General features: G+C 57.0%; 53 protein-coding genes and 4 tRNA genes (1 of these 57 running past the window's edge). 15 read left to right on the top strand and 42 right to left on the bottom strand.

Translation table 11 applies throughout. From position 1 onward, the window contains the following. Nucleotides 1-409 carry the end of a glycerol-3-phosphate dehydrogenase gene (glpD, locus tag Q669_RS07335; RefSeq protein WP_052000785.1) on the top strand. The gene continues 1133 nt to the left of window position 1, outside the view, so only the last 409 of its 1542 coding nucleotides appear in the window; its start codon lies off the left edge, out of view; its stop codon occupies nt 407-409. Here glpD and Q669_RS07330 read toward each other — a convergent pair. The 3 genes from Q669_RS07330 to edd are packed head-to-tail and all read right to left on the bottom strand — an operon-like array spanning nt 393 to nt 3768. Beyond that, complete coding sequence (locus tag Q669_RS07330; protein ID WP_022991786.1) at nt 393-989, bottom strand: uracil-DNA glycosylase family protein; 597 nt, start codon at nt 987-989, stop codon at nt 393-395. The two genes, glpD and Q669_RS07330, sit on opposite strands and share 17 nt — an antisense overlap. Further along, nucleotides 986-1951, bottom strand: a complete 966-nt coding sequence (gene glk / locus Q669_RS07325) for a glucokinase (RefSeq protein ID WP_022991785.1) — start codon at nt 1949-1951, stop codon at nt 986-988. Before glk ends, Q669_RS07330 begins: the two co-directional genes overlap by 4 nt. Further along, on the bottom strand, nt 1948-3768 hold the full coding sequence (edd, locus tag Q669_RS07320) for a phosphogluconate dehydratase (RefSeq protein ID WP_036149139.1): 1821 nt from the start codon (nt 3766-3768) through the stop codon (nt 1948-1950). Before edd ends, glk begins: the two co-directional genes overlap by 4 nt. A gap of 275 nt (nt 3769-4043) precedes the next feature. Here edd and pyk point away from each other — a divergent pair, with 275 nt between their 5' ends. Then, nucleotides 4044-5492: a pyruvate kinase gene (gene pyk, locus Q669_RS07315; RefSeq protein ID WP_022991783.1), complete on the top strand. Its 1449-nt coding sequence runs from the start codon at nt 4044-4046 to the stop codon at nt 5490-5492. 77 nt (nt 5493-5569) lie between these two features. Here the strand turns inward: pyk and Q669_RS07310 are convergent, their stop codons facing one another. Genes Q669_RS07310 through zwf form a run of 3 tightly spaced genes read right to left on the bottom strand, consistent with a single transcriptional unit; the run spans nt 5570 to nt 8449 of the window. Next, nucleotides 5570-6217, bottom strand: coding sequence for a bifunctional 4-hydroxy-2-oxoglutarate aldolase/2-dehydro-3-deoxy-phosphogluconate aldolase (locus Q669_RS07310; RefSeq protein ID WP_022991782.1), 648 nt, complete (start codon nt 6215-6217; stop codon nt 5570-5572). A 50-nt stretch (nt 6218-6267) separates the two neighbouring features. Then, nucleotides 6268-6981 carry a 6-phosphogluconolactonase gene (gene pgl / locus Q669_RS07305; RefSeq protein WP_022991781.1) on the bottom strand — a complete coding sequence of 238 codons (714 nt, stop codon included), beginning with the start codon at nt 6979-6981 and terminating at the stop codon, nt 6268-6270. Beyond that, nucleotides 6974-8449: a glucose-6-phosphate dehydrogenase gene (gene zwf / locus Q669_RS07300; RefSeq protein WP_022991780.1), complete on the bottom strand. Its 1476-nt coding sequence runs from the start codon at nt 8447-8449 to the stop codon at nt 6974-6976. The genes pgl and zwf overlap by 8 nt, the downstream gene beginning before the upstream one ends. Nucleotides 8450-8655: 206 nt before the next feature. On the opposite strand from zwf, the gene Q669_RS07295 reads away from it, so the two are divergent. Further along, a complete protein-coding gene (locus Q669_RS07295) occupies nt 8656-9528 on the top strand; it encodes a MurR/RpiR family transcriptional regulator (RefSeq protein WP_011785314.1) in 873 nt (290 codons plus the stop codon). A gap of 54 nt (nt 9529-9582) precedes the next feature. Here the strand turns inward: Q669_RS07295 and Q669_RS07290 are convergent, their stop codons facing one another. From Q669_RS07290 to Q669_RS07245, 10 genes are all read right to left on the bottom strand, one after another. After that, nucleotides 9583-11436: a SurA N-terminal domain-containing protein gene (locus Q669_RS07290; protein ID WP_022991779.1), complete on the bottom strand. Its 1854-nt coding sequence runs from the start codon at nt 11434-11436 to the stop codon at nt 9583-9585. A gap of 158 nt (nt 11437-11594) precedes the next feature. Next, nucleotides 11595-11867: an HU family DNA-binding protein gene (locus Q669_RS07285; RefSeq protein WP_008174603.1), complete on the bottom strand. Its 273-nt coding sequence runs from the start codon at nt 11865-11867 to the stop codon at nt 11595-11597. Between the two features lie 238 nt (nt 11868-12105). Then, a complete protein-coding gene (gene lon / locus Q669_RS07280; RefSeq protein ID WP_022991777.1) occupies nt 12106-14523 on the bottom strand; it encodes an endopeptidase La in 2418 nt (805 codons plus the stop codon). 175 nt (nt 14524-14698) lie between these two features. Beyond that, nucleotides 14699-15982 (bottom strand): ATP-dependent Clp protease ATP-binding subunit ClpX, encoded by a 1284-nt coding sequence (clpX, locus tag Q669_RS07275; RefSeq protein WP_011785317.1) that lies wholly within the window; start codon nt 15980-15982, stop codon nt 14699-14701. A 76-nt stretch (nt 15983-16058) separates the two neighbouring features. Beyond that, a complete protein-coding gene (gene clpP, locus Q669_RS07270) occupies nt 16059-16694 on the bottom strand; it encodes an ATP-dependent Clp endopeptidase proteolytic subunit ClpP (protein ID WP_011785318.1) in 636 nt (211 codons plus the stop codon). Nucleotides 16695-16857: 163 nt separating this feature from the next. Beyond that, nucleotides 16858-18162 (bottom strand): trigger factor, encoded by a 1305-nt coding sequence (tig, locus tag Q669_RS07265; RefSeq protein ID WP_011785319.1) that lies wholly within the window; start codon nt 18160-18162, stop codon nt 16858-16860. A gap of 218 nt (nt 18163-18380) precedes the next feature. Next, nucleotides 18381-18465, bottom strand: a tRNA-Leu gene (locus tag Q669_RS07260). A 65-nt stretch (nt 18466-18530) separates the two neighbouring features. Next, nucleotides 18531-18606: transfer RNA gene (locus Q669_RS07255), tRNA-His, on the bottom strand. Between the two features lie 88 nt (nt 18607-18694). After that, nucleotides 18695-18771, bottom strand: a tRNA-Arg gene (locus tag Q669_RS07250). 32 nt (nt 18772-18803) lie between these two features. Next, nucleotides 18804-18880 (bottom strand) — tRNA-Pro (locus tag Q669_RS07245). Between the two features lie 222 nt (nt 18881-19102). Here Q669_RS07245 and folD point away from each other — a divergent pair. Further along, a complete protein-coding gene (gene folD / locus Q669_RS07240; RefSeq protein ID WP_014421154.1) occupies nt 19103-19963 on the top strand; it encodes a bifunctional methylenetetrahydrofolate dehydrogenase/methenyltetrahydrofolate cyclohydrolase FolD in 861 nt (286 codons plus the stop codon). A gap of 84 nt (nt 19964-20047) precedes the next feature. Here the strand turns inward: folD and Q669_RS07235 are convergent, their stop codons facing one another. The 3 genes from Q669_RS07235 to Q669_RS07225 all read right to left on the bottom strand — a co-directional run bounded on the left by Q669_RS07235 (nt 20048) and on the right by Q669_RS07225 (nt 25445). Beyond that, a complete protein-coding gene (locus Q669_RS07235) occupies nt 20048-22228 on the bottom strand; it encodes a malate synthase G (protein WP_011785321.1) in 2181 nt (726 codons plus the stop codon). Nucleotides 22229-22374: 146 nt separating this feature from the next. Beyond that, a complete protein-coding gene (gene cysS / locus Q669_RS07230; protein ID WP_011785322.1) occupies nt 22375-23766 on the bottom strand; it encodes a cysteine--tRNA ligase in 1392 nt (463 codons plus the stop codon). Further along, entirely contained in the window at nt 23766-25445 is a 1680-nt protein-coding gene (locus tag Q669_RS07225) for a glutamine--tRNA ligase/YqeY domain fusion protein (RefSeq protein WP_022991775.1), read from the bottom strand. Before Q669_RS07225 ends, cysS begins: the two co-directional genes overlap by 1 nt. Nucleotides 25446-25606: 161 nt before the next feature. On the opposite strand from Q669_RS07225, the gene Q669_RS07220 reads away from it, so the two are divergent. Together Q669_RS07220 and lpxH are read left to right on the top strand one after the other, a co-directional pair. Further along, nucleotides 25607-26107, top strand: a complete 501-nt coding sequence (locus Q669_RS07220; protein WP_011785324.1) for a peptidylprolyl isomerase — start codon at nt 25607-25609, stop codon at nt 26105-26107. After that, nucleotides 26104-26838 carry a UDP-2,3-diacylglucosamine diphosphatase gene (gene lpxH / locus Q669_RS07215; protein WP_022991774.1) on the top strand — a complete coding sequence of 245 codons (735 nt, stop codon included), beginning with the start codon at nt 26104-26106 and terminating at the stop codon, nt 26836-26838. The genes Q669_RS07220 and lpxH overlap by 4 nt, the downstream gene beginning before the upstream one ends. Nucleotides 26839-26865: 27 nt before the next feature. On the opposite strand, the gene Q669_RS07210 is transcribed toward lpxH, so the two are convergent. The 4 genes from Q669_RS07210 to Q669_RS07195 all read right to left on the bottom strand — a co-directional run bounded on the left by Q669_RS07210 (nt 26866) and on the right by Q669_RS07195 (nt 29650). After that, nucleotides 26866-27096: a ChaB family protein gene (locus Q669_RS07210; protein ID WP_022991773.1), complete on the bottom strand. Its 231-nt coding sequence runs from the start codon at nt 27094-27096 to the stop codon at nt 26866-26868. Between the two features lie 45 nt (nt 27097-27141). Beyond that, nucleotides 27142-27999, bottom strand: coding sequence for an ectoine hydroxylase (gene thpD / locus Q669_RS07205; RefSeq protein WP_022991772.1), 858 nt, complete (start codon nt 27997-27999; stop codon nt 27142-27144). Between the two features lie 164 nt (nt 28000-28163). Continuing rightward, complete coding sequence (locus Q669_RS07200) at nt 28164-28997, bottom strand: hypothetical protein (protein WP_022991771.1); 834 nt, start codon at nt 28995-28997, stop codon at nt 28164-28166. Nucleotides 28998-29185: 188 nt separating this feature from the next. Next, complete coding sequence (locus Q669_RS07195) at nt 29186-29650, bottom strand: response regulator (protein WP_226374414.1); 465 nt, start codon at nt 29648-29650, stop codon at nt 29186-29188. A 416-nt stretch (nt 29651-30066) separates the two neighbouring features. Between Q669_RS07195 and Q669_RS07190 the strand changes: the two genes are divergently transcribed. Beyond that, on the top strand, nt 30067-30819 hold the full coding sequence (locus Q669_RS07190) for a Crp/Fnr family transcriptional regulator (RefSeq protein WP_022991769.1): 753 nt from the start codon (nt 30067-30069) through the stop codon (nt 30817-30819). 70 nt (nt 30820-30889) lie between these two features. Here Q669_RS07190 and Q669_RS07185 read toward each other — a convergent pair whose 3' ends face one another. Further along, nucleotides 30890-31291, bottom strand: coding sequence for an acyl-CoA thioesterase (locus Q669_RS07185; protein ID WP_022991768.1), 402 nt, complete (start codon nt 31289-31291; stop codon nt 30890-30892). Between the two features lie 107 nt (nt 31292-31398). Further along, a complete protein-coding gene (locus Q669_RS07180) occupies nt 31399-32169 on the bottom strand; it encodes a ferredoxin--NADP reductase (protein ID WP_011785332.1) in 771 nt (256 codons plus the stop codon). Nucleotides 32170-32305: 136 nt separating this feature from the next. On the opposite strand from Q669_RS07180, the gene Q669_RS07175 reads away from it, so the two are divergent. Beyond that, nucleotides 32306-33211, top strand: a complete 906-nt coding sequence (locus Q669_RS07175) for a LysR family transcriptional regulator (RefSeq protein WP_022991766.1) — start codon at nt 32306-32308, stop codon at nt 33209-33211. Here Q669_RS07175 and Q669_RS07170 read toward each other — a convergent pair. Continuing rightward, nucleotides 33184-33795, bottom strand: coding sequence for a tRNA-(ms[2]io[6]A)-hydroxylase (locus tag Q669_RS07170; RefSeq protein WP_036149151.1), 612 nt, complete (start codon nt 33793-33795; stop codon nt 33184-33186). The two genes, Q669_RS07175 and Q669_RS07170, sit on opposite strands and share 28 nt — an antisense overlap. Before the next feature lie 257 nt (nt 33796-34052). On the opposite strand from Q669_RS07170, the gene acnB reads away from it, so the two are divergent. Continuing rightward, entirely contained in the window at nt 34053-36647 is a 2595-nt protein-coding gene (gene acnB / locus Q669_RS07165) for a bifunctional aconitate hydratase 2/2-methylisocitrate dehydratase (protein ID WP_036149147.1), read from the top strand. Nucleotides 36648-36805: 158 nt separating this feature from the next. Here the strand turns inward: acnB and putP are convergent, their stop codons facing one another. The 12 genes from putP to Q669_RS07105 form a co-directional block, all read right to left on the bottom strand. Further along, nucleotides 36806-38296 carry a sodium/proline symporter PutP gene (putP, locus tag Q669_RS07160; RefSeq protein ID WP_011785336.1) on the bottom strand — a complete coding sequence of 497 codons (1491 nt, stop codon included), beginning with the start codon at nt 38294-38296 and terminating at the stop codon, nt 36806-36808. Nucleotides 38297-38608: 312 nt separating this feature from the next. Next, complete coding sequence (locus tag Q669_RS07155; RefSeq protein WP_011785337.1) at nt 38609-39388, bottom strand: AraC family transcriptional regulator; 780 nt, start codon at nt 39386-39388, stop codon at nt 38609-38611. 98 nt (nt 39389-39486) lie between these two features. Beyond that, on the bottom strand, nt 39487-40131 hold the full coding sequence (gene tmk / locus Q669_RS07150; RefSeq protein WP_011785338.1) for a dTMP kinase: 645 nt from the start codon (nt 40129-40131) through the stop codon (nt 39487-39489). After that, entirely contained in the window at nt 40128-41198 is a 1071-nt protein-coding gene (mltG, locus tag Q669_RS07145; RefSeq protein ID WP_011785339.1) for an endolytic transglycosylase MltG, read from the bottom strand. The genes tmk and mltG overlap by 4 nt, the downstream gene beginning before the upstream one ends. Then, a complete protein-coding gene (gene pabC, locus Q669_RS07140; protein WP_011785340.1) occupies nt 41198-42016 on the bottom strand; it encodes an aminodeoxychorismate lyase in 819 nt (272 codons plus the stop codon). Before pabC ends, mltG begins: the two co-directional genes overlap by 1 nt. Nucleotides 42017-42022: 6 nt before the next feature. Beyond that, nucleotides 42023-43270: a beta-ketoacyl-ACP synthase II gene (fabF, locus tag Q669_RS07135; protein ID WP_011785341.1), complete on the bottom strand. Its 1248-nt coding sequence runs from the start codon at nt 43268-43270 to the stop codon at nt 42023-42025. A gap of 125 nt (nt 43271-43395) precedes the next feature. Continuing rightward, nucleotides 43396-43629 (bottom strand): acyl carrier protein, encoded by a 234-nt coding sequence (gene acpP / locus Q669_RS07130; protein WP_008938713.1) that lies wholly within the window; start codon nt 43627-43629, stop codon nt 43396-43398. A gap of 132 nt (nt 43630-43761) precedes the next feature. Next, the gene (fabG, locus tag Q669_RS07125) at nt 43762-44505 is read right to left on the bottom strand and encodes a 3-oxoacyl-ACP reductase FabG (RefSeq protein WP_011785342.1); all 744 of its coding nucleotides are present in this window, start codon (nt 44503-44505) and stop codon (nt 43762-43764) included. A gap of 16 nt (nt 44506-44521) precedes the next feature. Further along, nucleotides 44522-45460: an ACP S-malonyltransferase gene (fabD, locus tag Q669_RS07120; RefSeq protein ID WP_031210474.1), complete on the bottom strand. Its 939-nt coding sequence runs from the start codon at nt 45458-45460 to the stop codon at nt 44522-44524. Nucleotides 45461-45587: 127 nt separating this feature from the next. Further along, nucleotides 45588-46592, bottom strand: coding sequence for a phosphate acyltransferase PlsX (gene plsX / locus Q669_RS07115; RefSeq protein ID WP_014421134.1), 1005 nt, complete (start codon nt 46590-46592; stop codon nt 45588-45590). Nucleotides 46593-46634: 42 nt separating this feature from the next. Further along, nucleotides 46635-46814, bottom strand: a complete 180-nt coding sequence (gene rpmF, locus Q669_RS07110) for a 50S ribosomal protein L32 (RefSeq protein ID WP_011785345.1) — start codon at nt 46812-46814, stop codon at nt 46635-46637. 30 nt (nt 46815-46844) lie between these two features. Continuing rightward, entirely contained in the window at nt 46845-47402 is a 558-nt protein-coding gene (locus Q669_RS07105; protein ID WP_011785346.1) for a YceD family protein, read from the bottom strand. Between the two features lie 141 nt (nt 47403-47543). Between Q669_RS07105 and Q669_RS07100 the strand changes: the two genes are divergently transcribed. Continuing rightward, complete coding sequence (locus Q669_RS07100; RefSeq protein WP_022991762.1) at nt 47544-48137, top strand: Maf family protein; 594 nt, start codon at nt 47544-47546, stop codon at nt 48135-48137. Nucleotides 48138-48150: 13 nt separating this feature from the next. Here the strand turns inward: Q669_RS07100 and Q669_RS07095 are convergent, their stop codons facing one another. The 3 genes from Q669_RS07095 to rluC are packed head-to-tail and all read right to left on the bottom strand — an operon-like array spanning nt 48151 to nt 50947. Beyond that, complete coding sequence (locus tag Q669_RS07095) at nt 48151-49200, bottom strand: S49 family peptidase (protein WP_022991761.1); 1050 nt, start codon at nt 49198-49200, stop codon at nt 48151-48153. Between the two features lie 29 nt (nt 49201-49229). After that, nucleotides 49230-49880, bottom strand: coding sequence for an HAD family hydrolase (locus tag Q669_RS07090; protein ID WP_022991760.1), 651 nt, complete (start codon nt 49878-49880; stop codon nt 49230-49232). Next, nucleotides 49880-50947 (bottom strand): 23S rRNA pseudouridine(955/2504/2580) synthase RluC, encoded by a 1068-nt coding sequence (rluC, locus tag Q669_RS07085; protein ID WP_036149142.1) that lies wholly within the window; start codon nt 50945-50947, stop codon nt 49880-49882. The genes Q669_RS07090 and rluC overlap by 1 nt, the downstream gene beginning before the upstream one ends. A gap of 630 nt (nt 50948-51577) precedes the next feature. Here rluC and rne point away from each other — a divergent pair. Further along, a complete protein-coding gene (gene rne, locus Q669_RS07080) occupies nt 51578-54748 on the top strand; it encodes a ribonuclease E (RefSeq protein WP_036149123.1) in 3171 nt (1056 codons plus the stop codon). Between the two features lie 2 nt (nt 54749-54750). Beyond that, entirely contained in the window at nt 54751-55293 is a 543-nt protein-coding gene (locus Q669_RS07075) for a YecA family protein (RefSeq protein WP_014421126.1), read from the top strand. Between the two features lie 4 nt (nt 55294-55297). Here the strand turns inward: Q669_RS07075 and Q669_RS07070 are convergent, their stop codons facing one another. After that, the gene (locus Q669_RS07070; protein ID WP_022991757.1) at nt 55298-56164 is read right to left on the bottom strand and encodes a PHP domain-containing protein; all 867 of its coding nucleotides are present in this window, start codon (nt 56162-56164) and stop codon (nt 55298-55300) included. An 87-nt stretch (nt 56165-56251) separates the two neighbouring features. On the opposite strand from Q669_RS07070, the gene Q669_RS07065 reads away from it, so the two are divergent. The 3 genes from Q669_RS07065 (at nt 56252) to Q669_RS07055 (ending at nt 57633) form a co-directional block, all read left to right on the top strand. Beyond that, nucleotides 56252-56551, top strand: a complete 300-nt coding sequence (locus Q669_RS07065) for a YciI family protein (RefSeq protein WP_022991756.1) — start codon at nt 56252-56254, stop codon at nt 56549-56551. A gap of 117 nt (nt 56552-56668) precedes the next feature. Then, on the top strand, nt 56669-57337 hold the full coding sequence (locus tag Q669_RS07060; RefSeq protein ID WP_014421123.1) for a TIGR04211 family SH3 domain-containing protein: 669 nt from the start codon (nt 56669-56671) through the stop codon (nt 57335-57337). Nucleotides 57338-57342: 5 nt separating this feature from the next. Beyond that, complete coding sequence (locus Q669_RS07055) at nt 57343-57633, top strand: PilZ domain-containing protein (RefSeq protein ID WP_014421122.1); 291 nt, start codon at nt 57343-57345, stop codon at nt 57631-57633. Nucleotides 57634-57671 lie beyond the last annotated feature (38 nt).

Raw genomic sequence — 57671 nt, 5'->3', positions numbered from 1 at the left:
AGCTGTGACCGATCAGGTCAGTCGCTATTTTCCCGGTTCCGGCCGATCCTGGACCCGAACGGCCGTGCTGCCCGGCGGGGACTTCAACACTCAGGAGCAGCTGGCTACCGAACTCGCGGCCGATTTCCCCTGGCTGGACGATGCTGTAATCCATCGGTTTGTGCGAAGCTATGGCACCAGCAGCTACCACATTCTGGAAGGCTGTCAGAACATGGCCGATCTCGGCCACTGGTTTACCGATACCCTGTCTCGTCGCGAGGTGGATTATCTGATGACCCACGAATGGGCGATCACACCAGAGGACCTGCTCTGGCGGCGAACCAAACAGGGCCTGTACATTAACCCGGAACAATACAGCGAGCTATCTGAGTATATGGCCCGGAGTGGCCAGGTCAGTTCAGAATGCTAGCAACTCTGGCCTGAATGGCCGGCACCACTTCCGCTTCAAACCAGGGATTCTTTCGCAACCAGAGGTTATTGCGGGGGCTGGGATGGGGCATCGGAATGACATCAGGCCAGAATTGTTGCCACTGCCGCACATTCTCGGTAACCGCGCGCCTTGCGCCGGGAATATGCCAGGCATGAGCATATTGACCGATCAGCAAGGTCAGGCGAATCTCCGGCAAGCGGTCGAGCAACGCCCGGCGCCAGGCCGGAGCGCACTCGGGGCGTGGAGGAAGATCTCCGGATTTACCGGTGCCCGGATAACAGAATCCCATGGGCAGGATGGCGAGTTTCTGTTCATCGTAAAAGGTGTCGCGGGTAATGCCCATCCATTGGCGCAGCCGGTCGCCACTGGGGTCGTTAAACGGCAGACCGGTTTCGTGTACCCGTCGACCCGGCGCCTGCCCGACCACGAGAATGCGGGAGGATTCACTAAGCTGAATGACCGGCCTCGGCTCGTGGGGCAGATCGCCTGCACAAATCTGACAGGCACGAACACGCCGAACCAGCTCATCAAAGGACAGGTTTATCAAAGAATCGGTCATACCTCGGAATTTCCTAACGCTTCGGCAGCTCCCAGTAAACCGGTATAGGGCTCTGTCACCACGTAAACCGGTGTAAATTCCATTAGCGGACGCATCCGCCCCTTGGCTACAAAGGCTTCACGGAACGGGCTCTCAAGAAAAAAGTCGAGAAACCCTGGCAGCATACCGCCACACAGGTACACGCCGCCCAGACTCCCCAGCGTCAGCGCCGAATTGCCTGCGGTTCGCCCAAGCATTTCGCAGAAATGCTGAAGGACTTCCCCGGCCAAGGCATCGGAAGCGTCCACAGCGGCGGCTGTGATCTTCTCCGGAGCATCGAGTGGGGCCGCCACGCCACGGATTTCGGCATGGGCCTGATACAGGTTCAGCAAACCCTGGCCGCACAGAATCCGCTCGACCGACACCCGCCCAAACCTGGCCCGGAGTAGGCGCAACACGTCCATTTCCGTGTCATCGGTGGGGGCAAAATCCACATGGCCCCCTTCAGTCACCAAAGGCACCCAGCCATTTCGAATCGGAACCAGACCGGAAACGCCCAGGCCCGTTCCCGGACCCATCACCAGTTTCGGCCGGCCAGGGTCTCCCGGGCCGCCACAAACGTGCACCAGATTGGCGTCCGATACATGGGGCACGCCCAGCGCCATGGCGGTAAAATCATTGATGACCTTGAAGGCCGACCAGCCAAAGACCTGTCGCACCGCCTCAATGTCAAAGCGCCAGTGGTTGTTGGTCATTGTCACCCGGGTACCGCGCAAGGGGGAGGCCACGGCCAGACAGGCCTGCCTGACCGACGCCACACCTACACGTTCCAGATAGGTGACCACCACCTGATCCAGGTTCTCGTAATCACGGCAGGGCAAAACTTCAATAGCTTCTGGTTCTATACTGCCCTGCTTCACCAGAGCAAAGCGTGCATTGGTTCCCCCAATGTCCCCCACCAGAGAATAGTGTTCTGCTGTCATGCCTCGTGGTTCCAGAAAAAACTGGCACCTTGTTCAGGGTTGCTTGCCGAACGACGGAACCAACCAAACAGCTCCCGCCCGTAGCCCGTATGATAGCCGGACAGATCCGTCGTTGCAGGCCTGCGGGCGGCCAGCACGTCATCCTCTACCCTGATGCTGAGGGTTCCGTTGCGGGCGTCCAGGACAACGGTATCCCCGTCTTCAACTCGGGCCAAAGGTCCGCCATCCAACGCTTCGGGGTATACGTGGATGGCGGCAGGCACTTTCCCGGAAGCGCCAGACATCCGGCCATCCGTCACCAGGCCCACTTTGTAGCCCCTGTCCTGCAACACCCCCAGATAAGGGGTGAGTTTGTGTAGCTCCGGCATACCATTGGCACGGGGACCTTGAAATCGCACAACCACAACGCAATCCCGATTCAGCTCTCCGGCCTCGAAGGCCGCCTTGAGCTCGTTCTGATCGTTGAATACCACGGCCGGGGCCTCGATGGTATGGTGCTCAGGCGCGACTGCCGAGACCTTGATCACGCCCCTGCCCAGATTGCCCTCCAGCACCCTGAGCCCACCATCCGGCGCAAAAGGCTGGGCCACACCACGGAGTACCTCCGGCATGGCACTTTGCTCAGCTGCAGGCTTCCAGGCGGGCTTACCATCGTCGAGTTCGGGCATGCGGGCGTACTGCTCCAGGCCTGGGCCCATCACTGTGTGCACGTCGTTATGCAGGTATCCGCCAGCAAGCAGTTCGCGGATCAGGAACGGCGTACCACCCGCCTCGTGGAAGGCATTCACATCCTCCTGGCCATTGGGATAGATACGGGTCAACGAGGGCACAACCGCAGAAAGCTCGGCATAGTCATTCCAGTCAATGATGATGCCGGCAGCGCGGGCGATGGCTATCCAGTGAATGGTGTGGTTGGTTGAGCCGCCCGTTACCAGCAGGGCGACCAGGGCATTGACGATGCTCTTTTCGTCTACCATATCGCCCAGCCCCAGATCTCCACCGTTAGGTTTCGATAACCGGATAACCTGTTCCGTCGCTGCCCTGGTCAGCGCATCACGCAGCGGTGTGCCTGGATTCACAAAGGCGGCACCCGGCAAGTGCAGCCCCATCACCTCAACCAACAGCTGGTTGCTGTTGGCGGTGCCATAAAAGGTACAGGTACCGGGACTGTGGTATGACTTGCTCTCGGCTTCCAGCAACTCCTCTTTGCCAATCCTGCCTTCAGCATAGAGCTGACGGATGCGCTGCTTCTCTTTGTTGGGCAATCCGGACGGCATGGGGCCGGCGGGTACCAGTATGGTCGGCAGATAGCCAAAACTCAGCGATCCGATGAGCAGCCCCGGAACAATCTTGTCGCAGATCCCCAACAACAGCGTGGCATCAAACATGTTGTGGCTGAGAGCAACCGCCGTGCTCATGGCGATCGTGTCCCGGGAGAACAGGCTGAGCTCCATGCCAGGCTGCCCCTGGGTCACGCCATCACACATGGCGGGTGTGCCCCCGGCAACCTGGGCCACCGACCCCATACCATGGGCCGCCTCGCGGATGATATCGGGGAACTGTTGGTAGGGTTGATGAGCCGAAAGCATATCGTTGTAGGCCGTTATGATTGCCACGTTGGCCTTGTTCATCAGCTTGAGCGTGTTCTTATCCGCCTGATTACAGGCGGCAAAGCCGTGGGCAAGGTTGCCACAGGACAGCGTGCCCCGTTGGGGGGAGTTCTTTTTCAGCGCCGCCATACGACAGAGGTACTCTTGCCGCGTGGCTTGACTTCGGGCCACAATTCTCTGAGTAACCTTCACTATGGTTGGATGCATCCTGCAGCCTCCTCTACGGATTCACTCGAACATAGAACAAAGAATAGTAAAAAACGCTTCAAAACATAGACACAGCAAAAAATTATCGCCATTATTTTGGTAACTTTACTACATATCACGAAAGCAGGCATCGGGAGCCCTCGAACATCTAGCGAGGTGAAACCGTGTCACAGAAGGGTCATCAGTAGTTCATATACTGGCACCCACTATCATTGACCGCTGGCACTGTCGACTCTTCGACCATACCGGCGAACCCGGAATAAGGACACCCACATATGCTCAGGCGCACGAAAATTGTCGCCACGCTCGGCCCCGCCACAGACACACCGGAGTCACTTGCCGCCATCATCAAGGCCGGCGTTGACGTGACTCGCCTGAATTTCTCCCATGGCAGCGCCGAAGAGCACATGGCCCGTGCCCGACAGGTTCGTGAAGCCGCTGCAGCACAGAGCCGCTTTGTTGCCCTTCTCGCCGACCTTCAGGGCCCCAAGCTGCGCATCGCGCGATTCACCGATAACAAGGTATTCCTGGAAGCCGGGCAAACCTTCGTTCTCGACGCCAGCATGGACAAGGACGCCGGCACAGCCGAGCGGGTGGGCATCGACTACGAGCAACTGATTGAAGACGTTGCCCCCGGCGACATTCTGGTGCTCGACGACGGCCGCATCGAAATGGAAGTGATGTCGGTAGACGAGCACAGCATTACCTCCAAGGTACTGATTGGCGGTCCATTATCCAACAACAAGGGCCTGAACAAGCGAGGCGGAGGACTGTCTGCCGAAGCTCTGACCGAGAAAGACAAGCAGGACATTGTTACCGCCGCAAAACTTGACGCGGATTATGTCGCCGTCTCATTCGTGCGCACCGCCGAAGATATGCACATCGCGCGCAGACTGCTGAGCGAGGCCGGCTCTGAGGCGGGCCTGGTCGCCAAAATTGAGCGGGCGGAGCTGGCACACGACGACCAGGCCCTGGATGAGGTCATCCTCGCCTCAGACGCCGTCATGGTCGCCCGGGGAGACCTGGCGGTTGAGATTGGCGATGCCGAACTGGTAGCAGTTCAGAAGCACATCATTGCCCGCGCCCGGGTTCTGAACCGGGCGGTCATCACCGCAACCCAGATGATGGAATCGATGATCACCAACCCGATGCCCACCCGGGCCGAGGTGTCCGACGTCGCGAATGCCGTAATGGACTACACCGACGCGGTCATGCTGTCGGCCGAAACCGCAGTAGGTGACTATCCGAAAGAAGCGGTAGAGGCCATGGTCCGCATCTGCCTGGGGGCCGAACGGCATCCCTCCATGCACCAGTCCAAACACCGGATTCACGAGAGCATGGAGCGGGTCGACGAAGCCATCGCTTTGTCTGCCATGTACGCCGCCAACCACCTGCAGGGTGTGCGTGCCATCATCTGCATGACTGAGACAGGCGCTACCCCCAGACTGATGTCACGCATCAAGTCCAGCCTGCCGATCTTTGCCCTGTCGCGCCATCACTCCACCCAGCACCGGGTGGTTCTTTTCCGCGGCGTGCAGACCATACCCTTCGATTCGGCCCGGATTGCCAATGAGCAGACCAATGCTGAGGCCGTGGAACAACTGCGCAGACGCGGCGTAGTCGGCGAAGGTGATCTGGTGGTGATTACCAAGGGGGATTACGTCAACGCTCAGGGCGGCACCAACACTATGAAAATCGTGCGCGTTGGCAGCGATATCCGCTAGCCGCCGAGCAGCGCCTGACACAGCCTTCGGCCAGACACACAAAACCCACCACGACGGTGGGTTTTGTGTTTACCGGTTTAAAGGTCGCCCAGACTTCCCCTGGCAATTTCCGACACTGCCGGCCAGTCTTTACCGGCAATGGCCTCTGCCGGCGTGAGCCAGGACCCACCCACAGCACGGACATTCGGCAACGCCAGATAGTCTCTGGCTGTCTGCCGGCTAATGCCACCCGTCGGACAAAAGACGACATCGGGAAATGGCCCGCTGAAGGCCTTAAGCGCAGGGATACCCCCTGCCACTTCCGCCGGGAAAAACTTGAACTCCCGATAGCCCAACGCATACCCCATCATCAGCTCGGACACCGTCGAAACCCCTGGTAACAGCGGTGCCTCGGAGGTAACACCGAACTCCAGAATGGCCTCAGTAACCCCGGGGGTAATCACAAACTGCGCACCAGCAGACTCCACCTGTCGATACTGGGCAATACTGGTAACCGTTCCTGCACCAACCCAGGCTTCGGGAATGGCTTTCCTGACCTTTTCAATGGCCCGCACTCCATGCTCGGTGCGCAAGGTGATTTCAAGTACCCGGATACCTCCATCTACCAGCGCACGGCACAGCGGAATGGCATCGTCCGGGTCTTTGATCGCAATCACAGGCACCAGAGGTGAGGCGGCCAGAACGGCCTTTACCCGCTCGCGATGATAGTCCGACAATTGATTCATGATGATCTCCTAAAGCAGTTAGCGGCGGTGACCAGACAAGCAGCGCGGCGTCACGGGCTCCAGAACACTTCCAGGCCGGATTTCAGGAAGGCCCGCACCGGCATGGCCAATACATCATCCAGAGCCGAACACGCCCTTCTGAGCGTCTCCAGCTTGTCCTCCCCTTTCAGGTGCAGCGCGGTAAAGCGCGCTTGCGCCAGTACTGCCCGGGTCAGAGTCACCCTGGACTGAGGCTGGGATTCGGGTGTCATCGCCGCTACCAGGCCAGTATTGAACTCATCCATGGCTTCAGGCAATTCAGGCGCATCCGGAAACAGCGAAGCGGTATGACCGTCATTGCCCATTCCCAGTATCACCACATCCAACGGCAGAACCAGCACCGAAAGCGCCTGCCGAACTGCCTCCAATCCTTGATCCGGGATTTCCCCCGGCTGCTTCAGTGCCAGGTAACGGGCTTTCCCAGCCCTGCCCACTAAAAGGTTGTTTTTGACCAGGGTTGTGTTACTGGCAGGATCGCCCTCCGGCACCCAGCGCTCGTCCGCCAGCACAATATCCACTCTGGACCAGTCCAGATCGGCCTCGGACAACGCCTTGAAGAAGGGCAAAGGCGTAGAGCCTCCGGACACCACCAGGCTGGCCCTGGGCGCCTGCTCAAGACGACTGGCGAGCACATCGGCGACCGTCGAGGCCAAGGCCCGGGCCACGCCCCCGGCATTATCGTCGGCGTGGAACCCGACCCCCTCTGGCAAGCGAATGTCAGGCATCCTCATACCAGCTCCTCCCATCCCGCGTGATCATGGCAATGGAGGCAACCGGGCCCCAGGTGCCGGCGGCATATCGCTTGGGCGGTTCGCCACTGTCTCGCCAGTTAGCGATGATCTCGTCGACCCAGCGCCAGGCGTATTCCACCTCATCCCTGCGAACAAAAAGGTATTGATTACCTTTCATCACCTCCCACAGCAGACGCTCATAGGCATCCGGAATGCGCTCCGCTTCAAAGGTTTCGGAGAAGGTCAGCTCCAACGGTCCCTGCCGCAATCGCATCCCCTTATCCAGACCCTGATCCTTGGTGAGGATTTTCAGTGCCATTCCCTCATCTGGCTGCAACCGGATAATCAGTTTGTTGTTGGCCAAATGCTTCTGGTCCGGGTCAAAAATGTAGTGAGGCGCGGGCTTGAAATGGATGATGATCTGGGAAAGCTTCTCCGGTAGTCGCTTGCCCGTGCGGATGTAAAATGGCACACCAGACCAGCGCCAGTTGTCGATCTCAGCCTTCAGGGCCACGAAGGTTTCGGTGGCACTGCCCTTGTTGGCATCTTCCTCCTCCAGATAACCCGGAACCGGCTTGCCATTGCTGGTGCCTGCAGTGTACTGACCACGCACGACGTACCGATCCATCATGTCCGGGGTAATCCGCTTCAGCGCCTTGAGTACCTTTACCTTCTCGTCCCGGATACTGTCCGCTGACAGGTCAGCAGGCGGATCCATCGCAATCAGGCACAGCAACTGCAGCAGGTGATTCTGAATCATGTCGCGAATCTGACCGGCCTGATCAAAATAGCCCCAGCGCCCTTCTATACCTACGCTCTCCGCGACGGTGATTTCAACGTGAGAGATATGATTCTGATCCCACTGGGAAGCAAACAGGTTGTTGGCGAATCTCAGGGCAATCAGGTTCTGCACGGTCTCCTTACCCAGATAGTGATCAATCCGGAACAACTGGTTTTCGTGGTAGACCTCTCCAAGCTCATCGTTGATGACCCGGGAAGACTCAAGGTCGTGGCCAATAGGCTTTTCCACCACCACCCGGGTTTTCTCATTACAACAACTGGTCGCCTTCATATTGCGGGCAATCACGCCATACATCGAAGGCGGCGTGGCCATATAGACGATGAGTTCGTTGTTGGGTTCATCCCGCCACTCCCGCAGGGCCCCATAGCCGTCAGGATCGGTGAAATCCAGCAACAGGTAATCCACCCGCTGCAGAAATGCATTCGCCACACCAGCATCAAACTCACTGTCTTTCACATGATAGCGAAGCTTTTCAAACAGTTGCTCCCGGACGTCCGCTGTTGTTGCCTTCGTGCGGGCAATCGCCAGAATGCGACTGCCCTGCGCGAGCAAGCCCGCGCGCTCCAGCTGATACAGCGCTGGGAAGAGTTTACGCTGAGCCAGGTCACCCAAGGCGCCAAAAAGCATCAGGTCACACGGGGCATTCGCGTTCTTTACCATGAGTCGCGCCCTCCATGATTTGCCGCTCCACTTCATTCACATTAACAGGAAGTAGTAGTTTTAGAAAAAAAACAGTCAAATTGCTGACTCCCACCCCTCAGAAAACCACGTTATGACACGTTGACTACCGCAAACACACCAATAAAACGGTATACTCCCGAGTTCTTAGATGATTCGGCCCCAAAAGATCAACGGAGCATCCATTCATGACAACCAGTCACGCGCACCGGGAAGAGAATCTGCTGGAAGATATTCAGGAACGCCTGGATAATCTGAACAAGTCCGAGCGCAAAGTGGCAGAAGCGATTCTTAAGGATCCCAGCGCTGCAACGCGGTACAGCATTGCAGCCCTGGCCCGGGCGGCCAATGTCAGCGAACCTACTGTAAACCGATTCTGTCGGAGTTTTTCAGCGACGGGCTTCCCGGACTTCAAGATCCGATTAGCACAGAGCATTGCGACAGGAACACCCTATGTCGGCCAGAATATAGAGCCCGACGACACCGTGGCTGAATTCGCTGACAAAATTATGCTCAGCACCATTGCCAACCTGGATAAGTCTCGCCAGTCACTCGATCACAAAGCGCTAGCTTCGGCCATCGACTATCTTATCCAGGCAAAACAGATCCACTTTTTTGGCATGGGCGGCTCCGCGTCGGTCGCACTCGATGCCCAGCATAAGTTTTTTCGATTCAACATTCCGGTAACCTCATACGACGACGCTCTCATGCAGAGAATGGTAGCGGCAGGGGCGCAGGTCGGAGATGTGATCGTGATGATCTCGTACACCGGCAGAACCAAGGAAAGCGTTGATATCGCCAGAGTGGCGCGAGAGAACGGCGCAACGGTTATTGGTATAACAAACCCGGAATCCCCTCTTGCGGAGTTCTGTACGGTGGTGGTTGGCGTCACAACCCCGGAAGACACAGAAGTGTATATGCCCATGTCTTCCAGAATTATTCATTTGACGGTCATCGACATCCTCGCAACCGGTGTAACGCTGAAACGTGGATCGGATTTTCTGGGCCATCTCAAGAAAATCAAGGAAAGTCTGAAAGCTACCCGATACCCGAAAGAATGAACCGCTCACAAAAAAGCCCCCGAAAGGGGGCTTTCTTTTGAGGTCTATAGCAAATCAGTTCCGCTCAACCTCAGCTGTATTGCGAAGGTACTGCTGGTAGGCGGTGTATTCACGCTGCCCCTCCAGCTGTGCCAGGAAACGCAACAGCTGCTGGTATTCCGCACCTTCCTGATCAACCTCACCCTCGTTGACGCTGGTCAGGACAATAACAGTAGCCTGGTCAGCCGTTACAGTGCGGCCAACGGTGGGCGTGTCGCCGTTCGGGCGAGCCATTGAAAACACTTTCTGAACCACGCGCGGGCTCAGGCCAGAGCCATTCCGGCCCTGATTCTCAAACTGCTGCCATTCACCGACGCCCAGTTCCTCGACACTGGCACCGGATTCAAGCTGAGCCACGAGCTCATCAACACGGGCTGCCAGCGCTTCCCGCGTTTCGGTTCTCTCCAGAATCCGACGAATTTCCGACTCCACATCAGCCAACTCCAACTGGCGCGGTTCATGATACTCGCGCACCCGGGCAACTACCGATACGTTATCACCCACGTCGATCAGCTCGGTGTTGTAGCCACCCTCAAGTACATCTTCAGAGAACAGTTGACGTACCAGACCCGCATGATCAAAGGGTGCTGCACCTCCGTCCCTGCTGACACCTTCGACCACCCGAATTTCCAGACCCAGCTCTTCGGCCGGGCCGGCAAGATCGTCGGCAGCGTAGGCCGCATCAGCCAATTGCGAGCGAACTTCCGCAAAACGCTCACTGGCCTTGGTTCTGGCCAACTCCAGTCGCAGCTCTTCACGCAACTCATCAAACGCAGGCACATCGGAACGACGTACGTCTTCCAGTTTGATCAGGTGAAGACCAAAGCTGGTCTCAACCGGGCCAGACACTTCGCCTTCTTCCAGGGCAAACAGGGCTTCTTCAAAGGCTTCGTCGTAGACACCGCGGCCAGCAAAACCAAGATCACCACCTTCCTGCGCAGATACGGTGTCAACCGAATATTCCTCGGCCAGGGCTGCAAACGACTCACCCTCTTCAAGACGCTGCTGGATGGTTGCGAGAGTCTCCTGCCCGTCATCACCGGCCTCTACAAGAATGTGAGCGGCACGGCGCTCTTCCCGTGCGTATTCTTCAGCACGCTCCTCGTAATAGGCCCGCAATTCATCTTCGGCGACCTCAATGGACTCCGCCAACGCCCCCTGGGACAAGGTAATGTAGGCAGCATCCACCTGCTCTGGCTGACGAAACTGGTCACGGTTCTCGTCGTAGTACGCCTGCACTTCTGCCTCGGTCACATCCACCTGGTCCTGGACGCTGCTGCCATCGAGGGTCAGCACGCGGAAGTCACGGGTCTGATTCTGAATGGCCAGCAAATGGGCTGCATTCTCAGGTGCCACGACACCAGTCTGGACGATCGCCGCACGAATCTGGTTGACCACGTAGTTCTTGCGCATGCTTTCGCGGAACTCGGCAACTCCCATACCCAGGTTGCGCACTGTGGCTACAAAACGGTCGCGATTGAACTGGCCGTCAATCTGAAACTGGGGCATCTGGGTTATCAGGGAATCGATGTCGGCATCGGTCAGCTCCAGCCCCTGGCTCTGGGCATCCTGGGTGAGCACGGCCTCCTGTATCAGCGCGTCCAGTACGTCACGACGAATCTGATCCTCGTCCAGCAGAGATTGGTCCGGATTCTCCATCTGCATCAGGCGCTGCTGGCTTTCCATCTGTACGGTGCGCAGGAACTCCCGCTCGGTGATGTCCTGACCGTTGACCGTTGCCACTTCTGGCTCCCCAGTGAAGCCGCCGATGATGGCGTCCATTCCCCAGATCGAGAGGGAAATAATCAATAGGCCAACGATAACCTTGGCGATCGTACTCTGGGCGTTATCCCGAATATCTTGAAGCATGTTGTTCTCGAATCCCTGTTCAAGGTTCTGCTGTTGGTAGTGGTGAGGCGAGAGCTGAATGAGCCACCGTTAACACGCAAAAAGGCGCACCCTTACCGGAATGCGCCTTGAATTCTGATGGCAGTTCCCGGAACCGGGAACTGCCAGAGAAAGAGCCGTTACTTAACGGCGTCTTTCAGGGCCTTGCCTGCCTTGAATCCAGGCACTTTAGAGGCCGGAATCTTGATTTCTGCGCCAGTCTGCGGGTTGCGACCGGTACGGGCAGCACGCTCTTTCACAGAGAAGGTGCCAAAGCCGATCAGGGTAACCTGGTCGCCTTTCTTCAGTGCACCGGTGATGGAGTTGGTCATGGCATCCAGCGCACGGCCAGCTGCGGCTTTGGAGATGTCTGCGGACTCTGCAATTGCATCGATCAGTTCGGACTTGTTCACACTAAACCCCTTCGATTTCAGGTTGAAGATGTTATAGGTCGGTTTGTTTTTTCGCGGACGTTCTCGACTATCGCATAAGCGATTGGAGAATTCCATTCTTCAGTTTTTTTATTCCTTGCGGCATTAAACCGGTGTTCGGAATAGGCACTTACTGCGCGGGAGCCCTTGGTATTGGCTGCTTCACGGCGAAACAGTTATACCAACGGGCTCTCAGGCGTGTCAACAACTCATCCGGTGTTTAATGTGTATTTATGCGCTCTGCAGCGTCGCCGGAATCATCAGAAGTGGCCGATTTGCCGGTATCCTTGTCGGTATCTTCCGCCCTGGGATCCGGCTGGTAGGCCAGTGCAATGTCCAGAACCTCATCGATCCACTTGACCGGGCGGATCTCCAGCGATTCCTTGATGTTGTCCGGTATCTCCTTGAGATCCCTGACATTTTCATCCGGGATAATAACAGTCTTGATACCGCCCCGATGGGCCGCAAGCAGCTTTTCCTTCAAGCCACCAATTGCCAGAACCCGACCTCGCAGGGTGATTTCACCGGTCATTGCCACGTCCGCCCGAACCGGAATTCGGGTCAGTGCAGAAACCAGTGCTGTACACATCCCGATACCGGCACTTGGGCCATCTTTCGGGGTCGCACCCTCAGGTACGTGCACGTGAAGATCGTGTTTTTCGTGGAAATCATCCGCCACACCCAGGCCCGCAGCCCTGCTCCGAACTACCGTGAGTGCCGTCTGAATGGATTCCTGCATAACGTCACCCAGCGAGCCGGTTTTAACCACACGGCCCTTACCCGGTGTCAGAGCGCACTCTATGGTCAACAGTTCGCCGCCGACCTGAGTCCAGGCCAGACCGGTCACCTGCCCGATCTCATTGGTTTCCTCTGCCAGTCCGTATTTGAACTTCTTGACCCCGGAGTAATCCTCCAGAATATCCGGCGTCAGAGTCACAGAGGCCTTGCTGCTGCTCTCTACGTGCTCACGTACAACCTTGCGGCAGATCTTGGCAATCTCGCGCTCAAGGCCCCGCACACCGGCCTCCCGGGTGTAGTAGCGGATCAGATCCCGAATGGTCTCTTCCGGCAGTTTCAGTTCGTCCTTGCGCAGGCCATTGGCTTTGAGCTGCTTGGGCAGCAGGTAACGCAGGGCAATATTGACCTTTTCATCTTCGGTGTATCCGGGAATCCGGATGATCTCCATGCGGTCCAGCAGTGCCGGTGGAATATCCATGGAGTTGGAGGTACACACGAACATCACATCCGAGAGGTCGTAATCGACTTCCAGGTAGTGGTCATTGAATGTATGGTTTTGTTCCGGATCCAGCACCTCGAGCAGCGCCGAGGCCGGATCGCCACGATGGTCCATGCCCATCTTGTCGATTTCGTCGAACAGGAACAGCGGGTTCTTCACACCCACCTTGGAAAGCTTCTGCAACAACTTGCCCGGCAGCGCGCCGATGTAAGTCTTGCGGTGGCCTCGTATCTCGGCTTCGTCACGCACACCACCCAGCGCCATGCGGGTGTATTTGCGATTGGTTGCCTTGGCGATGGACTGGCCAAGGGAGGTCTTGCCAACCCCGGGAGGCCCTACCAGGCAGAGCACAGGCCCTTTTACCTTCTTGACCCGACTCTGTACTGCCAGATACTCCAGAATACGCTTCTTCACTTCGTCCAGGCCGTAGTGATCCCGGTCCAGGATTTCTCGGGCCTTTTCAAGGTCGTGACGAACCCGGCTGCGCTTCTTCCAGGGTACGGCCAGCATCCAGTCAATGTAGCCGCGCACCACGGTAGCTTCCGCCGACATCGGAGACATCATCTTGAGCTTGTTCAGCTCGGCTTCGGTTTTCTTCCGGGCTTCTTCCGGCAAACCGGCTTCCTCAAGCTTCTGCTCGAGTTCCTCGAAATCGTTGTTACCCTCACCGAGCTGGCCCATTTCCTTCTGGATCGCTTTCATCTGCTCGTTCAGGTAATACTCGCGCTGACTGCGCTCCATCTGCTTTTTCACACGGCCACGGATGCGCTTCTCGACTTCGATCAGATCAATCTCACCGTCCAGCTTGCCCAGCAGAAGATCAACCCGCTTACGAACGTCCAGAGCTTCCAGCAACTCCTGTTTCTCGGGAATCCGCATCTCCAGATGCGCGGCCATGGTATCGACCAGACGCTCAAGTTCGTGGATACCGGTCAAAGCATTGGAAACCTCAGATGGCACCTTTTTGGACAGCTTCACGTACTTCTCGAATTCGTCCATCAGGGTCTTGGTGAGGACGTCTTCCTCACGCTCCGGCAAGGATTCCTCATCCATCAGAATGGCCTGGCCGGACAGGTAATCGCCTTCCTCGATGTCAGAAATGCTGGCTCGGGAATTACCCTCTACCAGAACCTTGACGGTGCCATCCGGCAGCCGAAGCATCTGCAGCACTGTCGCCAGGGTGCCCATGGCAAATACATCCTTCGGGCCCGGCTCGTCGGTGGAGGCATCTTTCTGGGCTACCAGCAGGATTTCCTTGCTGCCCTCCATTGCCGCTTCCAGCGCCTGAATGGATTTTTCGCGGCCCACAAACAGCGGAACCACCATGTGCGGGAACACCACCACATCACGCAAAGGAAGCAGCGGGTATTCGTGCACAGTTTCATCAGGTATACGGGTCATGGGGAATCCTCTGACAGTATTTCTTTCAGCATATCACCCAACATTGGGGCGCTGACAAAAATTGCAATCTTTTTACGATGGGAAATATCAGGGAGCAAACGATAAGGGCCTGAGATGAAAAAGGGGCGTTGAACGCCCCTTTTATATCACCCGGTATTCTACGCCCTGTGCCCGTTCAGTCTTCGGGCACCGCCTTGGCGTGATCGCTGCTGGCGTAGATCTTGAAGGGCTCTGAATCCCCCTTGATCACACTCTCGTCGATCACCACCTTGGAGACATCATGCTCAGAGGGAATCTGATACATGGTATCCAGCAGGGTCGCTTCCATTATCGACCGCAGACCACGGGCACCGGTCTTGCGCTCCATGGCTTTTCTGGCCACTGCGCGCAGGGCGTCTTCCCGGAAGTCCAGCTCCACCCCTTCCATATCAAACAGCTTCTGATACTGCTTGGTCAGAGCGTTTTTGGGCTCGGTCAGAATCTGCACCAGTGCTTCTTCATCCAGCTCGGTCAACGTGGCTACCACAGGCAGACGACCGACGAATTCCGGAATCAGGCCAAACTTCACCAGATCCTCGGTCTCGACTTCGCGAATGATATCGCCAGTGCTCTTGCTGTCGTCCTGGCTCTTGACTGTAGCCGAGAAGCCAATGGAACTGCGCTCAGAGCGTTCCTGGATAACCTTGTCGAGGCCGGCGAAGGCACCGCCACAGATAAACAGGATATTACCGGTATCCACCTGCAGGAACTCCTGCTGGGGGTGTTTACGCCCCCCCTGAGGAGGAACCGAAGCGACAGTACCCTCGATCAGCTTCAGCAAAGCCTGCTGAACACCCTCACCCGATACATCCCGGGTAATGGACGGGTTATCGGACTTGCGGGAAATCTTGTCGATCTCGTCGATGTAGACAATACCGCGCTGGGCCTTTTCGACATCGTAGTCGCACTTCTGCAGCAGTTTCTGGATGATGTTTTCAACATCTTCACCCACATAGCCTGCTTCGGTCAGCGTGGTCGCATCCGCGATGGTAAACGGAACATTCAGCATGCGCGCAAGGGTTTCGGCCAACAGGGTCTTACCGCTACCGGTGGGACCGATCAGCAGAATGTTGCTTTTGCCCAGCTCGACATCACTCTTGCCCTCGCCGTAGCGAAGGCGCTTGTAGTGGTTATACACCGCTACAGACAGAACGACCTTGGCGCGATCCTGGCCAATAACATATTCATTCAGAGTCTCACGGATCTCTGCCGGCGTGGGCAGGCGGTCGCTGGCCTCCTCCGGGGCGTTCTCCTGAATCTCTTCCCGGATAATGTCATTGCACAGATCAACGCACTCGTCGCAGATGAACACCGAGGGCCCTGCAATGAGCTTACGGACTTCATGCTGGCTCTTTCCACAAAACGAGCAGTAGAGCAACTTGCCGTTATCGTCGCCTCTGCCGTTTCTTTCATCTGCCATTGAAATACCTCTGTTCTTCGTTGGCCGGTGTCATCAGTGTGTACGCCGGCCGGTAGTGATGCGATGACTTTCAGTATTATTTATTCGATACGCGCTTATCAAGTATTGTATCGATCAACCCGTACTCTTTGGCCTGGGCAGGATCCATGAAATTATCACGGTCGGTATCCCGGGCGATGGTCTCGATGTCCTGACCCGTGTGCTCCGCAAGCAGCTCGTTGAGCGTGTTGCGGATTTTCAGGATCTCACGGGTATGGATCTCGATGTCCGTCGCCTGCCCCTGATAGCCGCCCAGCGGCTGATGAATCATTACACGGGAGTGTGGCAGGCAGGCACGCTTGCCCTTCGCGCCACCCGACAACAGGAAAGCACCCATGCTGGCTGCCTGACCGATGCAAAGCGTTGCTACATCCGGCTTCACAAACTGCATGGTGTCGTAAATGGACATGCCGGCGGAAACGGAGCCACCCGGACTGTTGATATAAAGATGGATATCCTTGTCCGGATTTTCGGATTCCAGGAACAGCAATTGGGCAACCACGAGGTTTGCCATGTGATCTTCAACCGGACCAACCAGAAAGATCACCCGCTCCTTGAGCAGACGGGAATAAATGTCGAACGAACGTTCGCCGCGCGCCGTCTGTTCAATAACAATCGGCACCAGGCCTGAGCTGGTTATCATTGTAGGGCCATCAAACGGTTTCTGCGTCATGTGCGCCTGAACTCCTTATGGACAATGGTTTGGACTCCTGCTTCAACGGGGGCCCGTTGTATTCCGGTACCCCATATACTCTGCCAGCAGATCGCCCAGATGAAAACAGCCGGACACGCCGGCTGCTTCCAGAACACGGCACCGAGCCAATGCCCGGCGGCCATCAGCGCTGGGGCTGACCGGCCTGAACCGCTTCCTCGTACTTCATCTTCTTCTCTTTTACCTTGGCCGCGCCAAGCACAAAATCAACCACGGCGTCTTCCAGTACAGAAGACTCAACCTGGGCCTTTTGATCCGGGTTGCTGTTGAAGTGTGCAACAACTTCATCCGGCTGTTCATACGTAGAAGCGATCTCCTGGATCTTTTCTTCTACTTTTGCCTCATCAGCCTTCAGGTCGTTCTTCTTGACCACTTCCTGGAACAGCAGACCGGTCTTCACGCGACGCTTGGCCTGCTCTTCAAAGATTTCCTTCGGCAGTTGCTGGAAATCAACCTGACCGCCAAAGCGCTGAACGGCGTCCTGACGCAGGCGATCAATTTCCTGATCAACCAGAGCCGCAGGCACTTCCAGCTCGGTGGTCTCCAACAGACCGTCTACAACGTCGTTCTTGACCTTGTTGGATACTGCCTGCTTGAGCTCGCGCTCCATGTTCTTCTTCACTTCCTCGCGGAAAGCGACTTCGTCTTCAGCTTCGATGCCGAAACGCTTGAAGAATTCTTGATCCAGCTCCGGCAGCTGCGGCTCTTCTACCTTGTGGATAGTGATCGCGAACTTGGCATCTTTACCCGCCAGGTCTTCGTTATGGTAGTCCTCAGGGAAAGTGACATCGATTTCCAGCTCTTCACCGGCTTTACCACCCACAATGCCCTTTTCAAAGCCAGGGATCATCTGACCTGAACCCAGGGTCAGACGATGACCTTCAGCGGAGCCACCTTCGAATTCTTCACCGTCGATGGAGCCCTTGAAGTCGATAGTCACGATGTCCTTGTTCTTGGACTTGCGCTTGACTTCTTTCATGGTGGCCTGCTGGCGACGCAGATTATCGATCATGTTGTCGATATCCTTGTCGGCAACTTCAGACACCGGCTTCTCAACGTTGATCTTGCTCAGATCGCCCAGCTCAATTTCCGGCAGAACCTCAAAAGTCGCAACGAACTCGAGGTCCTTGCCTTCTTCCATGGTCTTCGGCTCCAACTTGGGCCAGCCAGCCGGATTGATATCCTGCTCCTGCAGCGCCTTGATGTAGTTGTCGCGCATAGCCTCGCCAACCACTTCCTGGCGGATGCTGTCACCAAAACGACGCTTGACCACGCTCATGGGAACCTTGCCAGGGCGGAAACCGTTCAGGCGCACGGTGCGAGCAGTTTCCTGCAGGCGTTTCTGAACCGCCTGGTCGATTTCCTGGGCGGGCACACCAATCGTCATGCGACGCTCGATGTTGGAGGTCGTTTCAACAGACACTTGCATGGAAGTTCCTCAAATTACAGATTCTGTAGGTGAATGAAAATTAAACCAAAATCCCGGCAGGAGCAGCTCACCCCAAAGGGACGCAAAATTAAAAGCCGGTAGTTTATCACGGTTTGCCCCGCCGAGAGAATCACCCGGCCACCCTGAATATGGGTTTGAGACGCGCCTGACAACGCGGCACGGGAACACAATGGGGACAAATCAGAAAAAAGAAAGGGTGGTGCGAGAGGAGAGACTCGAACTCTCACGGTATTACCCGCTGGAACCTAAATCCAGTGCGTCTACCAATTCCGCCACTCTCGCATATCCGGCGCAGCTCTGAACCATAACAGGGAATCAGGGTGCTCGGAAACAAACAAGGGGAAAAGTGGGGTGGACGAAGGGGTTCGAACCCTCGACCGCAGGAGTCACAATCCTGAGCTCTACCAACTGAGCTACGTCCACCACATCAGGGAGGTGCCTGCCGGCACACTACTGCTTACTTCAACTTTGCTGGTTCGGCGAGTCCGGTACCAATCTGCGATTAACGAGATGGCGCGCCCGGCAGGACTCGAACCTGCGACCATCCGCTTAGAAGGCGGATGCTCTATCCAGCTGAGCTACGGGCGCTTGACCGTTCGCCCACCTGAATATCCAGAAAGTGGTCGGGGTAGAGAGATTCGAACTCCCGACATCCTGCTCCCAAAGCAGGCGCGCTACCAGACTGCGCTATACCCCGTTAACTGAACAACAAGTGCCTCAGCAAAGTTGGCGCGCATATTACCGGCGCCGATCGCGTCCGTCAACACGGAATTGAAAATTCCTTGCCGAGACAGTCCTATAAGTGACCACCTGTAACCGCTGGAGTTCCCGACCACCCCCTCTACATTGGCGTTAACCCTGAAGCATGAGACAATGCCCGGCCTTCACTTTCTTACGCCCAAACCGACAAGACGGAAACATGAGCGCCAAACTGATTAACGGAAAAGAAATTGCTGCACAGGTCCGGCAACAGGTGGCCGCCGGGGTCGAAGCCAGAAAACAGAAGGGCCTGAGAGCGCCCGGGCTGGCCGTGGTACTGGTCGGTCACGATCCGGCCTCCCAGGTATACGTTGGCAACAAACGCAAGGCCTGCGAGCAGGCAGGCATCCTGTCGCTGTCCTATGATTTGCCGGAAGATACCTCCCAGGCGGCACTGGAAGCGCTGGTTGACGAGCTGAACGAGAACCCCGCCGTTGACGGCATACTGGTTCAACTGCCCCTGCCCTCGCACCTGGATGCTGATCCGATTCTGGTAAAGATACGGCCCGACAAGGACGTAGATGGCTTTCACCCCTACAACATCGGCCGCCTGATGCAGCGCAAGCCTACCCTGCGGCCCTGCACACCGGCAGGCGTCATCACCCTGCTGGACTCCATTGGCACCCCCTACAAAGGCCAGCACGCAGTTATTGTCGGGGCCTCCAACATTGTCGGTCGCCCCATGAGCATGGAACTGCTGCTAAAAGGAGCCACGACAACGGTATGCCATCGATTTACCGACAATCTCGAGAAATTTGTCGGGGAAGCAGACATCCTGGTGGCCGCAGTGGGCAAACCGGGCATCATCAAGGGCGAGTGGGTCAAACCGGGCGCCACCGTCATTGATGTGGGCATTAACCGGATGGATGACGGCAAACTCTGTGGCGATGTCGATTTTGACGCTGCAGCAGAGCGTGCGGCTTACATCACCCCGGTACCGGGCGGCGTCGGCCCCATGACCATTGCCACCCTGCTGGAAAACACCCTTTACGCTGCCAACGTGCTGCACGCCGACACCTGACGCGCCATCCCGCGAATTCTTCGTCAGCGGGGGCAACCCCAATAAAAAACCCCGCCGAAGCGGGGTTTTTTATGGACGGGCGTTTTACTGCCCGTATTTGGCCTTGGCCTTCTGACGGTATGCGTGCAGCAGCGGCTCTGTGTAGCCGGCCGGCTGTTCGCGCCCCTTCAGAACCAGATCCACAGCGGCCTGGAAGGCAATGCTGTCGTCAAAGTTCGGAGCCATGTTGCGATACGCCGCATCACCAGCGTTCTGCTTATCAACAACCGCAGCCATGCGCTTCATGGTTTCCATGATCTGCTCTTCAGAGCAGATGCCGTGGTACAGCCAGTTGGTCAGCAGCTGCGAAGAAATACGCAGTGTCGCACGGTCTTCCATCAGGCCCACATCGTTGATGTCAGGCACCTTGGAGCAGCCCACACCCTGGTCGATCCAACGTACAACGTAGCCAAGGATACCCTGGGCGTTGTTGTCCAGTTCCTGCTGAATGTCCTCGGCGCTCAAGGACGACGGATCCTCCATCACCGGCACAGTCAGGATGTCGTCCAGAGACGCGCGCTGACGGTTAGCCAGCTCTTTCTGCACATCAAACACGTTCACCTGGTGGTAGTGAGTGGCATGCAGGGTAGCGGCTGTCGGAGACGGAACCCAGGCGGTGTTGGCACCAGCCTTCGGATGACCGATCTTGGCCTCCAGCATGCCTGCCATCAGATCCGGCATGGCCCACATACCCTTACCAATCTGGGCAACGCCAGACAGACCGGCTTCCAGGCCGATGTCAACGTTCCACTGCTCGTAAGCGTTGATCCAGGCAGCCTGCTTCATCGGCCCCTTACGGATGAAGGGACCCAACTCCATGGATGTATGAATCTCATCACCGGTGCGATCCAGGAAGCCGGTATTGATAAACACGGTGCGCTCTTTGGCAGCGTGGATGCAGGCCTTCAGGTTCACGGTGGTGCGACGCTCTTCGTCCATGATGCCCACTTTCAGGGTGAAGCGCGGCAGACCAAGAGCGTCTTCAACACGACCGAAGAATTCATTGGTGAACGCCACTTCTTCCGGGCCGTGCTGCTTGGGCTTAACAATGTACACAGAACCCTTGGTGCTGTTCTGGAATTTGCCGTCGCCCTTCAGGTCGTGGATGGCGATCAGGGATGTTACCAGGCCGTCCATCAGACCCTCGGGGATTTCGCTACCATCCTTCAGCAGAATGGCCGGGTTAGTCATCAGGTGGCCAACGTTACGAACGAACAGCAGGCTGCGGCCCTTGAGGGTCAGCTCGCTGCCATCGGCGCCAGTGTAGGTGCGGTCGCCATTCATGCGACGAGTCATCATCTGGCCGCCCTTCTCGAAGGACTCTTCCAGATCGCCCTTCATCAGGCCAAGCCAATTCTTGTAGGCGACAACCTTGTCATCAGCATCTACCGCGGCAACGGAGTCTTCGCAGTCCATGATGGTGGTCAGGGCCGATTCCATCAGAACGTCTTTAACGTGGGCACCGTCATCCTTGCCGATCGGATGGCTGGCATCAATCTGGATTTCGAAATGCATGCCATTCTTCACCAGCAAAACGCCAGTGGGGGCATCGGCAGCGCCGGTGTAACCCACAAAACCGGACTCGTCTTTCAGACCGGTCACGTCACCGTTCTGAAGTTTAACCGCCAGCTTGCCGCCGTCGATATAGTATTTTGCGGCGTCTTTATGGCTACCGGAAGCCAGAGGCGCAGAGCCATCCAGCAGGTTGCGGGCCCACTCAATCACCTTGGCGCCACGAACCGGGTTGTAGCCACGGCCCTTCTCAGCACCGTTTTCCTCAGAAATAGCGTCGGTACCGTACAGGGCATCGTACAGGCTACCCCAGCGAGCGTTAGCCGCGTTCAGGGCGAAACGGGCATTCATGACCGGCACAACCAGCTGCGGGCCGGCCATGGTGGCGATTTCCGGATCCACATTGGAGGTGGAGATTTTGAAATCCGCCGGCTCATCTACCAGGTAGCCGATGTCTTTCAGAAACGCCTTGTACTCGGCCATGTCCAGTTTCTGGCCCTTGTGCTCGCGGTTCCAGGTATCCATTTTTTCCTGGATTTCGTCACGCTTGAGCAGCAGCTCGCGATTGCGCGGAGCGAGCTCGTTCACGATCTTGTCGAACTCGGCCCAGAACTTGTCAGCTTCAATACCGGTGCCCGGAATCGCTTCGTTATTTACAAAATCGTACAGATTCTTGGCGATCTGGATGCCGCCAACTTGAACGCGTTCTGTCATCGTTGCTTGCCTCAATGGGTTTGTAGTTCCCGACTCCCCTGATGGCGCCGATAGCGCGGGGACGTTCTGATTAGAGCGCCGCATTGTACGTGAAATTCCCTACAAGGTCATTCCCACCGGCACAATGCGACATTGCGCGAATCAACTCAGTCCTGGCTCCGGCGCCAGGTGGTTCCTTCACGGCTGTCATCCAGGATAATGCCCTTCTCCAGCAGATCATCGCGAATGCGATCGGCCTCCGCAAAGTCTTTGGCTTTACGGGCATCGGCACGGGCCTGAATCATGGCCTCGATGTCCTCGGCGGTCAGCTCACTGCCGGTATCCGCCTGGAAGAAGGCTTCCGGGTTCTGCTGCAGCAGACCGAGCACAGCACCCAGCCGCACCAGAACGGCCGCGCTGCGCTTGGCGGCTTCTTCATCACCTTCCCGGCGGTAATGATTGATGTCATTCGCCACTGCATGCAGCACGGCAATGGCGCCAGCAGTATTGAAATCATCATCCATTACCTCGGCAAAACGACGGTCGTGGTCCGTTTCCGCTACATCCGCTTCTTTCGCCGGCACGATACCCCGCAGGGCATGATAGAGCTTGGTCAAGGTTCGCCCGGCCTCCGCCAGGTTATCCTCGGAATAGTCCACCTGGCTCCGGTAGTGGCTGGACACCAGGAAATAGCGAACCACTTCCGCCGGGTACTTTTCCAGAATCTCGCGAATGGTAAAAAAGTTGCCCAGAGACTTGGACATCTTTTCCTTGTTCACTCGAATGGCGCCGGCGTGCATCCAGGTGTGCACAAAGGTGTGGCCGGTGGCACATTCCGACTGGGCGATTTCGTTTTCATGGTGCGGGAACAGCAGATCCGGCCCGCCACCGTGAATATCAAAGGTGTCACCCAGGCACTTGGTAGACATGGCGGAGCACTCAATATGCCACCCGGGGCGACCTTCGCCCCACGGCGACTGCCAGCTCACCTCGCCCGGTTTGGCGGCCTTCCAGAGCGCAAAGTCCGCGGGGCTGCGCTTGGCCTCCTGGACATCCACTCGAGCACCGGCCACCAGATCTTCCAGCTTTTTCTTGCTCAGTTTGCCGTAATCCGGGAATGACTCCACAGCAAAGTACACGTCGCCATTATCGGCAGCATATGCGTGGCCGCCAGCGATCAGCTTCTGGATCATGGCAATGATGTCGTCGATAAAGGCAGTCGCCCGGGGCTCCTCATTGGGTGACAGCACGCCGAGCTTTGCCTCATCCTCGTGCATGGCCCGGATCATCCGGTCGGTCAGGTCGGTATACACCTCACCGTTTTCATCAGCCCGGCGCAGGATCTTGTCGTCGATATCGGTAATGTTGCGCACGTAGTGTACGTCGTACCCGCGATGCCGCAGATACCGAGTCACCACGTCAAACGCCACCAGCACCCGAGCATGCCCCAGATGGCAATAGTCGTAGACAGTCATGCCGCACACGTACATACGAACCTTGCCAGGCTCCAGGGTTTTGAACGCTTCCTTTTGCTGTGTCAGCGTATTGTAGATACGCATTACTTGCCTCCCTTACCCCAGGAATCCCGCAGCGTTACGGTACGATTGAACACCGGCTTGCCAGACTTTTCAGTCAGTTCCTGGTCGCAGAAAAAGTATCCCTCGCGCTCGAACTGGTACGGCAGATCGGTACGGGGCTGAGCCAGACTTTTCTCAACGCGGGCACCTTTGAGAACGACCAGAGATTCCGGGTTCAGATGATCCAGAAAATCGCCTTCCTTGTCGCTGTCCGGAGATTCGTGGTTGAACAGGCGGTCGTAAAGATTGATATCCGTCTCCACGCTGTCGCTGGCCGACACCCAGTGAATCACGCCATTGGGTTTGTAGCCCTCCGGGTTCACGCCCAGGGTATTCGGATCGTATTCGCACTTGAGCTCGACAATCTCGCCGCTGCCGTCACGCACAACCGCTTTGCAGGTCATCACGTAACCACCGCGCAGCCGCACCGCCTGGTCCGGGGCCAGCCGCTTCCACTTACGCGGCGGCTCTACCTCGAAATCTTCCCGGTCAATAAACAGGGTCTGACTCCAGGTCACTTCCCGCTCGCCCATATCCGGATTCTGCGGATGCACTGGCAGAGTGAGGGTTTCCGTCTGGTCAGCCGGATAGTTGGTCAGGGTGACCTTGAGCGGACGCATCACGCACATGGCGCGGGGCGCACGGTTATTCAGATCTTCTCGGATAGCGTGCTCCAGCATACCGACATCCACGGTGCCACCGGCCTTGTTCACGCCGATCATGTCGCAGAAGTTGCGAATGGACTCCGGTGTGTAACCACGACGGCGCATGCCGGAAATCGTCGGCATCCGGGGATCGTTCCAGCCGTCCACCACGTTTTCATCCACCAGCCGCTTCAGTTTGCGCTTGCTGGTAATGGTGTAGTTCAGATTCAGCCGGGCAAATTCGATCTGGCGCGGATGACAGGGGATGGTGATATTGTCCAGCACCCAGTCGTAAAGCGGCCGGTGATCCTCGAATTCCAGGGTACACAGGGAATGGGTAATCCCTTCCAGAGCATCGGAGATCGGATGGGTAAAGTCATACATCGGATAGATGCACCACTTGCTGCCGGTCTGGTGATGATCCGCGTAGCGAATCCGGTACAGAATCGGGTCCCGCAGGTTGATATTCGGGGATGCCATATCAATCTTGGCCCGCAACACCAGCTCACCGTTCTGGAACTTGCCGTCGCGCATGTCCCGGAACAGCTGCAGGCTTTCCTCTACCGGGCGATCCCGGTATGGACTGTTCTTGCCGGGCTCTTTCAGGGAACCCCGGTACTCGGCCATCTGTTCAGCGTTAAGAGCACAGACATAAGCCTTATCGTTCTGAATAAGCTCTTCGGCAAAGGCATAGAGCTGATCAAAGTAATCCGACGCGTAACACACCTCGCCGGCCCACTCATAGCCCAGCCACTCCACGTCCTGCTTGATAGCGTCGATATACTCCTGGTTTTCCTTTTCCGGGTTGGTGTCGTCAAAGCGCAGGTTGCACTCACCGTTAAAGGTTTCGGCAATGCCAAAGTTCAAACAGATGGATTTGGCATGGCCAATGTGCAGATAGCCATTGGGCTCCGGGGGAAAACGGGTGACCACCTTGCCGGTGTGCTCCCCTTTGGCAATGGCGTCTTCAATCAGGCTCTGGATAAAGTTGTGGGCTTTCTTCGACTCGGCGCTCATACAATCTCTGTTAACAGGGAATGAATCATGGGAGCTGTCCGGATGCTCCGTTTAAACCGCCTATTATACTCACAAATCCATGCCGGACTCATGCACCGGACGAAACTCTTGAGTACAATAGCCACTTTCAACATTCCGATCCCAAAATACAGGAAACCCTGATGATTCTGCTGCAGACAAACTTCGGTGATATCAAACTGGAACTGGACTACGAAAAAGCCCCGGAAACCGCCAAAAACTTCGAACAGTACGTTCGCGACGGCTTCTACGATGGCCTGATTTTTCACCGCGTTATCAGCAACTTCATGATTCAGGGCGGCGGCTTTGAGCCTGGCATGACGCCGCGCAAAACCCGCGAACCTATACAGAACGAGGCTGACAACGGCCTGAGCAACATGGTCGGCACTATCGCCATGGCCCGCACCATGGACCCCCACTCCGCCACCGCCCAGTTCTTCATCAACGTTGAGAACAACGGTTTTCTGGACCACACCGCCAAGAACGCAGAGGGCTGGGGCTACTGCGTATTCGGCAAGGTGGCCGAGGGCATGGATACCGTCAACAAGATCCGCGCCGTTCGCACCACCATGCGCGCCGGCCACCAGGACGTCCCGTTTGAGGACGTAGTGATCGAAAAAGCCGAGGTTCTGGAGGACGCGTGACCACGCTGTTTATCTCGGATCTGCACCTGGAAGAATCGCGCCCGGATATTACGGGCGCGTTTCTGTCCTTCCTCAAAGACAAGGCTCTGGGCGTTGAGCGTCTTTACATTCTCGGCGACTTTTTTGAAGCCTGGATTGGAGATGACGAGCGCACACCGCTGCAGGAACAGGTGGCGGCGGCCTTGCGGGAGGTGCGGGACACAGGCACCGACATTTACCTGATGCACGGCAACCGGGACTTCCTCATTGGCGAAGACTTCTGCGCGCGCGCCGGCGCCATCCTGCTGGATGATCCAACGGTAGTGGATCTGTATGGCACACCAGCCCTACTGATGCACGGTGACAGCCTGTGCACGGCCGATGTGGAATATCAGAAGTTCCGGGCCAACATGCGTAACCCGCAAACCGTGAAAATGCTGCTCGCCCGCCCACTCAAAGACCGTCAGCTGATGGCACGGCAACTGCGGGAAATCTCCATGGCGAAGAATCAGGGCAAGGCTGAGACCATCATGGATGTGACCCCCGAGGAAGTCGTGAAAGAACTGGAAGCCCATGACGTCCAACTGATGATTCACGGCCACACCCATCGCCCCACCATTCATGAGCTCGAAGCTAATGGCAAGCGCGCCCGCAGGGTTGTACTGGGAGACTGGGACGAAAATGTCTGGTGGCTAGAGGCCCGCGCGGGCCAGCCCGTTGCCCTTAGGCACCAACCACTCGCTGACTTCTAGGTACGGAAGGCAGCCCCCTGCCGGAAATCAGGTACGGTCCTTCACCCACTCGCCGTCGGCTTTGTGGTATTCCTGCTTTACCGCCGCCCACGCGACGCGATGGGCGGTTTCTTCACGATCGGCGTCGCCACGGCGGTCTTCAGGGTTGCGGTACTCTTCCCAAGCCGAATTGAACGCTTTGCGATAAATCTCCTGGGCGTGCGCAGGCAGATTGTTTCGAACCCCGTCTGGCAGATCGGATTTGCGATCATAAGGCATCGTTTACCTCCTTTTGCCAAGAGATGATCCCCATAGTTAGCAGCGTTACCGCCAGGGCTTTAATGGCCGGGTATTGGCACGAGCCGCCAGATACTCAGGACGCCGTTTACTTCCGCAGAATGGCTCCACAAGGCAGTTGTCCACGCTGTTGTAAACAAAGAACAGATTGGCTCGAGGCCAGGGCGACATGTTCCGGTTAGAGGCATGCAGGGTATTGCACTCAAACAATAGCAGAGACCCTGCCGGACCGGTGGGCGCCTCAATACCATGTCGATTTGCCAGCTGACCTACAGCATCACGGGACGGCACCCCTGCTGTCTGCTTCTGCAGTGACTGTGTCCAGTTGTTCTCGGGCGTGGCACCGGCACAGGGCACAAAATACTCGTGCGAACCAGGAATCAGCATCAACGGGCCGTTGAAAGCATTATTATCCGTCAACATGATCGAGGCGCTTACGGCCCGCATGGCGGGCATCCCGTCTTCTGTGTGCCAGGTTTCAAAATCCGAGTGCCATTCAAAACCATTGCCGCAAAATCCCGCCTTGCTGTTAATCCGGGACTGGTGGATGTAGACGTCTCCGCCCAGCAACTGCTGCGCGATACCGAGCAATTCGGGATCACGGGTCAACCGGTGAAACGCCTCGGAAGTCTCATGCATTGCAAACACCGACCGGATTTTCTCGCGGTTTGCATCCATGATCACTTCATCCCGCTCACAGAAGGCCTTGTCCTGAGCCATGTCTCGCAGCTCATCGAAGAAACCCTCGACCATCTCCGGGGTAAAGAAGTTCTCGAGCCACAAGAACCCATCCCGTTCGAATTGTGCCAGCTGTTGCTGGGCCAGTGGCCCTTGCTCGCGCTGCTGCCCCGCGCTGTGAACGATCGGCTCATGCCGGGGAAACATGTTTCCTGCGTTTTCCTCTCTGCTTCGGTAAAAGTCAGCTCGTTGTAACATGGTGATTAAACCTCATTACTCTGAAAATGAGGTTTCAACGTAACAATCGCAACATGCCCCAACTACAACATAGGTTATACAGGGAAACCGCTAGAAGTTACTGAAAAGTAAAGCTATAACGCATCGCTTTCGGTAGGTTCCCGATAGCTTTCAAGGCGTTTCAGCCAGCCTGGAAGCCACCGCTCTCGCTCAATGGGCATCTCTGCATTCTCGGCCCGCCGGGTAAGCACCCGTCCGGCCGCTTCGCGAAAGCGCTCCAAGGCCGTATCGGCCTTGCCGGGTTCCATTTCCAGCAGCACCTGACGCAGCCCCCACCCTTGCCCCCTGTAGACCTCTTGCGACGATAAGCCCTCACCTTTGAAATTCACATAATCCATCAGGGCATAGACGCCGCCAGGTCTCTTTGAAAGTTCAGTAATGTGTGCGGCCACCATGTCCCGCTGATCGTCCGGCACGGCTTCGATAACCCGGTGCAGAGATTGCTCTGCTCGCTTGAAAATAAAGGCCACCTGAACGGCTTTGGTTCGGTCCAGAAAGGCACGCAGTTCCGCCAGTCGTTGACTGCCTGCGGCTTCAATAAACGCGTTCTGGTCCGGCCATGGGGCATCCGGTACCGGATCTTCCGTTAACCAGTCAGGCATCGCCACTGCGCGGGCTTTCATGAAGCGAATCAGATCAGGGAAACTCTCCACAAAACGCTCGTTCACGCCCTCGGGGTACCAGATAAAATGCCCGATGCCCAGCGATGGAAAGGCCTCTCCCTGATTCCAGTGCACCAGGCAGTCATAGCGCCCGGCACACTCATTACGAAATATCTGCTGACCAACCCATTCCAGTTGCCGCTCGGAGAGCGCAAGCGCTGGCACGGCCGGCTTCCGAGTCAACTGATCCGCCAACACCACGGTGAGAATGGCCACTATAAGGCCGACCACAAGCCACTTGTGCACGCTACTCTCTCTCAGCAACAAAACCAGTACCTATCGGTGAATCAGAGTGAAAGAGCAGGCTGAACGATCGCCGCATATACGCCACCGGATTGCTCAGACCTTTTCAGTCAGTTGTAACTTTGAACCCGCCCTCACCGGATATACACCACTCACTGGCATCCCCGCAAATCCCTTGCCACCCAAAAGCTTCACAAGAACTCATCCATCAGTGCTTCCAGATCCCGGGTATCTCGAGGCTTGGCCCGACAGGCCGTTGTTCCGGCATCAACACAGGCCTGACGATAGTCCTGGCTGCGGTTCGCAGAGATGGTCACTATTGGTGTGTATACCGGGAGGAGATTCTGATGGCGAATGGCCCTGATGGCTTCGATTCCATCCATAAAAGGCATTTCGCCGTCCATCAAGACCAGGTCCCAGCGATCATCCGCAACGGCCAGGAGTGCCTCCACACCATCACAGACGCCGGTCACCTGAACGCCCAGGTTGGAGAGCTTCTTGCACATCACCATCCGTACCCCCGCATCGTCATCCACTACAAGCACTCGGACAGGCAGTGAAAACCCCAGTCGACTCGCCAGGGGCTCCGGTCTGGACGGCGAACGCGGTGCCGGGTTCTCTTCCAGAATGGTCGAAATGCGCTCCCCACCAAGCATCAACCTGACCCAACTCCTCAGAGCCAGAAACATCAGTGCCAGCGCCAGAAGACTCGTCAGGGGAGCATGGTATGGGAGCCAATAATTAATAAACCGTATTTTGAAGTTCGAAAACAGCGTCCACTCCAGGGCAATCAACGCTGCTACTCCGGCAATCGTGATTAGTGAGGCAGAGCAAGGCCGCCGCACCAGCGCACCCGATGCGCTCTGATCTCTGAATGGGAATCTGATTCTAGTTTCCTTAAATTCACTCGAAATGTAACTCCAACCTAACAACCCATCATTTAAGCGTCGTTAACATAGGTTAAACCGAGACGATTACCGCGATGCGCCAGCCTCCTACCGAGCCTTGCCCCAACTTCATACCTTTGCTATCAATAGTTTTTCAATAGGCGGCACGAAGGGAAGCAAATCACATGGAAACCGGCTGCATTATCAAACACTTCGAGAGCTACGCCCCTATCTCCCGTTCTGAGGCAGAGCTGCTGGCATCCCTCGAGAAAAATCCCAAAGACTACGGCAAGAACAGCTATGTGTGGTGCCAGGGGGATACACCCGGAGATTTCTACTCGCTGAAGCAAGGCTGGGCTTACTCCTTCAGAGACCTGGAGGACGGCACCCGTCAGGTGCTGGACGTCTACGTGCCGGGTAATGTGATCGGTTTGAGGGACTATGCGTTCCGGAGTCGTGTATCCGGCTTGAGGATGCTCACGGACGGAGTGCTGTGTGCCTTTCCCCGGTCTCGTCTGACAGAAGTCTTCGCGGAATCCTTGTTGCTTTGCAACATTTTTTTCACGATCGGATCACGAGATCAGGCCATCCTGATTGAGCGCCTGGTTAACCTGGGACGCCGGTCCGCGCGGGAAAAGGTTGCTCATTTCCTGGTTGAAACCGTCTATCGTGTGGACAGGACCGTTACCCAGCCAAACCAGCCACTACACCTTCCCCTCACGCAGTCACTGATTGCCGACGCTCTTGGCCTTAGTGCCGTCCACGTAAACAGGGTGTTTCAGGAGCTCAAGGACGAGGGATTGGTTAGCTCGCCCAGCTCTGGGGTTCAGCTACAAGATCTGAAGCGTCTCAAGGAAATTGCAAGGTTCGACCCGACCTATCTCGAGGAAGATATCCAGGCTGCCATGGGCGAGGCTGGGCAATTCAGGCAGTTATAGACCAGGACCGTGCAAGCACCATCACCAGGCAAGAGACCCTTGAGATCGCTGCCTTCCATCCACGACGAAGTTACGCGGTATCCTTGACCTTGTGTTCGGCTAATTCTGCCTTGATGGCGTCAGAGATGGGAACAGACTTTTCAATTTCGTAATCGAAGTGAATCAGTGTCGCGACACCACGGGCGATCTGCTTGCCATTCTGCCAGGCCTCCTGAACCACCTGGAACGAGCTGTTACCAATGTTGCCCACGCCGGTTCTGATCTCAACGGGCATGTGCCAGTAACTCTGGGCCAACAGGTCGATCTCCAGCCGAGCAATGATCAGCGGCCAGGTTTTTACGTCCAGCGACGGGTGGAAAATCCGAAATATCGGAGTACGTCCCTGTTCGAACCAGACCGGCAGGGAGGTATTGCTGATATGGCCAAGCGCATCGGTATCACTGAAGCGAGGCTGAATGTCGAGGGTAAACATGGGCATAGTCCTGCTGTGAAAGAGCGCAAACTATACACACAAATTCTCTCGCGAAAAAAATCCTGTGGCGTTAACCACAGGATTTTCCGCTAGTACTTTGGTCGCAGTTACTGCTCCACAAAAGCCCGCTCAATCACATAGTGGCCCATGTCGCCACCACGGGCTTCGCGGAAGCCCATGTTATCGAGAATGGCACAGGTGTCCTTCAGCATGCTCGGGCTGCCACAGATCATGAAGCGGTCCTGCTCCACGTCGAAATCCGGCAACCCCAGATCCCGTGTGATCTTGCCGGTTTCCATGGCATCCGTCAGACGACCCTGGTTGCGGAAGGGCTCCCGGGTCACGGTCGGGTAATACACCAGCTTGCCACTGACCATCTCACCAAAGAATTCGTTCTCCGGCAGTTCTTCAATCTCTTGCTGGTACGCCAGCTCGGAGATGTAGCGCACACCGTGGGTGAGAATCACCTTGTCATAGGCTTCGTAAACTTCCGGATCCTTGATGATGCTCATGAACGGTGCCAACCCGGTGCCGGTGCTGATTAGCCAGAGATTTCGGCCCGGCAGAAGATTGTCCAGTACCAGTGTACCCGTCGGCTTGCGGCTGACCAGAATCTCGTCACCCACTTTGATCTGTTGCAGGCGCGAGGTCAGCGGGCCATCAGGAACTTTGATAGAGAAAAACTCCAGCTCTTCTTCATAGTTCGCACTGGCGATACTGTAGGCGCGCATCAACGGTTTACCATCCGTCTCCAGACCAATCATCACAAAATGACCGTTCTTGAAGCGGAAGCCGGGATCCCGACTGGTCTTGAAGCTGAACAGCGTATCGTTCCAGTGGTGCACACTGGTTACGGTTTCTTTCATCAGGTTGCTCATGGGAGCCCTCGCCTATTAACGTCAGTCCATCAGGAATTGAGAATAGTTTAACCTTTTGCTTGAAATCGACAAAACGGGCTGTTTTCATAAGGCTATTCGATTTTTCCGATAAACAATTTCCACCGGAAGACACCTCATGAAATACAGCTTTCGTCAGCTCGAAGTTTTCCTGGCCGCCGCCCATTTCCAGAACATCACCCGGGCTGCCGAATCGCTGGCTATGTCCCAGTCCGCCGCAAGCAGCGCCCTGAAAGAACTGGAGAATCAGTTCGATATCCAGCTCTTTGACCGCGTGGGCAAACGGCTGCAATTGAACGAGCTTGGCCGCCTCTACCGGCCCAAGGCAGAGTCCCTGCTGGCGCAGGCCACGGAACTGGAACAGGCCTTCAGTAAACATTCAGAAGTCGGCGCCCTGAAAGTCGGTGCGACTCTGACTATAGGGAACTATCTGGCCGTGGGCGTGATGGCCAAATACATGAATACCCCTACCCGCCCGAAAGTTTCACTGGAGGTGGCCAACACCAGCTCCATAGCCCGCCGAGTCCGGGACTTCGAATTGGATATCGGTCTGATTGAAGGCGAGCTACAGTCCCCGGAGCTGGAGGTAATTCCCTGGCGGGAAGACGAACTGACGGTATTCTGCTCTCCGTCACACCCCCTGGCCCGAAAACAGGCTCTGACCGACGAGGACCTTCGTCAGGCGGTCTGGATTATGAGGGAACCGGGATCTGGCACGCGGCAGAGCTTCGAACGGGGGATGCACGGCCTGTTGCCAGACCTCAACATCCTGCTGGAACTGGAACATACCGAGGCCATCAAACGGGCCGTAGAGGCGGATCTGGGCATCGGATGTCTGTCCAAAGTAGTCCTGGCCGACGCTTTCAAACGCGGTAGCCTGGCCCCCCTGAGCGTCCCCGACTATCGGAAATTCGACCGTCAGTTCTACTTCATTCTGCACAAACAGAAATACCGCAGCGCCGGAATCGCCCGCTGGATGTCACTTTGCCAGGAGCTTCAACCTGCCAGAACCGGGCCGCTGTGAAAGCGGAACTCGGAATCCGGAGATTCGATCAGCTTCTGCTCGATAGCCAGAAACTCCGCGACGCGGTCATCCACCGGGCCACCATTGGCCTGCTCGGCCAGCTTCAGGTAATCCTGGTAATGACGTGCCTCGGATTTAAGCAGGCTGTTGTAGAACTCAGCCAGCTTTTCATCCAGCGAGGGAGCCAGTGCCGCAAAACGCTCACAGGATCTGGCCTCAATAATGGCGCCGACGATCAAGACATCGACCAGCCGCCCGGGATCTTCTGTTCGTACCGCTTCCCTCAGGCCGGCGGCATACCGTGCCGGTGACAGATGGGTATAGGTAACCCCCCGCTTTTTCATGATCGCCAGTACCTGCTCGAAGTGCCTGAGTTCCTCACGGGCCAGACGCGACATCTTGTTGAGCAAATCGGTGTTGTCCACGTAACGGTACATCAGACTCAGCGCCGTGGACGCGGCCTTTTTTTCACAATGCGCATGGTCGATCAGCAGCAGGTCCTGGTTTGCCAGGGCGCTGTCAATCCAGGTTTGCGGGGTACGGCACGGTAGGAAATCGTGAATTTCTTGCAGGGCGTCGTTCATATCGCGGTTCAGGCTGAAAATTCGGGAGGCCGGAGTATAGCGCACTTAACAGATTCCTCCGACCTCTGTCCAACTTAACTTTATAAGGGGTTTCCTATAGAATGCAGCGCCAGATCAAGGAGTCTCTGAATAAATCCTGAAACCCCATCAGTGATTTGAGGCGTTATTCAGAGGCTCCTGCGGCCTTTTCGCCAAAAAACTCCCGCCGGGCATCACGCCCACAGCGCGGAACATTCCAACTGATGAGGGTCCATATCGTGTTAGAAGCCTATCGTGAACACGTTGCCGAACGTGAAGCCCTGGGTATTCCTCCCAAGCCCCTGAACGCCGAGCAGACCGCCGCCCTGGTTGAGCTGCTGAAGAACCCGCCGGCCGGTGAAGAAGAAACCCTGGTTTACCTGCTGGAAAACCGCATTCCGCCGGGCGTAGACGAAGCTGCCTACGTTAAGGCTGCATTCCTGTCTGCCATCGCCAAGGGCGAGGCCACTTCCCCGCTGGTCAGCAAAGAATACTCTGTGAAGCTGCTGGGCATGATGCAGGGCGGTTACAACATCGAGACCCTGGTTGAGCTGCTGGACAACAGCGAGCTGGCCGAACTGGCCGGTGAGCAGCTGAAGAAAACCCTGCTGATGTTCGACGCCTTCAACGACGTGAAGGAAAAGATGGACGCCGGCAACGCCGTCGCCAAGTCTGTGGTTGAGTCCTGGGCCAACGCCGAGTGGTTCACCAACAAGAAGAAGGTTCCCGAGAGCACCAAGATGGTGGTGTTCAAGGTTACCGGCGAAACCAACACCGACGACCTGTCTCCGGCCCCGGATGCCTGGTCCCGCCCGGACATCCCGCTGCACGCCCGCGCTGCCTATAAAATGGAACGTGACGGCCTGAAGCCGGAAGAGCCCGGCGTAACCGGCCCGATGAGCCAGATCGACGAAATCAAGGCCAAGGGCCTGCCCGTTGCCTTCGTTGGCGACGTAGTTGGTACAGGTTCTTCCCGTAAGTCTGCCACCAACTCTGTTCTGTGGTTCTTCGGTGAAGATATCCCGGGCGTGCCGAACAAGCGTGCCGGCGGTGTCTGTATCGGTAACAAGGTTGCCCCGATCTTCTTCAACACCATGGAAGATGCTGGCGCCCTGGTATTCGAGGCCCCGGTTGACAACATGAACATGGGCGACGTCATCGAAATCCGCCCGTACGAAGGCAAGATCCTGAACGAAGCCGGCGAAACCATCTCCGAGTTCAAGTTCAAATCTGATGTGATCCTGGACGAAGTTCAGGCCGGCGGCCGTATTCCGCTGATCATCGGCCGTGGTCTGACCAACAAGGCCCGCCAGGCTCTGGGCATGGGCGCTACCGACATTTTCCGTCTGCCGAAGGATCCTGAAGCTGGCGACAAGGGTTTCACCCTGGCCCAGAAGATGGTTGGCAAGGCTTGTGGTCTGCCGGAAGGCAAAGGCGTTCGTCCGAACACCTACTGTGAGCCGCACATGACGACCGTAGGCTCCCAGGACACCACTGGCCCAATGACCCGTGACGAGCTGAAAGACCTGGCGTGTCTGGGCTTCCAGGCAGACCTGGTGATGCAGTCCTTCTGTCACACCGCCGCTTATCCGAAGCCGGTTGACGTTGAAATGCAGCACACCCTGCCGGACTTCATCCGCACCCGTGGCGGTGTTTCCCTGCGTCCGGGCGACGGCATCATCCATTCCTGGCTGAACCGCATGCTTCTGCCGGACACCGTAGGTACCGGTGGTGACTCCCACACCCGTTTCCCGATGGGCATCTCCTTCCCGGCCGGTTCTGGCCTGGTGGCATTTGCCGCTGCAACCGGCGTTATGCCGCTGGATATGCCGGAATCGGTTCTGGTTCGCTTCAAAGGCGAAATGCAGCCGGGCATCACCCTGCGTGACCTGGTACATGCCATCCCGCTGTACGGCATCAAGCAGGGCATGCTGACTGTTGAGAAGAAGGGCAAGATCAACGAATTCTCCGGCCGTATCCTGGAGATCGAAGGTCTGGAGCACCTGACTGTCGAGCAGGCGTTCGAACTGTCTGACGCCTCTGCCGAGCGTTCCGCTGCCGGTTGTACCATCAACCTGTCGGAAGACTCCGTGGCTGAGTACCTGCGCTCCAACATCGTTATGCTGCGCTGGATGATTGCTGAGGGTTACGGCGATCCGCGTACCCTGGAGCGTCGCGCCCAGCAGATGGAAGAGTGGCTGAAAGATCCGAAGTTGATGCGTGCTGATAAAGACGCAGAATACGCCCACGTGATCGAAATCGATCTGGCTGACATCAAAGAGCCGATCGTGTGCTGCCCGAACGACCCGGACGATGCCAAGTTCCTGTCCGAAGTGGCTGGTGACAAGGTAGACGAAGTGTTCATCGGTTCCTGCATGACCAACATTGGTCACTTCCGTGCCGCTGGTAAGCTGCTGGAGCAACACAAGGGCGCCCTGAGCACCCGTCTGTGGATGTCTCCGCCCACCAAGATGGATCAGCAGCAGCTGATGGAAGAAGGCTACTTCAACACCTACGGCACCGCCGGTGTTCGCACCGAGATGCCGGGCTGCTCCCTGTGCATGGGTAACCAGGCACGTGTAGCACCGAAGTCAACGGTTCTGTCTACCTCTACCCGTAACTTCCCGAACCGTCTGGGTGATGGTGCCAACGTGTACCTGACCTCCGCGGAACTGGCAGCTGTGGGCGCGGTACTGGGCAAACTCCCGACTCCGGCGGAGTACATGGAGTACGCCAAGGACCTGAACAGCATGTCCAAAGAGATCTACAAGTATCTCAACTTCGACCAGATGGAAGAGTACACTCAGAAGGCGTCTGAGGCTTCCGTAGCCTGAGATCTTCTGAGGTAGCCTACCTCTGATCTGAAAACGCCAGCCTTCGGGCTGGCGTTTTTTTTGGTCCTGACACACAAACCCATGACCAGCGACACTCCATTATTCAAGGACAAAAAAAGGGCTCCCGAAGGAGCCCCTTATTCAGTGCAGGTGAATTATCACCGTTCGATGTGCTGGTACTCACCGGCATCAGAAGTGGCTAGAGTCACCACAACGATAGCGACAAACGCTGCAATGAAGCCCGGAATAATCTCGTACACACCGGGGCCACCCATGAACTCACCGTTCCAGCCCAGAGAGATCCAGATCATCACGGTGGCTGCACCCACAATCAGGCCAGCCAGTGCGCCTGCACCGTTGGTACGCGGCCAGGTCAGAGCCAGAATGATCAGCGGACCAAAGGCAGCACCGAAGCCCGCCCAGGCGTTACTGACCAGCCCCAGAACCTGGGAATCCGGATCAGACGCGATAAAGGCTGCCACCAGGCCAACCGCCACAACACAGGCCCGGCCAACATTGACACACTCTTTATCCGTGGCTTCCTTGCGCAGGAACAGACGGTAGAAGTCTTCGGTCAGCGAGGCGGAGGAAACCAGCAACTGACTGGAGATGGTACTCATGACTGCCGCCAGCAGAGCGGCGTACAGGAAACCGGTAATCAGCGGGTGGAACAACAGATCTGACAGAACAATGAAAATGGTTTCCGGATCAGCAACGTCCAGGCCATTACGTACAGCGTAGGCACGGCCAAACACACCCAGCGCGATCGCGCCAATCAGGGAGATGCCCATCCAGGACATACCGATATTACGGGCAGTCCCTACCTCACCCACGGTACGGATAGCCATGAAACGTACGATGATGTGCGGCTGGCCGAAATAGCCGAGCCCCCAGGTAACCGCCGACAACCAGCCAATCACCGTGAGCCCTTCCGTCCACGACAGGAGCGTTGGATCCACACTGTTCAAGGTCTCGGAAGCCTGGGCGAAACCACCACCGCCTTCGCCGAACAGCACTACTGCAGGCATGATGACCAGAGCGAGCATCATGATGCAGCCCTGCACGAAGTCCGTCATGCTCACCGCGAGGAAGCCGCCAACAACGGTGTACGCCAGCACCACACCCAGGGTGATCACAATACCGGCGGCGTAGTCGCTCATGCCACCGAAGTTAAAGATACCAGCGAAGGCGCTTTCAAACAGCTTGCCGCCGGCAACCAGGCCAGAGGCGGTATAAACCGCGAAGAACAGCACGATAACGATGGCGGATACTGTGCGCAGCGGCAGAGCCTTGGTTGGGAAACGGTTGGCCAGAAACGCCGGGATGGTGAGTGCATTGCCATAATGCACGGTCTGCTCCCGCAGCCGGGGTGCAACCACAACCCAGTTAATGAAAGCACCAACAAACAGACCGATACCAATCCAGGCCGAGGCCAGACCGGTAACATAGAGGGCGCCGGGCAAACCCAGCAGCAACCACCCACTCATATCTGATGCGCCGGCTGACAACGCCGCAACTTTAGGACTGAGGGCACGGCCCCCCAGCATGTAATCCTCAGCAGTGGCTGATGATGTGCGCATGGCCCAGAGGCCAATTACGATCATCAGGGCGAAATACGCAAATAGACTGATCCAAACTCCAATAGCCATATGGCTCCTCCGGTTTTATGAGTCGGATAAGATCCGCTCGATTGGCACAACACCAGATCAAAGATCGGCACTGTGTGCCGTTTTTTTGTATGTCTCGGATTCGTCAGACCTGTAGCAAGAATCAACTTGCCGGGATTCCTCATTGAATATAGCTGATCGCCAGATCTTTGCGACCAGCCAGCTCAGCTCCGGAGCCTCGGTCCTCGGGCGATATAAATTAGTATTACTACGGATTCGAGGCTTACAAAATCCTACGATTATTTTGCAGAATCCTACGGGACTGACGTCAAAACCTACGAATCCGTGCCTGAATCAGGCCACATGTTCATTAAGCTGTAGCCTCGAGGGTGTAATACCCCGGTGTTTTCTGAGCGCGTTGGTCAGCGCACTTTGCGATGAAAAGCCGGTGCGGTAGCTGATTTCAGAAACCGAAAGCGAGGTCGAGGAGAGTAGTCCAACCGCCTGATCGAGCCGGGTTTGCAGCAGAAACTGATGCGGCGTTGTCCCGGTAACCTGCCGGAAAATCTCATGAAACCGGCTCACACTCAGGCATGCGACACCGGCCAGATCCTGAACGGTTATCTTGCGGTGAAGATTGCCGACGATATAGCGGCGGATGTCCTCGGGATTGAGACTGTTTCTGTTACTGGAAACGGGGGGCCGGTCGACGATGCGCTCAGCCATGCAATGAAGAATACTGGCGGCGAGGTGCTGATGCAGCGCCCGGTTATCCGGTGAACGGTCGAATTCACCGGCGGCAAACTGGACCAACCCCTGAATACGGTTATCCATCTGTACCGTACGCGGCTTCTCAAACAGCCGCATCAACTTGTCGTAGTCCGAGTGCAGTGGTGTCGACAGTGCTGCGCAGAAGGGATCAACATTGATGACCAGCACGTGGTTTTGCTGATCACCACAATAATCGTGGCGCGCCTCTGTAGGTACCAGACAGGCTTTCCAGGTGTCGAGGCAGGCACCGGATCCATCAATGCTCAGCTCCGCCTGCCCGCGCACACCGACCACGATCTGGTGGTGTTCATGGTGATGCTGTTGGGCAGCCGTGGGTAGCTTCAAAAGTTTCGCGTTGAGCATTACTACTGAAAGCCGTTATCGAGAATGTTCCTCAATTAAAGCAGAACATTACAAAAAGTGCACGAAAACACCGGGATTCGCCAGCGTTCTGTCTGCTGTCAGTCAGAAACCGGCAGTTTTGCCAGTGCGGTCAGGAGGGCTGATACACTCTCGGATACCTGCTCGAGGGGTAAGGCGGCGTTTACCACATGGTAGCGCCCGGGCATTTCCGTCGCGCGCTCCAGATAGGTTTCCCGTATCCGCTGAAAAAATGCCTGCGCCTCCCGCTCAAACCGGTCAAGCTCACCGCGCTTTCGAGCACGAGCCATACCGGTTTCCACAGGTGCATCCAGCAGGATAACGTGGTCCGGACGCATCTCACCCTGAACCAGAGCCTCAAGCAACGCAATCCGTTCTCTGGAGACGCCACGGCCACCTCCCTGATAGGCGAAGGTGGCATCGGTAAACCGGTCACAGAGAACCCACTTACCGGCGGAAAGTGCCGGGAGGATTCTGTTATGGAGGTGCTGAGCCCTGGCGGCAAACATCAGCAGCAGCTCGGTGGTTTCGTGTACTGACTCCTCTCTGGGGGCCAGCAACAGCTCACGGATGCTTTCTGCCATAGGGGTGCCACCTGGCTCACGGGTCACAATGTAATCAATACCAAGCCGTTCCAGGGTTTTCGCAGCGTTATCCAGCTGTGTTGACTTGCCAACCCCTTCGGTACCCTCGAATGTAATGAATCGCCCTCTGGCCAAAATCATTGCTCTCCGTTACTGCTGGTTTCTGAATCCGGGGCCGGGAATGAACGGTAATCTTCCCGGCGGTTCAGCTGGAACTCACGCACGGCTTTCTGGTGCTCGGCAAGCGTACGGGAAAACTTGTGACTGCCATCCCCCCGGGCGACAAAGTACAGGGCATCGCCGTCATCCGGATGCAACGCGGCATGAATGGATTCTCGTCCCGGTAACGCAATAGGCGTTGGCGGCAGGCCATCAATGCGATACGTGTTATAGGGTGTCCAGGTACGAAGATCACTGCGACCAATCCGGCCCCGATATTTGTCACCCATACCGTAAATAACCGTTGGGTCCGTCTGCAGGCGCATACCCTTCTTCAGGCGCCGGACGAACACACCCGCCACCTGTTGTCGCTCGCCGGCCACTCCGGTTTCACGCTCCACAATCGACGCCATGATCAGTGCCTCATAGGCGTTGTCGTACGGAAGCCCTTCCTCACGGTTCTGCCATTCCTCCTCAAGGACCTCGGTCATGATGTTGTAGGCCCTTTTGAGAATATCGAGATCGGTTTCACCACCGTGAAACAGGTAGGTATCCGGGAAAAACCAGCCCTCGGGATGCTGCCCTTCGGCTCCCAGAGCCGCCATGATCTCCTCATCCGTCCAATCGGTGGTCTGCCTGGTGAGCCTGTCGGTGCGCGCCAGCGCTGCCCGCATCTCGGCAAAGGTCCAGCCCTCGATAAACTGCACGGACCAGAGCTTGACCTTACCTTCTACCATCTGGTTGATCATGTCGACCGGGGTCATACCAGAGGTGAACTCGTAGTCCCCAGCCTTGATCAGAGTCTGCTCCGGGTTCAGGCGCCCGTGAATCCGCAGCCAGAGCGGATCATCCACAAATCCTTTCGCAGCCAGCTCCCGCGCAACGCGACCAAACGCCGTACCGGGCTCGACAGAAAACAGAGTGGGCTCGTCAAGGACAACCGGGGTCTCAAGTGTTTTCAAACCCTGCCAGAGCCAGAGACCACTGCCGGTAACCGCCAGAACAGCAAGAGCAACAATACCTACGAGTAGCTTTTTGAACACGCGCATCAATCCGGTCGCTTATGAGGATCGCAAATTGTCGCAAGCCGGTTGCCCACAGGCAAATCAAGGCCCGCCAGATTGCGAACCGGAACAACTCCAAGCACGCTGTTGGTCAGGTACAGACCCTGGCATTCGCGGCCCAGCAGGTCCTCCACCTGCAGTTCACATTCCCGGAACGGCTCACCCGCCGCGAGCAGGCATTCGATCACCTTTCGGCGCATCACACCGGAAACCGCCAACGAGGCCGCCGGAGGTGTTCTCCAACCATCAGGGCCATGCAGGAATAAATTGGTTCTGGTACCTTCAACTACATGCCCTGCCGCGTTGGTCATCAGCAATTCAAACGTTGGATCCTTCATTTCACGGGCCGCCATTACCTGCTCCAGCCGATTGAGGCTCTTGATGCCAGACAGGAGTGGATTGACCGTCAACGGTACCCGGGAGAAGTCCACCATAACCCCGGTTTCGGGCGGTAGCGGAGGAAGAACAGAATGGAACAGATACAGATGGGGGCTGACATCAGCTGCCGGCCGATATCCGCGGCCACCGCTGCCACGGGTTACCACCAGCTTGAGCACCCAGTGGCTGATGCCATGAATGGCGCCATAGCGCTTCATTGCATGGGCAACCGCTGACTCCAGTTCGGGCCGACTCAGCCGAATACCCAGGCGCCCGGCATCCCGCATCAACCGGTCAAGGTGATAGACCAGCAAAGGCGCGGAATCCCCGTTCACCCTGATGGTTTCGAACAGGCCATCTCCATATGCCAGCCCCCGGTCACCAGGGAGCAGGCAGTCGTCGTCTGCCCAGTAGAGCTTCAACACCCGGGCTCAACCCTCGTAGCGGCTGACGATCAGGGTCCCGTTGGTGCCGCCAAAGCCGAACGAATTCGACAACGCGACCTTCACATCGGCATCTCTGGATTTGTGCGCCACAAAGTCCAGATCACAACCTTCATCCGGATGATCAAGGTTGATGGTGGGCGGCAACACCCCGTCCCGGACTGCCAATACCGAGAATATAGCCTCAACGGCACCCGCGGCGCCCAGCAGGTGTCCGGTCATGGATTTGGTGCTGCTCATGGCCAGTTTTTCCGCATGGCTGCCAAACACCGATTTGACTGCAGCCACCTCAGCCACATCGCCAACCTGAGTGGAGGTTCCATGGGCATTGATGTATCCGACCAGATCCGGGCTGATGCCGGCATCGCGGATGGCATTTCGCATGGAGCGCGCCGCACCCTCGCCATCGGCCGGGGGGGCCGTGATGTGATGGGCGTCATCGCTCATACCAAAGCCGATGACTTCGCCGTAAATGGTTGCTCCTCGCGCCCTGGCGTGTTCCAGCTCTTCCAGAACCACAACGCCGGCGCCATCACTGAGTACAAAGCCGTCACGGTCACGATCCCAGGGGCGACTGGCCTTTTCCGGCTCATCATTGCGGGTCGACAGGGCCCGGGCGGAGGAAAATGCCGCCACGCCGCTGCGTGTGGTCGCCATTTCAGAGCCGCCGGCCAGCATGACATCGGCATCGCCGTAGGCGATGGTTCTGGCGGCATAGCCGATATTGTGTGTTCCAGTGGTACAGGCGGTCACGATCGCAATATTCGGCCCCTTGTAGCCGAAACGGATCGCCGCATTACCGGAAATCATATTGATGACGGATGCCGGCACAAAAAACGGCGAAACCTTGCGCGGGCCGGCCTTATCCATCTGAAGAACGTTCTTTTCGATGTATTCCAGGCCACCGATACCTGAACCTATGGCAATCCCTACCCGCTCCTTGTCGAGCTTGCTGTATTGCTCAAGGCCGCTGTCATCTACCGCCTGCTGCGCTGCAATCAGGCCATAGTGAATAAAGGCATCCAGCTTTCGCGCTTCCTTGCTGGACAACCAGGGCTCGATATCAAGATCCTTGACGGCACCGCCAATGCGAGTGGTGTACTCGGACGCGTCAAAGCGGTCAATCAGTCCGATGCCACTGCGTCCGGCACGAATGGCTTCCCAGGAAGACGTCACATCATTCCCCACCGGAGAAAGCATACCCATTCCCGTGATGACAACCCGTCGCTTGCTCATATCCCCAATCACCCGATTGTTCCGTCTCTGATGGTTCACTGCTGGCCAATGTCCGACCAATAAAAAAGCCGTCCTTCAATAAGCCCAAAGGACGGCTTTTGCCTGGCTATCTGATTCGCAGGGTATCAGGTGTGCGCGACAATGTAGTCGATCGCGTCCTGAACGGTGCCCAGCTTTTCGGCCTCTTCGTCAGGAATCTCGGTCTCGAATTCCTCTTCCAGGGCCATAACCAGCTCAACAGTGTCCAGTGAGTCAGCGCCAAGATCCTCTACAAAAGAAGATGTGTTCTGAACTTCGGACTCTTTCACGCCCAACTGCTCACAAACAATCTTCTTAACGCGCTCTTCAACTGTACTCATAATGTCCTCACTTTATGTGTCAACCAAGCAACTCTATGGCTGCCAGTTTAGTTTAAACCCCACCTGCAAACAAGCAGGGATTCTGTCAAACATGTTGTGCGACAAGGGGTTGCACACCAGCCCGGAACGGACTTAACCCATGTACATGCCGCCATTCACATGAATGGTTTCTCCGGTTACGTAAGCGGCGCCGTCCGATGCCAGGAAAGCCACCACAGCGGCAACCTCCTCCGGCGACCCCAGGCGACCAGCCGGTATGATTTCCAGCATAGCCTCACGCTGCTTATCGTCCAGTTTTTTGGTCATGTCTGTGTCAATAAAACCAGGTGCCACGCAGTTCGCCGTGATACCGCGGTTAGACATTTCCTTGGCCAGGCTACGGGTAAAACCCTCAACACCGGCCTTCGCCGCACAGTAATTGCCCTGCCCGGGATTTCCCATACCAGCAACCACTGAGCTGATATTGATGATTCTGCCCCAACGGGCTTTCGCCATACCACGCAATACCGCCTTGCTGGTGCGATAGACGCTGGACAGGTTGGTTTCCAGAACCTCAGACCAGTCATCGTCTTTCAAGCGCATCAGAAGGTTATCACGGGTGATGCCGGCATTATTGACCAGAATCAGGGGCGCACCTGATTGCTCGGCAAGCTGCTTGAGGCCAGCCTCGATGCTCTCGGGCTCTGCCACATTCATAACAATGCCATAGCCACTGAAACCCGCTTCTTTCAGGCCATCGGTAATGGCCTGGGCCCCCTCGGCACTGGTCGCGGTACCCACCACTTCGGCTCCCTGCCGGGCAAGTTCATGAGCAATGGCTTTGCCAATGCCTCGACTGGCGCCGGTTACCAATGCAACTTTGCCTTCCAAAGACATAATTCACTCCGTGTAATCAGGACTGACCAAAGGCCTTAAGGGCTTCAGCCAGAGAATCAGGACTCTCGATGCCGTGAACCGGCAGAGAACGATCGATACGTTTGATCAAACCGGCCAGTACCTTGCCGGCGCCACACTCAACAGCCACACCCACCCCTTCGGTAGACAGCCGCTGTACCGAGTTTGTCCACAGCACCGGTGAGTATAGCTGCTTGAGCAGATTAGCTTTCAGCACCTCTGCATCCCTTGCCGGCTCAGCATCGACATTCTGGACAACGGGAATGACAGCATCGTTAAACCGAATATCCTCAAGGGCTTCAGCCAACTGTTCCGCCGCCCCCTTCATGAGCGCACAGTGGGAGGGAACCGAAACCGGCAACGGCATGGCCTTGCGGGCACCTTTGGCTTTGCAGGCTTCAATGGCCCTTTCAACGGCCGCTGCGCTACCGGCAATAACCACCTGGCCCGGCGCGTTAAAATTCACTGCGGCAACCACATCACCTTCAGCAGACTCCTCACACGCCGACACCACATCCGAGTCCTCAAGACCCAGAATGGCCGCCATACGCCCCTGCCCTTCAGGCACGGCATCCTGCATCAGTTCACCGCGCAGCTGAACCAGCTTTACAGCTTCAATAAAATCCAGACTTTCCGCCGCCACCAGGGCGCTGTATTCACCCAGACTGTGGCCAGCAACAAAATCCGGCCGGGGGCCGTCAGATACACACCACTGCCGCCACAGCGCAACACTTGCGGTCAGCAGAGCAGGCTGAGTAACCATGGTTTTATTGAGCTCTTCGGCGGGGCCATGCTGACAAAGATGCCACAGGTCATAGCCAAGAACGTTGGACGCCTCGTCAAACGTTTCGGTGATCATCGGCCACGCTTCAGCGGCAGCAGATAACATGCCGAGTGACTGGGAGCCTTGTCCGGGAAAAACAAACGCTGATTTCATAAGCGGAATCTTATCGTCATTGAAGGGTTACTGAAGATTAGCCAATAGTACAATCAGGGCCAATTATCCGCGAATAAGAGCCGGGATGCGGGACGACTTTAGTCGCGCTCCCGGTAACGAGGAGGGATCATAACATCAGATCATCGAGTCTTTCGTTGATCCTTCGTGGCACTTCCAGCTGAACCTCACGAACGGCCTGCCGGATCGCCGCCAGCATCGCCCGCTCATTGGCGTTGCCGTGACTCTTGATGACCACACCCTGCAACCCGAGCAGACTGGCGCCATTGTGCCTGGAAGGGTCCATCAATTGCAGAAGTCGCCCGATAATCGGCCTGGCCAGCAAGCCCACAAAACGACCGTACATGGAGCGTGTGAATGCCTGCTCCAGCAATTCGATCAACAGGCCGGCAACCCCCTCTCCGGTCTTGAGGGCTATATTGCCCACGAAACCATCACACACTACAACATCGGCGACATCGCGAAAAAGGTCACTTCCCTCGACATAACCGATGTAGTTGATGGTGTCGCACTGGGCCAGCATGTGTGATGCGAGCCGGACCTGTTCATTACCCTTGATTTCTTCCTCACCGACATTCAGCAGTGCCACCCGTGGCTCGGACTGGCGGCAGATAGCGGATGCCATCAGGGACCCCATCAGGGCGTACTGGTAGAGATTCTCCGCTGTGGAATCGACGTTGGCACCAAGATCCAGGACATGGCAACGGCCACGCAGAGAGGGGATCAGCTTTGCGATGGCAGGACGTTCAATCCCGGGATACATCCGAATGATCGAGCGACCGAATGCCATCAGCGCACCGGTATTTCCGGCACTGACACAGCCCTGCGCTTCTCCGTCCCGCACGAGACTGAGCGCAATGGCCATAGAGGAGTTTTTCTTGTGGCGGAGGGCATGGGAAGGCCGCTCGTTCATACGAACGACGTCGGCAGCCTCAACAATGCGAATACGGGCATGCCCCTCATGCAACAAAGCCTCGAGCTCGCTCCGGATTCCCACCAGAACAAGACTCAAGGCTTCGTTTTCACGCACTGCTTCCAGCGCAGCATGGACGACAACCGCGGCACCGCGATCACCGCTCATAGCATCAATGGCAATGGTGACCGGCGTGTTCACCACTCGTCCATGCGGCACAGGTCAGAAGAAATTCCCGACGAATTACTCGTCGCGAGCCTCAACCACCTGCTTGCCACGGTAGAAACCGTCTGGAGACACGTGATGGCGACGATGAACTTCACCAGTTGTTGCGTCGGTAGACAGAGCAGCAGCACTCAGTGCGTCGTGTGAACGGCGCATGCCACGCTTTGAACGAGTTTTGCGATTTTGCTGTACAGCCATGGTTATGCTCCTGACCTATTTTCGAATACGTTAATGCTTTGTCGTCTTAAGTCCCGCCAGAACACTGAACGGGTTCTCTTTTCTTTGCTCTGTCTCGGGCTCTTCGGCAGCCTCGGGCTCTTCGAGCGCTTCAAGATCTTCTTTTGCCGGACACTCCTCCCGCTCGTGGAGCGGAAATGGCGGCAGCACCAGAAGCAACTCGTCTTCCACCATTGCCCAGAGATCGGCGTTGAAATCTTCTACCAGAAATGGCTCCAACGCTTTCGGCAACCGCTGCGCCTGCTCATCACTGATGACCAGACCGAGATCAAAACGGGATTCCAGAGTCACCTGCATGTCACCCATGCAGCGCTGGCATTCCAGAATGACCGGCGCAGACAACTCACCCGACACTATCCGGCGACGCTCCCCATCCCGATAGAAAGACAGCTTTACGCTGCACTCACCATCTTCTGGCAGTCCCGGCACAGCTTCACGAAAACGAGAAAGCCCCCTGAAAGGAATCACCCCTTCAAGCGTTGTGTTCTGCTCTGCCAACTTGTTTGGGTCGACAGATCTGGGCAGTTCGACGATCGGCGCTTTGGACATAGGCGCGCAATTTTAGGGGCGAGACCCGCCTCTGTCAAAGACTTAATCGACTTTCTACCGGGCCTTTCGCCCGGAATAGGGGTATTTTACGATATCAGCCCGAAAGAACTCCCATATCCAACCGACCGGACCTGAAACCCTATGCTTCCTCCCAAGCTGCTACTGGCCTCTTCCTCACCCTACCGAAAGCAATTGCTGGCCCGGCTCAACCTTGCGTTCGACACTGCCAGCCCCGACATCGACGAAACACCCATTCCAGGAGAAGCAGCCGAAGCCCTGGCCGTCCGACTTGCAGAAAGCAAAGCAAAAGCTCTCGCCCCGCGCTTTCAGGACCATATCATCATCGGCTCCGACCAGGTGGCGGCATTACCGGATGGCAGCCTCCTGAGCAAACCCGGCCGCTACGACACAGCAAAACAGCAATTGATGCGAAGCAGTGGCAACCGGGTGCGCTTTCTCACCGGTCTGGTAGTTCTGGATACCCGAAGCGGCAACCTTCAAACTCACTGCGAACCGTTTGAGGTGCACTTCAGGGACTTACAGGAAGAGGAAATTGAAGGCTACCTGCAGAAAGAGCAGCCTTACGACTGCGCGGGCAGCTTCAAGATGGAAGGTCTTGGCATCGCCCTTTTCAGCCGCCTTCAGGGCGACGATCCCAACAGCCTGATCGGCCTACCGCTGATTGCGCTCACCCGTATACTGAGAGAGCTGGGCATCAATCCATTGCTGGACTGATGCCCGAGGCAACTTATCGGAGCTCCAGTCGTGACTCCATCAACCGGGTTGCGACACCTTCACCAACGGCCACCCCCAGCTGATCCACAAACTCCTGAAAAGGAGAACGGCTGCGACTGTAATCGACAAGCTCCTCTTCGCCCACCAACTGGCGCGCGACCCAGGATGAACTGCCCAGACCATCTACAAGCCCCAGCTCAACCGCCTGCTCACCACTCCAGACCAGGCCACTGAACAGCCTGGGGTCATCCGCCAGGCGATCGCCACGTCCCTGCCTGACCGCTTCGATGAACTGCTTGTGGGTGTTTTCAAGCACACTCTGCCAGAACGCAACCTCTTCCTCCTGCTCCGGCGAGAACGGGTCCAGGAAAGCCTTGTTGTCACCTGCGGTATAGAGACGACGATCCACGCCAATCTTTTCCATCGCCTCAGTGAAGCCAAAACCACCGGCCACTACACCAATCGATCCGACCAGACTGGCCCGGTTGGCGTATATCTCATCGGCTGCTGCGGCAATGTAATAAGCGCCCGATGCACCAATATCAGAAATCACCGCGTAGATCTTCTTGTCGGGATACTCCTCCCTCAACCGCTTGATCTCGTCATAGACATAGCCGGACTGCACCGGACTGCCGCCCGGACTGTTAATCCGCAGCACAACCGCCTTCGAGCTCTCGGCCTCAAACGCGGCACGCAATGCCCCGACCAGGTTATCTGCACTGGCCAGCTCATCAGCAGCAATCGGGCCACTCACCTCTACCAGCGCGGTATGGCTTCCCACTGTGGCCCCGACGCCTTCTCCGAAGGGCGCACGAATCATGAACAGCAGCGCAAACAGATATCCGAACGTGAGTAGCTTGAAGAAAATACCCCAACGACGACTGCGTCGCTGCTCTGCCTGCAAGGACATCACCAGCTTTTCAATCAGACGCCAATCACGCCCCGTCTCCGGCGGCATCGACGGCTTCCTGCTGCCAAACAAGCCACCTCGGGCGCCCCGGGCTTCTGACTCAACGGGCTTGTCGCCCCACTCCGACTGCTTATCCGAATCCCACTCGCTCATTCGTCTTCCTTACTTGCAACGTCCTGCTGTTAGCGCAGACCCAACACCTTCCGGAGGTCCGCCACTGAATTCACCACTGCATGAGGATCATAGGTCTCAAGCACATCACGCTTATGCACCCCCCACTCCACACCGATGGAGGGCATGCCAATACGCTGAGCCATCTCCAGATCGTAACGGGTATCGCCAATCATCACAGCCTCTTCCGGTTCATAGCCGTAGAACGCCAGGATTTCCTCCAGCATCAACGGATGCGGCTTGGACCGGGTTTCATCCGCACAGCGCGTGATATCAAAATGCGACCCCAGACCACTGGAGGTCAACGCCAATTCAAGACCCCGCCGACTCTTGCCAGTCGCCACCGAACACCCGCGCCCGGACCCCCGGAGATCGGCAACCAAATCGGCCATGCCGTCGAACACATTCTGGGGCGTGGTCACCTTCTTGAAGAAGTAACCGGCATAACCTTCACGAATACGAACCATCTCCTCACGACTCAGACCCGGATACAGCTTCTCCAGCGCCTCAATCATGCCCAGACCGATAATGTCGCGATAGGCCTCTCGCTCCAGCTCTGGATACCCCAGCTCCGTTGCTGCCTGGTGCAGGCTGTCAGCGATATGGTCCACTGAATCAATCAGCGTTCCGTCCCAGTCAAAAATAACGACTTTTACCTTCATTAAGACCGCTTCCCGCTTCGCTTGGTCAATTCTTCGAGCACCCCGGAAAAGGGCCCGTCGTATACTGCTTCCAGCCACATGGGCTCGCCCGAACCCGGAAGCGAAAACTCAAGAGCCCTGGCGTGCAACATCAAGCGCTGCCCACCAATGGCCCGGAAAGCTTTCAGGCTCGCATCATCCATATACTTGTCATCCCCGGCAATCGGATGACCCGCCCAGGCACTGTGTACCCGAATCTGGTGAGTTCTTCCGGTCACCGGCGATGCCTCAACAAGACTATACCCCTGAAATCGCTGCAAACAGGTAAACAAAGTCAGGGAACTCTTGCCCTCCTCACTGACCCGAACCCGACGCTCGCCATTAGGCATCTCAAAACGCAACAGTGGCTCAGCAACACGATCAACATTTTCCGGCCAACTGCCGACCACCAGAGCGTGGTAATACTTGCGAATCCGCTTCTGCCGCAGCTCATCCTGCAAAAACCGTAACGCGGATCGCTTTTTGGCCACCATTACCAGACCAGACGTATCGCGATCCAGACGATGAACCAGTTCAAGGAACCTGGCTTCCGGCCGGGCCGAGCGCAACACTTCAATCAAACCGAAACTCAGTCCGCTTCCACCATGAACCGCTATACCGGAGGGCTTGTTCACCACCAGCATTTCATCGTTCTCGAAAACGACCGCAGCCTCCATAACCCCCTGCACCCGACTGCCGGGCCTGGGCTGCTCCGCCCTGGCCTGCTGCACCAGCGGCGGAATTCTGACCACATCCCCCGGATTAAGACGGGTATCAGGCTTTACACGCCCTTTGTTTACCCGCACCTCACCCTTTCTGACAATGCGGTAGACAATGCTTTTAGGCACCCCCCGCAATCGTGCAAGCAGGAAATTATCCACCCGCTGCCCTGCCATATCCTCATCAACGGTAATCCACTGAACCTCTGTCGCCACCTTTCCCGGAACACGATCAGTCCCCGTTTTTACAACGGCCTTTCCGACTTCACGGACCTTCCCACTGGGGGGGCGACGACCCTTTGTCTTACGGGAATCGGGGGAGCGCGACATGTAAACCCTTGCGTTGATGAATTGCGGCATCGTATGGCCGCCCCAGCATACCGGGACGGACGCAACTGAGGAGTTGCCTGGCCACGCCGTACCTGTTATATTCCGGCGTGCTCTGCCGTTTGTCTACGGCCTGACGAACTCTGGTCAGAAGCCGGAGCGGCAGCAGTATACCGATACTGATTAAGAGTTTGAACGCTGCAAAACCAATCATTAACGGATGCAGCGGGAAACAGACTCCCGGAATCACAGGCCAGACCGAGAAAGGCTGTTACCTGCTCCGGGAGAGGAAAACCGACTGGAAAACCGTCGGGCGACATCGCGAAGAATCATTGCCACGCAAACCCGGGCCGTCCAGCAAACCAATACGACGTGAGACCCAGGGGTTTGTGTGAACCTGAAACGGATATTATGCGTCAACAGACTCTCACCCTATTCGACCTCGACCTGCCCACCGGCAGGCGGGATGTCGGCGGTGGTCTCAGACACCCAGGATTGCACCCCATAAGGGTATGATCCGTCTGGCCGCCGGCCTGCCTGCTGTAAAGGGCCCGCGGCACGCACATCCTGCTTCGCTGATGCGAATCCCCCCGGTTTTCTGTCACCAACAAACGACAGGAACCCTTTCTTTCCATGAAAAGAATGCTGATCAATGCAACTCATCCCGAAGAGTTGCGCGTCGCGCTGGTTGACGGCCAACGGCTGTTCGACCTTGATATCGAATCCAGTACCCGCGAACAGAAAAAGGCCAACATCTACAAGGGCCGCATTACCCGGGTAGAACCCAGCCTTGAAGCGGCTTTCGTTGACTTTGGCGCAGAGCGCCACGGCTTCCTGCCCCTGAAGGAAATCTCCAAAGAGTATTTCAAGAAATCGCCCGGGCAGATTGAGGGCAAAATCAACATCAAGGATGTTGTCTCTGAAGGTCAGGAAGTGATCGTTCAGGTCGACAAGGAAGAGCGTGGCAACAAGGGCGCCGCCCTGACCACCTTCATCTCCCTGGCTGGCCGTTATCTGGTTCTGATGCCGAATAATCCCCGTGCAGGCGGTATCTCACGCCGGATTGAAGGCGATGACCGAGCCCAGTTGAAAGAGGCCATGAACGGTGTCCAGGTGCCGAAGTCCATGGGCATTATTGTGCGTACTGCCGGTATTGGCCGCACCACCGAAGAGCTCCAGTGGGACCTCGACTACCTGGTACAGTTCTGGGAAGCCATTACCCAGGCGGCTGGCGAGCGCAAAGCGCCTTTCCTGATCCACCAGGAAAGCAATGTCATCATCCGCGCCGTGCGCGATTACCTCCGCCAGGATATCGGCGAAGTCCTGATCGATGCCGATAACGTTTACGAAGACGTGTTGAGCTTCGTTCGGGCGGTCATGCCCACCTTCGAGAACAAGATCAAGCTGTACAAGGACGAAATCCCTCTGTTCAGTCGTTACCAGATCGAAGGCCAGATCGAAACGGCGTTCCAGCGCGAAGTGAAACTGCCCTCCGGCGGCTCGATTGTCATCGACCCGACCGAAGCCCTGGTGTCCATTGACATCAACTCATCCCGGGCCACCAAGGGTCAGGATATTGAAGAAACGGCCCTGCAGACCAACCTTGAAGCGGCCGAAGAAATCGCGCGGCAACTACGCCTGCGGGATATGGGCGGCCTGATCGTTATCGACTTCATCGACATGACGCCAGCCAAACACCAGCGGGAAGTCGAGCAGAAGATGCGTGAAGCGCTGGAACTCGACAGGGCCCGCGTTCAGGTTGGCAAGATCTCGCGTTTCGGCCTGCTGGAAATGTCACGCCAGCGTCTGCGTCCCTCACTGGGCGAGACCCGCAGCGAGGTTTGCCCACGCTGTGAAGGCCAGGGCACCATCCGGGGTATCGAATCTCTGGCGCTGAGCATCATGCGCCTGATCTACGAAGAATCCTCCAAGGAGAAGACCGCAGAAGTACGAGCCATGGTGCCGGTTTCTGTGGCCACCTTCCTGCTGAACGAAAAACGCAAGCAGCTGGCCGACATTGAAGCCCGTCAAGGCGTAGCGGTTGTGGTCGCACCTGTGCCCAACATGGAAACGCCGCACTTCGAGATTCTGCGCCTGCGTCAGGACGAAACCTCTCCAGAGCATGTCTCCAGCCATCAGGTAGCTCAACAGTACAGCGAGCGCGAGGAAGAGGCAGCCGTAGAAGTTGCAAGTGCCGAGAAACCGGTGCGCGAACAGGCCGCCGTGAAAGCTATCCGCCCCTCTGCGCCAGCCCCAGCACCGACAGCCGCTGCGCCAACGGCTGCTGCTGAGCAGGAAGAAGGCCTGTTCCGCAAACTGGGCAAGAAGATCGCGTGCTTCTTCCGGGGCGAAGAACCGGAGCAGGAAGCCAGCCGCGACACCAACCGCAACCGGAGTGAAGAGCGTCGGAACCAGGCCCGCCAGGATCGCCGCAAATCCCGCGTTGCCCGCGATGACCAACGCTCCGGCGGCAACCGCAGCGGCAACGATCGCCGCCAGGGTAGCCAGCAGAACCGTGGCGACGACAACCGGGGCCGCAATCGTGGTGGCCGTGGTGACGATCAGAATCGTGGTGAACGCGGTGGCCAGAACCGTTCCAACCGGGACGACCGCTCTGGCGACAGCAAGGGAAATGACAACCGCCGGGACAACCGCAAAGACTCCCAGGGCCGCGGCCAGAACCGGAACCGTCCCCAGCGTGACCAGAAAGGCCCGCAGGACAACCGGGAACAGCAGGAGTCCCAGAAGGGACCTTCCAACGACAAGCAGGGCGGTGACGACAAGCAACGCAAACCGCGCCGGCAACGTAACCGGGACGGCTCCCCCGCCGAGACTCCGGCATCTACGCCAGCAGCACGCAAAGCGGAACGCAGCGAGAAGCACCAGAAAGATACCCAGCCGGAAAAAGCGGCTGACAAGACTGCTGCTGCGGACGCTAAAGCCAGTGAGCCGCACGTAGATAAAGCCGAGCAAGCGGCCGCAACAACGCCTGAAGCCAAGGCTGCGCCAGAGAACCGCAAGCCTGAACAACAGGAAATGGCCGCGAAGCCGGAGACCAAAACCGAACAGGCCGAGCAAAAAGAGGCTCCGTCAGCAGAAGACAAGCCTGAAGCAAAGGACGAGAGCAGCCGCAAAGAGAAGTCTGACGGCCGCAGAGGCCGCAGCTCCGGCCGCCAGCGCAAGCCTCGCTCTGCGGATAGCGCTGAAAAATCCGGCGCTGCCGAAGACAAGGGTGACAAGGAGAGCTTGCCGGCAGAAGACGAGCAGAAACAGGCAGCCAAGCCTCAGCGTACCGAGCAGGTCACCGCAACAGAAGCCGAGCAACCTGCAGAAAAGGCCAGCGCCGAGCCTGCCAAAGCCGAAGACAAAGAACCGGTCAAGGCAGAGGCCAAGGCACCCCGGCAAGCCAAGGCTGACTCACCGAAGGCGTCTGAGCCGGAAACCGGCGCGGCTTCTGATCAGAAGGCTGCCGAGGATAAAGCCGACAAGGCGCCGGAACAGAAAGCCGAGACCGCTAAAACCGAGCCTGAAGTAGATACGGCGCCGGAGAAGCAGGCCGGATCCAGCAGCGAAAAACCCGCTGACAAACCGGAGCAGCCTGCAGAGCCCGTAAAAGCCAAGCCAGCTCCGGCTAGCGAAAAGCCAGCGGAGCAGAAAGAAGAGGCTCAGGAAGCCAGTGCCCCGGAAGGTATCCCGGTGACTCCGGGCCGGGCCTATAATGACCCAAGAGAGGTCCGCAAGCGCCAACGCGCGGCCGAAGAAGCCAAAAAGGCAGAAGAGGCCAAGCAGGCCGGGAGCAACTGATCATGCTGAGCAACTCGGACATCGAAGCGCTGGAAGACATTCTGTTCGCAGAACCCTGGGGGGATCATGCCCTGGACTTTTTTGGGTTCCACGGCGTGGTGTGTGCCAGCGTGATCGGGCCGGTCAGCCTGAAGGCGGAAGATCTCTTCCGCCTTGCCACCGGCACCGATCAGCTGCCGGATACCGGCATTCCTGACACCTTTACCCATTGTGTAAATGAGCTTGCACGGGATATGGCCCACGCCCTGGATATGGGCCAGCCACTGGAGCTTCCGGAGCCAGAAGACGGCGACCCGATGAACGCTCTGGAAAACTGGTGCGCGGGCTTTGTCGATACCTTCCTCGAGCATGAGGAGGCCTGGCTTCAGGCTGCGGATGAGGATGAAGTGGCGGACCTTATGGTGCCGATGCTGACACTGTCCGGCCTGTTTGAGGACGAGGACTTCCAGAAAGTCCGGAATGACGAGAAGCTGTCAGCCAAGATGGCAGAGGCCATCCCGGACTCTCTGACCGATCTCTACCTGCTGTTCCACGCACCGGACTGAAGCCTCAGGCTTCAATCGGTTGCCGAAAATGATGCCAGACGGGCTCCAGCCCCTCTGGCATTTTCATTATGCGCCCCAGCTCACACCAGGGAGCTCCAGGGAAGTGAAAATCACTGCCCTGCGAGGCCCAGAGTTTTTCCCGCCGCGCCAGCTCGGCCACAAACCCCAGATCGCCACTGGACTGGCCTGATACTGACACTTCAATGCCCTGCCCTCCGGCACGGCCGAAATCCGCAGTCAGCGCCCTTAAACGGGTTGCGGTAAGACGGTATTTTCTGGGGTGGGCCAGCACAGCAATTCCGCCGGCCGACACAATCCATTGCACCACCTCCGACAACTCTGGCCAACACGCCTTCACATCCCCGGGTTTACCTGTACCCAGATACCGTTTGAACGCATGCGCCACCTTGGGTACGACACCGTCTTCTACCAGTACCTCCGCAAAATGCGGGCGCCCTGGCACCTCCCCTCCGGCCACTTTCGTCGCCCGCTCAAGGAGCTGGTCCACGTTCAGGCGGCTTAGCCTGTCGGCTATCATCCGAGCCCGCTGCCAGCGGTTCTCGTTCTGACGCTCAAGTGCTGAGAGAAACGCAGGATCACGTTCGTCAAAATCGAGCCCAACCACATGAATGGTATGGCTACGCCAGACACAGGAAAGCTCCACACCGTTAATCAGGGACAGGCCGGAACCGGATGCCGCACTTCTCGCCACCTCGAGACCTGCGATGGTGTCATGATCGGTCAATGCCAGATGGCTGACCCCCTGCTCAACAGCTCTGGCTACCAGGGCCTCTGGAGACAGCGCGCCATCGGATGCCGTGCTATGGCAATGCAGATCAATGCACGTTCTGGAGTCTTGGGGTATAGTCACGAACATTCCTGATTAACGAAACGGGCACCAGTGTAGCAGCCTTCAGGCAGTGCCCCTAACCTCAGCTGATCGCAGATCGGAGAACTCATGTATTACGCCATCATCAGCGAAGACATTGCCAACAGCCTGCCCTTGCGCAAAGAAGCCCGGCCTGCCCACCTGGCCCGGCTGGAACAGCTCAAGGCCGAAGGTCGGTTACTGGTAGCCGGCCCCCATCCCGCCATTGATTCGCCCGATCCTGGAGAAGCTGGATTCAGTGGCAGCCTGGTCATCGCCGAGTTTGAATCGCTGGAGAAGGCTCAGGCCTGGGCCGATGCAGATCCCTACGTCGATGCCGGCGTGTATGACAAGGTAATCGTCAAACCCTACAAGGTGGTGCTGCCCTGAACGCAGCAGCCGCCAGCATGAGCGGATTGTAACGCTGAGGTGCTTGAATAGCGGCCACCTTGTGACAGAATTGCGGGTTTAAATCATCAGTAATAACACTATCAGGGAACGTACTCCGTGACACCGCTCCGCCTCCTTTTCAGCCTTGTGCTTATTGTCAGCTCCGTTTCCGTTGCGCAGGCGCGCACCGTCTGGGTCGATGATCAGCTTTACCTACCTGTGCGCTCGGGCGCCGGCACGCAGTACCGTATCATCGAAAATGCCCTCCCCAGTGGGACGCCACTGGAGGTGCTGGAAACCGGTGACAATTACACCCGCGTACGCACGCCGAAAGGGACGGAAGGCTGGGTTGCGAGCCAATACCTGAGCAACGAACCGATCGCAGCTGATCAGCTTCGTCGGGTCAGTCGTCAACTGGACGAAACCCAATCTGAGCTGACTGAAGCTCGTCAGCAACTGGCCGCCGTTACCGAAGAGCGAAATTCTCTGCAGAATGCCGAGAATAATCTTTCCAATCGAGCGGAAGACCTGCAAACTGAACTACAACGCATCAAGAATATTGCCGCTGACTCCATCAATCTTGAGCGTCGTAACCGTGAATTGCGCGAAGAAAACCAGAAACTGCGGAATGATCTGGAAGTACTGACAGCGGAAAACGAGCGTCTTGAGGCCAGCAAGGAATCTGATTTCATGCTTCTGGGCGCGGGCCTCGTGTTTGGCGGCGTACTGCTGGCCCTGATCATTCCCATGCTCAAACCGACAAGAAAAACCGACAACTGGGCGTAAAGGTGATGAAAGATTACTCTGAGAAGCGCGACTTCCATCGTATGCAGGTGAACAGCACCATCACGATTATCGGCAACGATGGTGAAACCCACACCGGTATCTGCCGGGATCTCAGTGCCGCCGGTATGCAAGTAGCAGTGGAACGACCGTTCAGGATTGGCGAGGAGCTGAGAACCCGAATGGAGTCCGCTGGAGATCAGTTCCCGCCCCTGGAGACGCTCGGCGAGGTGGTGCGTTGTGAGCCGGATGGTGATGGTTATCTGCTCGGGATCAACATCATAGAAGTAACCCAATAAAAAACGGCGGCCCAAAGGAGGCTGTGTAAAAACACGAT

This window comes from Marinobacter sp. C1S70 (assembly GCF_000475355.1).
GTDB classification, from domain to species: domain Bacteria; phylum Pseudomonadota; class Gammaproteobacteria; order Pseudomonadales; family Oleiphilaceae; genus Marinobacter; species Marinobacter nauticus.
The sequence above is the reverse complement of the archived record's forward strand: the minus strand, read 5'-3'. Positions and strand labels throughout refer to the sequence as shown.

What these genes read in the sequence shown, in the direction of transcription:
- Q669_RS07175 (WP_022991766.1), top strand. Translation starts at nt 32,306, where the DNA reads ATGAAATACAGCTTTCGTCAGCTCGAAGTTTTCCTGGCCGCCGCCCAT.
- Q669_RS07065 (WP_022991756.1), top strand. Translation starts at nt 56,252, where the DNA reads ATGTATTACGCCATCATCAGCGAAGACATTGCCAACAGCCTGCCCTTG.
- Q669_RS07190 (WP_022991769.1), top strand. Translation starts at nt 30,067, where the DNA reads ATGGAAACCGGCTGCATTATCAAACACTTCGAGAGCTACGCCCCTATC.
- folD (WP_014421154.1), top strand. Translation starts at nt 19,103, where the DNA reads ATGAGCGCCAAACTGATTAACGGAAAAGAAATTGCTGCACAGGTCCGG.
- glk (WP_022991785.1), bottom strand. Translation starts at nt 1,951, where the DNA reads ATGACAGCAGAACACTATTCTCTGGTGGGGGACATTGGGGGAACCAAT.
- pyk (WP_022991783.1), top strand. Translation starts at nt 4,044, where the DNA reads ATGCTCAGGCGCACGAAAATTGTCGCCACGCTCGGCCCCGCCACAGAC.
- fabF (WP_011785341.1), bottom strand. Translation starts at nt 43,270, where the DNA reads ATGAGCAAGCGACGGGTTGTCATCACGGGAATGGGTATGCTTTCTCCG.
- Q669_RS07295 (WP_011785314.1), top strand. Translation starts at nt 8,656, where the DNA reads ATGACAACCAGTCACGCGCACCGGGAAGAGAATCTGCTGGAAGATATT.
- Q669_RS07225 (WP_022991775.1), bottom strand. Translation starts at nt 25,445, where the DNA reads ATGAGCGCCGAGTCGAAGAAAGCCCACAACTTTATCCAGAGCCTGATT.
- zwf (WP_022991780.1), bottom strand. Translation starts at nt 8,449, where the DNA reads ATGGTAAAGAACGCGAATGCCCCGTGTGACCTGATGCTTTTTGGCGCC.
- rne (WP_036149123.1), top strand. Translation starts at nt 51,578, where the DNA reads ATGAAAAGAATGCTGATCAATGCAACTCATCCCGAAGAGTTGCGCGTC.
- Q669_RS07055 (WP_014421122.1), top strand. Translation starts at nt 57,343, where the DNA reads ATGAAAGATTACTCTGAGAAGCGCGACTTCCATCGTATGCAGGTGAAC.
- Q669_RS07155 (WP_011785337.1), bottom strand. Translation starts at nt 39,388, where the DNA reads ATGCTCAACGCGAAACTTTTGAAGCTACCCACGGCTGCCCAACAGCAT.
- Q669_RS07290 (WP_022991779.1), bottom strand. Translation starts at nt 11,436, where the DNA reads ATGCTTCAAGATATTCGGGATAACGCCCAGAGTACGATCGCCAAGGTT.
- clpP (WP_011785318.1), bottom strand. Translation starts at nt 16,694, where the DNA reads ATGACGCAGAAACCGTTTGATGGCCCTACAATGATAACCAGCTCAGGC.
- cysS (WP_011785322.1), bottom strand. Translation starts at nt 23,766, where the DNA reads ATGCGTATCTACAATACGCTGACACAGCAAAAGGAAGCGTTCAAAACC.
- tig (WP_011785319.1), bottom strand. Translation starts at nt 18,162, where the DNA reads ATGCAAGTGTCTGTTGAAACGACCTCCAACATCGAGCGTCGCATGACG.
- Q669_RS07195 (WP_226374414.1), bottom strand. Translation starts at nt 29,650, where the DNA reads ATGCTTGGTGGGGAGCGCATTTCGACCATTCTGGAAGAGAACCCGGCA.
- Q669_RS07100 (WP_022991762.1), top strand. Translation starts at nt 47,544, where the DNA reads ATGCTTCCTCCCAAGCTGCTACTGGCCTCTTCCTCACCCTACCGAAAG.
- Q669_RS07090 (WP_022991760.1), bottom strand. Translation starts at nt 49,880, where the DNA reads ATGAAGGTAAAAGTCGTTATTTTTGACTGGGACGGAACGCTGATTGAT.
- acpP (WP_008938713.1), bottom strand. Translation starts at nt 43,629, where the DNA reads ATGAGTACAGTTGAAGAGCGCGTTAAGAAGATTGTTTGTGAGCAGTTG.
- Q669_RS07330 (WP_022991786.1), bottom strand. Translation starts at nt 989, where the DNA reads ATGACCGATTCTTTGATAAACCTGTCCTTTGATGAGCTGGTTCGGCGT.
- Q669_RS07170 (WP_036149151.1), bottom strand. Translation starts at nt 33,795, where the DNA reads ATGAACGACGCCCTGCAAGAAATTCACGATTTCCTACCGTGCCGTACC.
- Q669_RS07105 (WP_011785346.1), bottom strand. Translation starts at nt 47,402, where the DNA reads ATGTCCAAAGCGCCGATCGTCGAACTGCCCAGATCTGTCGACCCAAAC.
- Q669_RS07210 (WP_022991773.1), bottom strand. Translation starts at nt 27,096, where the DNA reads ATGCCTTATGATCGCAAATCCGATCTGCCAGACGGGGTTCGAAACAAT.
- clpX (WP_011785317.1), bottom strand. Translation starts at nt 15,982, where the DNA reads ATGGCAGATGAAAGAAACGGCAGAGGCGACGATAACGGCAAGTTGCTC.
- fabD (WP_031210474.1), bottom strand. Translation starts at nt 45,460, where the DNA reads ATGAAATCAGCGTTTGTTTTTCCCGGACAAGGCTCCCAGTCACTCGGC.
- tmk (WP_011785338.1), bottom strand. Translation starts at nt 40,131, where the DNA reads ATGATTTTGGCCAGAGGGCGATTCATTACATTCGAGGGTACCGAAGGG.
- fabG (WP_011785342.1), bottom strand. Translation starts at nt 44,505, where the DNA reads ATGTCTTTGGAAGGCAAAGTTGCATTGGTAACCGGCGCCAGTCGAGGC.
- Q669_RS07220 (WP_011785324.1), top strand. Translation starts at nt 25,607, where the DNA reads ATGATTCTGCTGCAGACAAACTTCGGTGATATCAAACTGGAACTGGAC.
- pgl (WP_022991781.1), bottom strand. Translation starts at nt 6,981, where the DNA reads ATGCCTGACATTCGCTTGCCAGAGGGGGTCGGGTTCCACGCCGACGAT.
- thpD (WP_022991772.1), bottom strand. Translation starts at nt 27,999, where the DNA reads ATGTTTCCCCGGCATGAGCCGATCGTTCACAGCGCGGGGCAGCAGCGC.
- Q669_RS07095 (WP_022991761.1), bottom strand. Translation starts at nt 49,200, where the DNA reads ATGAGCGAGTGGGATTCGGATAAGCAGTCGGAGTGGGGCGACAAGCCC.
- Q669_RS07235 (WP_011785321.1), bottom strand. Translation starts at nt 22,228, where the DNA reads ATGACAGAACGCGTTCAAGTTGGCGGCATCCAGATCGCCAAGAATCTG.
- rluC (WP_036149142.1), bottom strand. Translation starts at nt 50,947, where the DNA reads ATGTCGCGCTCCCCCGATTCCCGTAAGACAAAGGGTCGTCGCCCCCCC.
- mltG (WP_011785339.1), bottom strand. Translation starts at nt 41,198, where the DNA reads ATGCGCGTGTTCAAAAAGCTACTCGTAGGTATTGTTGCTCTTGCTGTT.
- Q669_RS07185 (WP_022991768.1), bottom strand. Translation starts at nt 31,291, where the DNA reads ATGTTTACCCTCGACATTCAGCCTCGCTTCAGTGATACCGATGCGCTT.
- lon (WP_022991777.1), bottom strand. Translation starts at nt 14,523, where the DNA reads ATGACCCGTATACCTGATGAAACTGTGCACGAATACCCGCTGCTTCCT.
- edd (WP_036149139.1), bottom strand. Translation starts at nt 3,768, where the DNA reads ATGCATCCAACCATAGTGAAGGTTACTCAGAGAATTGTGGCCCGAAGT.
- Q669_RS07075 (WP_014421126.1), top strand. Translation starts at nt 54,751, where the DNA reads ATGCTGAGCAACTCGGACATCGAAGCGCTGGAAGACATTCTGTTCGCA.
- rpmF (WP_011785345.1), bottom strand. Translation starts at nt 46,814, where the DNA reads ATGGCTGTACAGCAAAATCGCAAAACTCGTTCAAAGCGTGGCATGCGC.
- Q669_RS07310 (WP_022991782.1), bottom strand. Translation starts at nt 6,217, where the DNA reads ATGAATCAATTGTCGGACTATCATCGCGAGCGGGTAAAGGCCGTTCTG.
- Q669_RS07180 (WP_011785332.1), bottom strand. Translation starts at nt 32,169, where the DNA reads ATGAGCAACCTGATGAAAGAAACCGTAACCAGTGTGCACCACTGGAAC.
- putP (WP_011785336.1), bottom strand. Translation starts at nt 38,296, where the DNA reads ATGGCTATTGGAGTTTGGATCAGTCTATTTGCGTATTTCGCCCTGATG.